The organism is Mesorhizobium subarcticum (assembly GCF_055456085.1).
This window is the reverse complement of the sequence record NZ_CM144237.1, coordinates 280700-338370: the sequence shown is the minus strand read 5'-3', so window position 1 is coordinate 338370 and position 57671 is coordinate 280700. Positions and strand designations below refer to the sequence as shown.

The following is a 57671-nucleotide window of genomic DNA, read 5'->3' as shown; positions in this document are numbered from 1 at the left end:
TCCCTCTCGGCCAGAAAAGGCCGGTTCAATCGTTTGAGTATCGGCCCGTCTAGACCATTGGCCAATATGGTTCAAGAAATAGGATTTCGCCCACCCCGGTCCAAGAGTGGCCGATTTGAGTTAATCTTTTTGTATTTCCTTTGCCGAGCCGAGCCCGTCGGGCCGCTGGTCGGCTTCACCTGTGCGGCGCGAACGCGACTGCGCCTTGCGCTTCTGCAAATTGGCGCGCAGCTGCTTTGCGAGCCGGTCCTTGCGGCCGGTGCCGCCCTGTTTCACTGGATTTGTCTTGTCGCTCATCGTCCCGTCCCGGCCGGCGACCGGCCAAACGCCATTCAGGCATAGCCAACATTGTGGCGCCGCCATGTCATTAAAAGCGATCCGGCAAAGGCTTTCACAGAAGCGTTGCACTTGGCCTTGCGCTTGCCGGTTCGATATGGCAGAAGCCCCGCCATCAGCGGCTGCGGTAGCTCAGTGGTAGAGCACTCCCTTGGTAAGGGAGAGGTCGAGAGTTCAATCCTCTCTCGCAGCACCAGATTCTCTAAACCATGTCTCGCACGGTCGTTTTTTCTTTCCGGCACTGATCTGCACACGAAGGCGCGACACGGCACCTCGTGGAATTTTAGGGGACGGTGTTCCCCTTGCGTTTCCGAGTCGGGAACAAATCAGCCTGCGTGATTTCCTTTGAAACAGCGACGCGGGCATAGCCCGCTGCCGACTTCTCATCCTTCCACCGGCTTGTTCCATTTGCATGGTTGGGAGGAACGAATTTCCAGACCAGGGCTTTCCTTCCGGTGCGCTTCGTTGTGCGTAGCTCGTCCTTTGGAGAACCGATATGCCGATTAAAAATGTGGTTGCGACGTCAGTAATTCTGGGGCTGCTGACCGGAACCTGCATTGCGCAGACGGCCGACGACCCAGCGATTTCTGCCTGCAAATCCACCGGACTGTTGGCACTTCAGGAGAAGTCCAAGGACATCAGCGACCTCGTTATCGACATGGAGAGCGTCGCGATGAGCAAGGCCGACACAACTGTTGGCGACGTTCCCATCAAAATGGTCATCTTGGGCGAAGCCTACATCGCTAGAAGCGGCAAAACCGGAGCGCCAGACCGCTTTGTTTGCTTGGTCGGGGACAAAGGTAAAGTTTTGCTGACATTTTTCACGGCCAAGTGAAAGCCACAGCTTGCGGCAACCAACTGCCGATCCATTGAAATATATATATATAGCTGATCCCGGTAATCCATCCTCGCCCGCTGCCCTGCCTCAGGGCGGCGGCATCCTCACTTGCCGTGCGCCTAGGTCGAAGGGTAAATAGACGATCACAGGGGGAGGGTAACATGGCACTTCACCTTTCGGCGGATGCCCCGATTTCAGTCACGGCCGCGCCGCAAAAATATCTCTTTGGCCCGTTCATCGACTTTTTCATGCTTGGTGGCAGCGCGCTTGTCATCCTGCCGGTGCTGTATTTCCTGCCGCTCCGGTACGAAGCCGCAGTGACGCTGACGATGTTCCTGCTCTCGCATCTTATAAACCAGCCGCACTTCGGTCATTCGTACCAGATCTTCTATCGCAATTTCGCGCGCAAGGTGCGCGGTGACGGCTATAGCAGGAGCCTCCAGATCCGATACGTCATCGCGGGCATTGTCGTCCCGCTGGCCATGATTGCCTTCTTTGCCTATGGCTCGCTGACGGGGAACGCCCGGCTGCTCGGCAATGCAACCAATGCGATGGGCTTTTTCGTCGGCTGGCACTACGTCAAGCAAGGCTACGGCATGCTGATGGTTGACGCGGTGCTGAAGCGCAGATTCTTCAGCGATCAGGACAAGAAGGTGCTGCTGTTCAACGGCTATGCCGTGTGGCTGTTCGCATGGCTGCAGACGAATGTGGTGATCACCGAAAGGCAGTTCTGGGGCCTGGAGTATTACACTTTCGCCGTCCCGCCATGGCTCATCACCATCGCCATGTCGATCGCCGCCGCCTCCTCGGCGGCAACCGCGGTGATGTTCATCAATCGCTGGCGCAAGCACGGTGGGGCGCTGCCCTACAACGGCGTCGTCGCCTACATCGTGTCCCTTTATGCCTGGATCCTGTTCGTGACGCTGAACCCGCTCTGGCTGCTCGTGGTGCCGGCACTCCACTCCTTGCAGTACCTGGCGGTGGTCTGGCGCTACCAGACCAATGTCGAGCGCGACCGTGCGGATGCCGTCGAGCGGCCGGGATTGAAGATCCTGTCCATGCTTGGACCGCTCTACAGGCTGCGCGTGCTGGCCTTCATCGTCGTCGGCGCAATTCTTGGAGCGCTGGGTTTCTGGCTGGTGCCAATGATGCTGATCGACCTGGTTCCCTACGACAAACAGGTGCTCGGCTCGTCGCTTTTCCTGTTCATCGCCTGGATATTCATCAACGTGCACCACTACTTCCTGGACAATGTGATGTGGCGGCGCGGCAATCCGGAAGTCTCGAAATATCTGTTCCGTTGAAGCGATCGGTTGAGTCGATTCCAGCCAACCGCACTGCGGCAAGGCCCCGCGCGGACACGATTCATTAACCAAGATGCTGTTCATCGACAGGATGGATGCCCGTCTCTGGTCAGGCCTGCCAGGTCGGGCCCCTTGTCGGTTGGGCTTCAAAAAGAAGGCTCCACATCCGGCGAGGACGTCAAATCGCCCGAAACAGAAACAATGTGCAAGGCATGAACGTGATTGAAAGCGAGCAGAACGCGCCTGGCGCCTCTCATCATTGGACATGGTTGCCGGCCATCATGGTTGCGTTGCTTTGCCTGTGCGTCACCAGCGCGTCCGCCGAGACGCGCGCTTTGCGGATTCAACATCTCCATACGGGCGAGAAGGCCGAGATCGTCTTCAAGCGCAATGGCCGCTACGATCAGGCGGGATTGAAGAAGATCAATTTCATGCTGCGCGACTGGCGCCGCAACGAACCGACCAGGATGGATCCGCGCCTGCTCGACCTCGTCTGGCAGGCCTATCGGGCCAGTGGCTCGACGGCCTATATCCAAGTGGTCAGCGCCTATCGCTCGCCAGCGACGAACGCCATGCTGCGCGGCCGCTCGAAGGGCGTGGCGCGGGAAAGCCAGCACATGGTTGGCCGCGCGATGGATTTCTTCCTGCCGGATGTGCCGCTGAAGAAGCTGCGCGATATCGGCCTCAGGATGCAGGGCGGTGGCGTCGGCTATTACCCGACCTCCGGTTCGCCTTTCATTCATATGGACGTCGGCAATGTGCGGCACTGGCCGGGCATCAGCCGCCAGGAACTCGCCAGGGTCTTCCCGAACGGCAACACACTGCATGTGCCAAGCGACGGTAAACCGCTGCCCGGTTACGGACAGGCGTTTGCCGCTTATAAATCGCGCAAGGCGGCCGGCACGCCCAACATCGAACTGGCAAACGCCGACGGCGGCCAACGCAAGTCGCGTGGCCTGCTGGCGACGCTTCTGGGCCGCGGCGCGGACGAGGCGGATGATGTCGCGGATGCGGTGCCGGCGCCGCGCAAACCGGCGAAGTCGGTTGAACCGAGACAGGCCGGACAGGGCATTGCCATCGTGCCGCCGGAGACAGCCCAGCGAGCAGATATTCAGATGGTTTCCGTCGATCTGGCTGAACCGCTGGCTGAGCAAAAGAGTAAGACGCCCGAGGCGATCGTCATGGCGATGGCGCCCGCGGCCGTGCCTTTGCCGGCCTTCGCCCCACGCGCCGAGTCCACAGCCAGCATTGCGATCCCGCAAACCGCGCCGTTCACAATAGCCAGCGCGTCCACGGCGCGGGCCGAGCTGCCGATTGTGAAAACGGTAGCCAGTCCCGAAATACCCCTGGGCAAGACGGACACCGCTACAGCGAGCGTCGCGCCGGAGATGGTGGCGCTCAACGTCCCCTTGCCGACATGGCGGCCTGAAGGCCAGACGAGCCCGGCGCGTCAGCCGGAAGCAGCCAAATCCGCCGATGCTATCGGTGCCCTCCTGGCCATGCATCACCCTGACGGTGGTCTCGATGGACTGGCCGGCCAGCGAGTTGCCGTGCCTGCATCGAAGTCAGAAGATCGCGTCAGGACCAGCCCGAAGGCCGACCGTGTCCAGCCACGTCTCGATCCCGAGACCACCGCCGTCATTGTGCCGGCCGTGTTGACAGGTCGACCGGTTGAGGCAGGTCGCGGCATTGCCGGCGGAACCGGGCCGACAACGGCGCCTGTCGTTGCCGCCAATTTCATCCGCACGGCGCCGGAGCAAGTCTATCTCGATGGTTTCCAGCCGCGGGGACAGACGTCGGATCACCGCCGCTTCACCGGCTCCGCGGTCAAGTTCCTGCCTATCGCCAGCTTCAAATAAGGCCGCTGACGCACCCGTTCGGCCCGGCGTAGAGATGCAATGCGTTATATGGATGGCCGGGGCCGTATCTCGCGACAAGAACACCGTTCGTCCCGAGCCTTGCCACGCGCCGGCCATCATGATGCCATCTCCCTGGGGAAGATCGTATCTTGCGGGTTCCGGGGTGGGCGATGCGGATTGGGCGAATGACAGTCGAAAGGATGCGCATGTGCGTGGCGTTTGCCGCGGCGCTAGTGCTCTGCCTGTGCGTGCTGGTCCCGGCTCATGCCGAGGAGCCGAAGGCGCTGAAAGGCGTCGCGCTGATCATCGGCCAGTCCGACTACAAGCATGTCGGCAAACTGCCCAATCCCGAAAACGACGCCCGCGCCATCGAGGCGATGTTCGGCAAGCTCGGCTTCGAAACGACCGTCGCCACCAACCGCGATGCACGCAAATTGCGGCGCGATCTCGAAGGTTTCGTCGACGATGCCGAGGGCGCCGATGTCGCCGTCATCTATTATTCCGGCCATGGCATCGAGGCCGGCGGCGAGAATTTCCTGGTCCCTGTCGATGCCGATCTCTCGGCGCTCGACAATGCCGGCGAGAAGCTGGTGCCGCTGTCCTCGATCGTCGCCGAACTGAAGGCCAAGGTGCCGGTCACCATCCTGCTGCTCGATGCCTGCCGCAACGATCCGTTTCCGCCGGGCACGCTGCTCAAGCTGAACCCAGGCGAGGGCGGCAAGCCGATCGGCGCCGGCGGTCTCGGCGAAGCGCGCAGCGTCGTCGCCTTGAAGGGCACCGCGCCGGCCAACGGCTCGGCCGACGACAGCCTCGGCCAGGTCATCGGCTTTGCCGCCGAGCCCGGCAAGGTGGCGCTCGACGGCCCAGCCGACGGAAACAGCCCCTATGCGGCAGCGATCCTGCGCCACATCGACACGATGGGCGGCGAGGAGTTCGGCACCGTGCTGCGCATGATCGGCGAGGAGGTCTACCTCAAGACCAACGGCCAGCAGCGGCCGTGGGTCAATGAGAGCTTGCGCCGGCTGCTCTATTTCGGCACGCCGGCAGAAGCCCCGAAGGGCGACGAGGGCGACATCCTCACCGAGCGCCGCCAGTTGCTGCTCACCATCTCGACGCTGCCTGATCCGGAACGCCGCCAGATCGAAACCATCTCGCACGATGGGGGCGTGCCTATGGATGCGCTCTATGCCATGCTGAAGACGCTTGGCACCGACACGCCGAAGGACCCGGCCGAGCTCGACAAATTGCTGCGCGGCCAGACTGAGCGGCTGAAACAGGTGCTGGCCGAGCAGGCGGCCCTGAAGAGCCAGGACCCGGAGATCGTCCGGCTGTCGAAACTGGCCGACCAGGCGGTACGCGAAGGTGCGCTCGATGCCGCCAGGAAATTCCACGAACAGGCCAAGGCGCGCGTCGGCGAATTGGCAAACACGGTCGACAAGGCCGAAGCCGATCTCAAGGCGCGCCGGCTGGAGTTTGCGGAAGTCTTCGCCAGCAGCGCGAAAACCTACGAACTGTCTTTCGACTATCTGAAGGCCGCACAGGACTACGCCAAGGCCTATGATGAAGCGGAGAAATGGAGCGACGAGGACGCCTGGTTCTACAAGGCAGCGGAAGCCGAAGCGCTTTCCAATCAGGGCACGTTTTCCGGCGACAACGCATTTCTGCTTCAGGCCGTCACCGCCTATGAAAAGAGCCTGACCTATGTGTCGCGTGAAAAGACGCCGCGGAAATGGGCAGCCACCCAGAACAATCTTGCCACCAATCTCTCCAGGCTGGGCGAGCGCGAGGCCGGTCGCGAAAACCTCGACAAGGCGGCCGCCGCCTTCGAACAGGCGCTGACGGTCTACACCCGCGAGGCCTATCCCGACGATTGGGCGTCCACGTCAGGCAATCTCGGCACGGTGTATTGGCGGCTCGGTCAGCGCGAGACCGGCACAGCGTTGCTCGACAAGGCGGTCGCCACCTTCCGTGCGGCGCTTGAGGTTCAGGGGTCGAAGAAGGTTCCGCTTGAGTGGGCGGCGACCCAAAACAATCTCGGCATCGTGCTGTCGGAGCTCGGTGAGCGCGAGACGACCAGCGACAGTTTCCGTGCGGCCATCGAGGCGCATCGCGCCGCGTTGACGCAATACAGCCGTGATCGCGTGCCGCTCGACTGGGCGTTGAGCGAGGTCAATCTCGGAGCGGCGCTGTTTCGCCTCGGCTCGCGCGAGAAGGATGTCACGACGCTCGAGCAGTCTGTCGTCGCCTACCAGTCGGCGACGGAGGAAATGACCAGGGAACGCGCACCGGCGCAATGGGCGACGATCCAGAACAATATGAGCTCGGCGCTGGAGACGATCGGCGAGATCAATGGTGACATCCCGACGCTGCAGCATGCGAGCGAAGCCGCGGAAGCGGCCCTCACCGTGTGGACACGCGAACATGCGCCGGCAAGCTGGGCCAACGGCCAACTGACGCTTGGCAATGCGTTGCAGCGCCTCGGTGCAAAGCAGGACGACACGGCGACGTTGCTCAAATCGGTGTCTGCCTATGAGGCAGCACTCTCGGAATATCCGCGTGAAAAGCTGCCGCTCGACTGGGCTTCGCTGCAGCAGAATCTGGGCTCCGCCTATGCCTCGCTCGGCGAGCGTGATGCGGGAATTGACTATCTGCAGAAATCGGCAACCGCCTATCGCAGCGCATCGCAAGTTTACACGGCTACAGCCGCGCCCACCGAGTTCGCTTCCATCGAGCACAGTCTCGGCAGCACGCTGTCAACCTGGGGCGACCGCGCCGGCGACAGAGCGGTGCTCGAACAGGCGGTCGCCGCCTATAACGCCGCGCTGACTGTGCGGACCAAGGACAACGCCCCGAAAGACTGGGCGAAGACGCAGTACCGGCTGGGCGCGGCGCTTTCCATGTTGGGCAAATCCAGCGCCGGCCCGACCGAAGCGCTTGAACGCTCGGTGACGGCCTATCGGGCGGCGCTCGAAGTGCAGACCCGCGACAGCGATCCCGACGCCTGGGCGGCGACGCAATGGGGACTGGGCCACGTTCTCCTGGTACTGGGCGACCGGGTGCAGGACGGCGCCGATTTCAGCCAGTCGGTGACGGCGCTCGAAGCGGCTTTGCCCTTCTACGATCTTGCCAGCGTGCCGCAAGACCATGCCCAACTGCAGAACGATCTCGGCAGCGCCTATTATTACCTTGCCGGTTCGAGCAATGATCCGTCGCTCTACCAGAAGGCGGCGACCGCGCATGAAGCAGCGCTTGCCGTCTATGCCACGCTGCCGGACCGCACGCTGTGGGCTTCGGTCGAAAGCGATCTCGGCAATGTGCGCATGATGCAGGCGAGTGCCGCTTCCGATCCGGACATCATGGCGAAGTCCGTTCAGGCCTATGAGGCAGCGCTGACGGTGACGACCCGCGACAAGGATGCCGAGGACTGGGTTCGCAATCAGTCCAACCTCGCCAGCGCCCTGTCATCGCTGGGATACTGGCGCAACGATGTCGCCTTGCTGAAGCGTTCGGCCGGCATCTACCGCAGTATACAAGGCGTACGCACCCGTGATCGTGCACCGGAGCAATGGGCGCGCACGCAAGGCGATTTCGCCAGGGTGCTCAGCATGATTGGTGAGAAGGCGCCGGAACCCGCGGTGTTCGACGAGGCGATCGCCGTCAACCGGGCGCTGGCCGACGAGGTTGGCCGCGATCGCGATCCCGATCGCTGGGCGAGCCTACAGAACGAGGTCGGCTATGCCCTGACGATGGCTGGCCGTTCGGAAAACAACGTCGCCCGTTTCGAGGAAGCGGTGCCGATCCTGCGCGAGGCGATCGCCGTACAGAAGAAGATCAATTCGGTGCCGGCCGTCGCCTTCACCGAAGACAGCCTTTGTGACGTGCTGACCGATCTGGGCACCGCCCGTAAGGACAAGGCGCTGGCCCAGGAGGCGATCGCCGCCTGCCAGGACGCGCTGGTCATCTTCAGGGACCGCAAGATGGACGATCTCACCGCCGGCTCCGAGAAGAACCTTGCCGAGGCACAAGCCTTGCTGGCCGACTTGCACTGACGCTGGAGCGCTGCGTGTCCAGGTGGACGTGCAGAGGACGCCCCGGCAAAGGGCGTTTTTGACGTCTGTTGCTCTGGCACCTGCAATGGCCCGTGAGTCCGTCTAGCGAGAAGCATATATTGACATAAAGATATCCTTATGTGACATGATAATGCCTGTCGCCAAAGGGATAAAAAATGTCGCAGAATTCTGCATCGCTGGCGTTGTTTGGCCCCGTCGCGGCCAAGCCCGACGGCTCCGAAGTGCTTGCGGCGCTCACCGCGGCGGCGCGCGAACGTATTCTCATTCTTGACGGCGCCATGGGCACGCAGATCCAGGGGCTTGGCTTCGACGAAGACCATTTTCGCGGCGAGGTCTTCGCCGGCTGCGCCTGCCATCAGCAGGGAAACAACGACCTGCTGATCCTGACGCAGCCCGCCGCGATCGAGGAAATCCACTACCAGTACGCCATTGCAGGCGCGGATATTCTCGAGACCAATACCTTTTCGTCGACCTCGATCGCCCAGGCCGATTACGGCATGGAGGATGCCGTCTACGCGCTGAATCGCGACGGCGCGCGGCTGGTCAGACGCGCCGCCATTCGTGCGGAGCAGGAAGACGGCAAGCGCCGTTTCGTCGCCGGCGCGCTGGGGCCGACCAACCGCACCGCCTCGATGTCGCCTGATGTCAACAATCCCGGCTACCGCGCCGTGACCTTCGACGAGTTGCGCCTGGCCTATGGCGAGCAGCTGCGCGGCCTGATCGACGGCGGCGCCGACATCATCCTGATCGAGACCATCTTCGACACGCTGAACGCCAAGGCGGCGATCTTCGCCTGCAACGAGATCTTCATCGAGAAGGGCGTGCATCTGCCGGTGATGATTTCCGGCACCATCACCGATCTTTCCGGCCGCACCCTGTCTGGCCAGACGCCGACGGCCTTCTGGCATTCGGTGCGTCATGCCAGCCCGTTCACCATCGGCCTCAACTGCGCGCTCGGCGCCAACGCCATGCGCGCGCACCTGGCCGAAATATCTGATGTCGCCGACACCTTTGTCTGCGCCTATCCGAATGCCGGCCTGCCCAATGAATTCGGCCGCTACGACGAGAGCCCGGAATTCATGGCCGCGCAGATCGAGGATTTTGCGCGGGAAGGGCTGGTCAATGTCGTCGGCGGTTGCTGTGGCTCGACGCCGGAGCACATCCGCGCCATCGCCGAGGCGGTGAAAAAATATTCGCCTCGCGCCATTCCCGAGATCGAGCGCAAGATGCGCCTTTCCGGGCTGGAGCCATTCACGCTGACTGACGAAATTCCCTTCGTCAATGTTGGCGAGCGAACCAACGTCACCGGCTCGGCCAAGTTCCGAAAACTGATCACCGCGGGCGATTATGTCCCGGCGCTCGACGTGGCGCGCGACCAGGTCGCCAATGGCGCCCAGATCATCGACATCAACATGGATGAGGGACTGATCGACTCCAAGAAGGCGATGGTCGAGTACCTCAACCTGATAGCCGCCGAGCCTGACATCGCGCGTGTCCCGGTCATGGTCGACTCCTCGAAATGGGACATCATCGAGGCCGGCCTGAAATGCGTGCAGGGCAAGCCGCTGGTCAATTCCATCTCGATGAAGGAAGGCGAGGAAGCATTCCTGCATCATGCCAGGCTGGTGCGCGCCTATGGCGCGGCGGTGGTCGTCATGGCCTTCGACGAGGCCGGCCAGGCCGACACCAAAGCGCGCAAGGTCGAGATCTGCACCCGCGCCTATAAATTGCTCACCGAACAGGCAGGCTTCCCGCCCGAGGACATCGTCTTCGACCCCAACGTTTTCGCCGTCGCCACCGGCATCGAGGAGCATGACAATTACGGCGTCGATTTCATCGAGGCCACCGGCGAGATCACCTCGACACTGCCGCATGTCCACATTTCCGGCGGCGTGTCGAACTTGTCCTTCTCGTTCCGTGGCAACGAGCCGGTGCGCGAAGCCATGCACGCGGTGTTCCTCTACCATGCCATCCAGCGCGGCATGGACATGGGCATCGTCAATGCCGGTCAGCTTGCCGTCTATGACACGATCGAGCCGGAGCTGCGCGAAGCCTGCGAGGATGTCGTGCTCAACCGCGCGCCCAGGGCCGGCGGCACCGCCACCGAGCGCATGCTGGAGATAGCCGAGCGCTTCAAGGGCACAGCCGGCAAGGAGGGCAGGGAGCGCGATCTCGCCTGGCGCGAATGGACGGTCGAGCAGCGGATTTCGCATGCGCTGGTCAACGGCATCACCGAATTCATCGACGCCGACACCGAGGAAGCGCGGCTCGTCGCCGAGCGCCCACTGCATGTCATCGAAGGCCCGCTGATGGCCGGCATGAATGTCGTCGGCGACCTGTTCGGCGCCGGAAAAATGTTCCTGCCGCAAGTGGTGAAGTCGGCGCGTGTGATGAAGCAGGCGGTGGCCGGGCTGCTGCCACATATGGAGGCGGAAAAGCTAGCCAACGCCGCCAATGGCATCGACAATGGCGAGCGCCAGACGGCTGGAAAAATCCTGATGGCGACAGTGAAGGGCGATGTCCATGACATCGGTAAGAACATCGTCGGCGTGGTTTTGGCCTGCAACAATTACGAGATCATCGATCTTGGCGTCATGGTGCCCGCGGCGAAAATCCTGCAGACGGCGCGCGAGCAGAATGTCGACATCATTGGGCTTTCCGGCCTGATCACGCCGTCGCTGGATGAGATGGTGCACATGGCCGCCGAAATGGAGCGCGAGGGCTTCGACATCCCGCTTTTGATCGGCGGCGCGACGACCAGCCGCGTGCATACAGCGGTGAAAATCCATCCGCGCTACAGCAAGGGGCAGACGGTCTACGTCACCGACGCCAGCCGGGCAGTGGGCGTGGTCTCGGCGTTGTTGTCCAACGACAGCAAGGCGGATTACGTCGACGCGGTGCGGGCCGAGTACAAGAAGGTCGCCGACGCGCATGCCCGCTCGGAGGCCGACAAGCAGCGGCTGCCGCTGGCCAAAGCGAGGGCAAATGCGCACAAAGTCGACTGGTCGGCTTACGATCCGCCAAAGCCGTCCTTCACCGGCGTAAAAGTGTTCGAGAACTGGGACCTGACGGAGCTCTCCCGCTATATCGACTGGACGCCGTTCTTCCAGACTTGGGAGTTGAAGGGCCGCTATCCCAAAATCCTCGAGGATGAGGCGCAGGGACCCGCCGCGCGCCAGCTGTTCGAGGATGCGCAGGCGATGCTGAAGAAGATCATCGCGGAAAAATGGTTCGCGCCGCGCGGCGTCATCGGCTTCTGGCCGGCCAATGCTGTCGGCGACGACATTAGGTTGTTCGCGGACGAGGGGCGCTCGCAGGAGCTGGCGACCTTCTTCACGCTGCGCCAGCAGCTGACCAAGCGCGACGGCAAGGCCAATGTCGCACTGTCGGATTTCGTCGCGCCTGCTGATGGCGGCAAGTCTGACTATATCGGCGGCTTTATCGTCACCGCCGGCATCGAGGAAGTGGCGATATCAGAGCGTTTCGAGCGGGCCAACGACGATTATTCCTCGATCATGGTCAAGGCGCTGGCCGATCGTTTTGCCGAGGCCTTCGCCGAACATATGCACGAGAAAGTGCGCAAGGAATTCTGGGGCTACGCGGCCGACGAGAAGCTAGCGCCGGACGAACTGATCGGCGAGCCCTATCGCGGCATCCGCCCGGCACCCGGCTACCCGGCGCAGCCGGACCACACCGAGAAGGCGACATTGTTCCGGCTGCTCGATGGCGAGCGCAATGCCGGCGTGAGCCTCACCGAAAGCTACGCGATGTGGCCGGGCTCGTCCGTGTCCGGCATCTATCTCTCGCATCCCGAAAGCTATTATTTCGGCGTCGCCAAGGTCGAGCGCGACCAGGTCGAGGATTATGCCCGTCGCAAGGACATGCCCTTGGCCGAGGTCGAGCGCTGGCTCGGCCCGATCCTCAACTATGTGCCCGTGCACTTAGCCGAGGCGGCGGAGTAGGCGTTTGTCGCCCTTAAAAGGCATACTCGGCTCTTGCCTTTAACGACCTTAACCTAATTTGATCGAAAGTATGGTCGGCGTCGGTCCGCAGGGACGCCTTATGGACCGCGCCGGAGTCTGCTGCATGACAGATAGTGAAGCCCCGATCCTCGTCTTGTTTCGCAACGATCTTCGGGTCCGCGATAACCGCGCTCTTTCGGCGGCCGCCGCGACTGGCAGGCCTGTCGTCCCGCTGTTCATCCTCGACGGGGAGGCAAAGCTGACGCGTCGCAAGGGCGGTGCCAGCCGTTGGTGGCTACACCATTCGCTTCATGCGCTCGCGCGAGACATCGAGGCATTGGGCGCGCGACTTATCCTTCGGCAAGGCTCGACCGAGACGATCGTCTCCGACGCCATCGGCACGACAAAGGCCGCTTCGGTGTTCTGGAACCGTCGCTATGCGCCGGCCGACATCGAAACCGACAAGGCCATGATGGCGAAGCTGCGCAAGGATGGCTTCGTGGCGGAGAGTTTCGACGGTTTCCTGCTGCATGAGCCATCGCGGCTTCGGACGCAGTCGGGCGATTTCTACAAGGTGTTCACGCCATTCTACCGGAAGCTGGCTGATCTCGAACATCGCGATCCGGTCGATGCGCCGGATAGGCTCGCCGGCTGGAATGGAAAACTCCACGCCGATCCGCTCGATGCGTTCGGGCTCCTGCCGAAAAATCCGGATTGGTCGGGCGGACTTGCCAAACGCTGGCAGCCTGGCGAGCAGGGGGCGCGGCAGCAGCTCGAAACATTTATCGAAGACCGCCTCGATGGCTATGCCGAGGGCCGCGACTTTCCCGGCGAGGACGCTACGTCTTGCCTCTCGCCGCATCTCGCGCATGGCGAGATCACGCCATTCCAGATCATGGCCGCCGTCAGCTGCAAGCGCTCAGGCGATGCCGACACCTTCAGGAAGGAACTCGGCTGGCGCGAGTTCTCCTATCATCTCCTGTTCAATCTGCCCAAGCTTCACAGCGAAAACATCCGCGAGGAATTCGATGCGTTCAAATGGCAGGCTGCCGCGGCCGAACTGAAGGCGTGGCAGCATGGACTGACCGGCTATCCCATCGTCGATGCTGGTCTGCGCGAGCTCTGGCAAACCGGCTATATGCACAATCGCGTCCGCATGATCGCGGCTTCGTTCCTGATCAAGGACCTGCTGATCGACTGGCGCGAGGGTGAGAAATGGTTCTGGGACACGCTGGTCGATGCAGATGCCGCCAGCAACCCCGCGAGCTGGCAGTGGGTTGCGGGATCGGGCGCCGACGCGGCCCCTTACTTCCGCATCTTCAATCCCGTGCTGCAGGGCGAGAAGTTTGATCCTAAGGGCACCTATGTCCGCCAATACGTCCCGGAACTCGCCAAGCTGCCCGACAAATATCTTCATCGCCCGTGGGAGGCGCCGGCCGATGTCATGCGGCAGTCTGGTCTGACACTTGGAAGGGACTACCCGCGCCCTATTGTGGACCATGCCATGGCGAGGGACAGGGCATTGGCGGCCTATCGCAGCGCGCGGGGGCAGTGATGTTCATTTGGGCGGAGCGCGACCAGGTCGAGAACCATGCGCAGCCGTGGCGTCTGAGTGGCGATGTCGCCGCTTGCTCGGCATAGAAGCGACAGGCAGCGCCAATCGCTCCTTTCGCCAGTGTTTCCACGCGGCTTTACTCAGACAGCCTACTGCATCGCGGCGGGATTCATCCACAAAAACTCCCACACGTAACCGTCCGGATCCTCGATGTGGCGATTGAACATGAAGCCGAGGTCCTGCGCCGGGTTGGGATCGGCGCGGCCGCCTGCCGTTACGCCCTTCTCGATGACCGCATTGACCTCGTCCTTGCTGTCGACGGTAAGTGCGATCAGCATCTGGCTGTCCCGCTTGGCGTCGCCGATCGGGCGGGCTGTGAACTGGCCGTAATGCTGATGGGTCAGCAACATGACCCCGATCGCGTCGGAGAACATGATCGAGCTGGCCTGGTCGTTCGAGAATTGCGGGTTCAGCGTGCCGCCGATCGCGAGATAGAACTTGGTAGCCGCTTGCAGATCGCGCACCGGCAGATTGAGGAAGATCATTTTGCTCATCGGCTCAAACCTTGCTTTCGTTGACGGGTACTAGTCAGTCTAGTACTGTGGCAATGGCTATCACGCGGGAACGGTACCGTCTAGTACTGATTGAAGGGCGCTATGGAAAATAATAGTGAAACCAGGTCGGCCCGCAAGGATCGGGAAATCATCGAAGCGGCCACGGCGGCGTTCATCGCCAAGGGTTATGACGGAACCAGCATGGAGGAAATCGCTACCAAGGCGGGGGCTTCCAAGCAGACCGTCTACAAGCATTTCAAGGACAAGGAGACGCTTTTCACCGAAGTCGTCGAGTTCGACCGCCAGCCAGACCAACGACATTGTCGAGTTCTGTCACCATGCTGCTTTCCGAGGCGAAATTCATGGAGGGCGGCCTGCAGCAGCTCGCCCGACGCATGACAACGACGCTGATGGACGACGAGCTGCTGCAGCTGCGGCGTCTGATTATCGCCAATGCGGATCGGATGCCGCAGCTTGGCCGCAGCTGGTACGAAAAAGGCTTTGAGCGCATGCTGGCCTCGGTGGCTTCATGTTTTCAAAAGCTCACCAGTCGGGGCCTGCTGCAGACCAGCGATCCCCGTTTGGCGGCCAGTCATCTCTTCGGAATGCTGCTCTGGATCCCCATGAACGAAGCCATGTTCACCGGACGCAACCCGCGCTCGAAGGCCGACCTTGAGCGGCATGCCGATGCTTCTGTCGAAGCCTTCCTTGCCGCCTATGGGGTGCGGTCGAAATAGTCACGCGCCGTCCGCCAGCGATCCGTCTTGCGGTCGATTGCCCGTCCGCGACTGTCGCCTTTTGCGGCGTCGCTTCCTGTGAACGGCTGCGAGGCATCGGGATGCGGTGTGCCAACATTGGCATTTGCATCGCCGGCTCGCGCATGATCCAAGGCGGCGGTAGAGTCCGGGTACTCGTCCTCGCAATTGGAGCTTGAATGACCGTGTTTACACGCCGCAGGCTCTTGAAAACCGCCGCCGTCGCTGGTGTCAGCGGTGTCGGACTTGCCGCGATCGGCAGGCTTGGCAGTCTGGCCGCAGCCACGCCGGAGCCGCTGGTGCTGCAGACGGCGAAAGTCCATGCGAAGCTGATGGATGTCGGCGCGACCAACAATGTGCTGACCTATGGCAACGCCGGAATGCCGCCGGTGCTGCGGATGAAAAAGGGTGAGCCGTTCGCCGCGCGCCTGGTCAATGCCATCGACGATCCGACGACCATCCACTGGCACGGCATTCGCGTTCCAAACAAGATGGATGGCGTGCCCTTCCTGGTCCAACCTTACGTCTACACCGGCGATCATTTCGACTACGCCTTCACCCCGCCGGACGCCGGTACCTTCTGGTATCACCCGCATTGCAACACGCTGGAGCAGATGGGGCACGGCCTGACCGGCGTGATCGTGGTCGAGAACCCCAGCGATCCGAAATTCGACGCCGAATTCGTCCTCAATCTTCGCGACTGGCGTCTTGGCGACGATGGCCAATTCATCGACCAGTTCCGGCCGCGCGATGCCGCGAGGACCGGCACCTACGGCACGGTGCGCACCGCCAACTGGCTTGATCAACCGCAATATGACGCGCCGGCCGGCGGGCTGGTGCGGCTGCGCGTCGCCATCACCGATGTCACCCGCATCTATGCCTTTCGCGTCGACGGTGCGGAGGCGATCGTTATGGCGCTGGATGGCAATCCGGTGCCGGAGCGTTTTTCGCCCGATGCCTTGCTGCTCGGACCCGGCCAGCGCATGGAGCTTGCCATCCGCATGCCCAACCAAGAGGGCGCGATCGTCAGCCTCCGGGACGTCAGGGGCACCAAGCCCAAAATCCTGGCAAACCTACGCGCGACCGGCAGCTCCCTCAAGCGAGACATTCGTGACGTTGCGCCACTGGAACTGAATCCGGTGGCGGAAGTGGATCTGACCGCTGCGCAACATATCTCCTTGGCACTCAGTGCCACGGCCGAAAACGTTCCGAGCGACGGTATCTGTGGTTCACTCGGCTACAGCTTCTGGGCGATCAACAAGGTGCCGTGGCCGGGCGATACTCCGGACCCGACAGCACCGTTGGCCGAGCTGAAGCTCGGCAAGAGCTATGTCATCGACATGGAGAATCTCACGCCGCAATCGCATCCAATGCACCTGCACGGCATGAGCTTCAAGGTGCTGTCATCCTCGACGCTGCCCGTTCAGCCGCTGATCTCGGACACCTATCTCATCCAGCCCAACGAGAAGGTTCAGCTCGGCTTCGTCGCGGACAATCCCGGCGACTGGCTGCTGCATTGCCACATCATCGAGCACCAGAAATCGGGCATGACGAGCTACGTCAGGGTGGCCTGAGGCCACACTCCGCCGCCAGAGCAGCTTCGTTCAGGACCTACTTGCGCAGCTGCGCTTCGATCTCGTCGAGCACCTTGTCCTTGCCGATGCCGGTGAGGAAGGCGAGGCCTTTGATGACCGGCTTGGTCACTGAGGCCGAGATCGGGGTGGTGGAGACGATGAAGTCGACGCTGTCGGCTAGCCCCGGCACTTCGGTGGCCTTTGCCTGCTGCGCGTTGAAGGTGAGGCCGCGGTTCTTCATCGCCTCGGTGACCGCGACATTGACCGCCGTCGAGGTGGCTATGCCCGTGCCGCAGGCAAAGAGAATTGTTTTCTGTCTGGACATCTCTTGCTCCTCCTTGGTTATCCGCCGAGCACGGCACGCACGTCGTCAAGCGTCCTGGCCGACCTCAAGCCGTCCAATGCCTCTGGATTCTGGATGGTGGCCATGACGGACTGCAGCGCTTCAATCTGCTTGTCCTTGTCATTGATGGCAAGCAGGAAGACGAAGCCGACAGGCAGCTTCTCGTCGGGGTCTTCCATGTTGGCGAAGGTCACGGGCCGCTTCAGCGTGCCCATCGCAATGCCGGGCTTCAGCACATGCTCCGGGTCGGTATGCGGCACCGCGACATTGTCGGCACGTTCCAGCGGCAGCCCTGTCGGGATGGTCATTTCGCGGCGCACGACCGCGTCGGCATAGGAGCTTTTGACATAGCCAAGGCTCTCAAGCCGGCCAGCCAGGATGCGGATGATCTCCTCATTGGTCGAGGCATCGGAACCGAGCACGATCGCCTCTTGATCCAGAAGCTGCATGAGGCCGTCGGACATGTTCTGCTCCGTTACAGATCGTGCACCCGGAGGGGCGCACGATCGTTTTGCATTGAAGGCCCGATACGGTTCAGGCGTTGCCTTCGGCCGGCTCGTCCTCGGCGCCCGCTGCCCGCTCCCAGCCGAGCGGGTTGCGGCGGTAGAGGACGAACAGGGCTGCGATGACCACGGCGATCACGATGATGCCGGCAAGGCCAAGTCCCATGGCTTCGATGATCACATAGGGCACCCACAGGAAGCCGTCGACCACCGAGGTGATCTGCAGCGCGTCCGCCGGCAGCTTGAAGCCCGAAGCGACGGCCGCACTGGTGAACAGCGGCGCCAGTGCGTTGGCGACATAGAAGCCGATGGCCAGCGTCACCGTGCCGATCACCACCATGCGGAACACATTGCCTTTGACCAGCGGCGCAGTCATGGCGACGATGAAGGGGATGACCGCGAGGTCGGCGAACAGGATGACGCGGTTGCCGGGCAGTATGATGGACAGGATGATCGCGATCGGCACCAGGATCAGAGACGACGAGATCGCGGCGGGATGGCCGATGAGGATCGCCGAGTCGAGACCGACGAGAAGTTCGCGGTCGCCGGTGCGCTTGCGCACGAATTCCTGTGCGGCGTCGGAAACCGGGATCAGCCCTTCCATCAGGATCTTCACCATGCGCGGCAGGAGCAGCATCACGGCGGCCAGCGTCATGCCGGTGCCCAGCACCTTGGCCAGCACCACGCTGAGATCACCCGCATTGTAGAAAGCGATCGCGCCAAGGACGAGGCCGATGATGAGGCCCATCACGACAGGCTCGCCGAACACGCCGAACCTGCGCTCGATCGTATCGGTGTTGATGTTGATGCGGTTGATGCCGGGAATGCGATCCATGATCCAGTTGAGCACAATGGCGATCGGCAGGATCTGCGCCGAAGCGAGATGCGGCACCGAGATGCCGGGCACGCCGTAGAATTGCTGCACGGCGCGCGCCGACCAGTCGGCGAACAGCAAGGACAGCGCCGCGACAAGCGCGGCGACGGCGATGCCATAGGCCAGATTGTCGGTGGCGGCCACGACGAGCGAGCCGACAAAGGCGAAGTGCCAGAAATTCCAGACGTCGACATTGAGGGTTCGCGTCATGCGCGTCAGCAGCAGCACGATGTTGACCAGAATGCCGACCGGAATGACCCACAGGCCAACCGACGAGCCGAAGGCGATCGCCGCTGCCGAAGGCCAGCCGACATCGATGATGTCGCGGTGAATACCAGTGTTGGTGACAATAGCCTTGGCAACGTCGCCGATCGACGTGACCATCAGGCCAAGCACCAGATTGATGCCGATGAAGGCGACGCCGATGGTGACTGCGGCGCGAAAAGCCTTGCTGACCTTGGCGCCCAAAACCACGGCAATAATAAAAATGACGATCGGCAGCAGGATCGTCGGTCCAAGCGTGTCGATGGCCCCTTTGAGGCCCGCGAGAATTGTATCCATTCTTCCTCCCCTGGAGCCCCGAGTCTATGCCTCGCAATGCTCCTTGATCTCATCCAACGCCTCTGCCGCCACCTCGGCGCAAAGGCACTCCCCAGATTGCCGCGAGACGAATGCCCCTCCGAGCGGTCGTCCTGTGAACATTTGCCTTTTTCAGCAAACGAATGTTTTATTGGGGCTGTTCACAGCAATGTCAATCGGCGACCCTTTGGGCCAATCGGCCAGGGCGAAGCCGCTTTTCCCGGGGCATTTTCGCCGGGAATCGCCGCCCGCGAGCGGTTTCATTGGCACACGCGACCGGTCCCTGCTAATCCGGCCGCAAATCAAGAAGTTGTGGACATCTCCCGCATGACCAATGTCGCCTTGACCGGCCTTGCCCGCGATCTCGCCAAGCGTGCCGCCGAGGGCCGTCCCGTCCGCATTGGCGTCATTGGCTCTGGCGAAATGGGCACCGACCTGGTCACGCAAGGCATGCTGATGCCCGGCATTTCGGTTTGCGCCGTCTCGACACGGCGCCCGCACACCGCGCGCGAAGCCATCCGTATCGCCTATGGCGACGAAGCCATGGTGGTCGAAGCCGACACTCCATCGAAAGTCACCGCGGCCATCGAGGCGGGAAAAATCGCCATTACCTCCAATGAGATGCTGGTCACCAATCCTCTCATCGACGTCGTCATCGACGCCACCGGCAAACCTGGTGTCGCCGCCGATTTCTGCCTGTCGGCGATGGAGCATGGCAAGCATCTGGTGATGATGAATGTCGAGGCCGACGTCACCATCGGCTGTTATCTCAAGCAGCAGGCCGACCGGCTTGGCGTCGTCTATTCGGTCGGCGCCGGGGACGAGCCCTCCAGCTGCATGGAGCTGATCGAGTTCGCCTCCGCACTCGGCCTGACCATCGTCTCGGCCGGAAAGGGCAAGAACAACCCGCTCAATCATGACGCCGTGCCCGACGACTATCGCGAGGAAGCGATCCGCCGCAACATGAACCCGCGCATGCTGGTCGAGTTCGTCGACGGCTCGAAAACCATGGTCGAGATGTGCGCCATCGCCAACGCCACCGGCCTGGTGCCCGACGTGCCCGGCATGCACGGCCCGAAGGCCGACCGCGACGACCTCGTCAAGGTGCTGATCCCGCGCGCGGATGGCGGGCTGTTGTTGAAAAAGGGCGTTGTCGATTATACGATCGGCAAGGGTGTTGCGCCAGGTGTCTTCGTCATCGTCGAGGCGACGCACCCGCGCATCATCGAGCGCATGGACGATTTGCATATCGGCCATGGTCCCTACTACAGCCTGTTTCGGCCATACCATCTGACCTCGCTGGAAGTACCGCTGACCGCCGCCCGCATCGTGCTGTTCGGCAAGCCTGATATGGTGCCGCTGCCACGGCCGGTCGCCGAAGTATGCGCCGTCGCCAAGCGTGACCTGACCGCCGGCGAAACCTTCGATGCCATCGGCGAGACCTGCTACCGCTCCTGGACGATGACCGTCGGCGAGGCCCGCGCCCAGCGCGCCGTGCCGGTCGGCCTGCTCGAGGGCGGCAAGGTGTTGAAACCGGTCAGGAAAGGCGAGTTGCTTACCGCCGGCAATGCAGCGCCCGACCCGACGACGAGGCTGTTCGCCTTGCGCCGGCTGCAGGACGAGATGCTGTACGGAGCGGGTTGAGACTTATTTCCCCAGCTCGATTGACCGCAGCCGCGCCGCCTCAACCGCATCGGTGAGCAGATTGGTCAGCCGATCCTCGCCCATCAGCACGGCAAGGGCCGCAGCCGTCGTGCCGTTCGGGCTGGTCACCTGCTGGCGCAGCACGCTCGGTTCCTCCTGGCTTTCGGCGGCGAGCGAGGCTGCACCGTAGACCGTCTGCATGGCGAGCAGCCTGGCGGTCGGCGTCGGCAGGCCGGCCTTTTCGGCGGCGACGGTCAGTGCTTCGATGAAATGGAAGATATAGGCCGGCCCCGATCCCGACACAGCGGTCACTGCGTCCATCAGGCCCTCATCGTCGATGGTGGCCACTTCACCGCTGGCCGACAAAAGGTCGGCGACGAAGCGCTTGGTATCATCAGAGACTAGCGGGTTGGAAAACACCACCATCATGCCCTTGCCGATAGAAGCAGGCGTGTTGGGCATGCAGCGCACAACCGGCGCGCGACTGCCTAGGATTTCTTCGAAGGTTGAGACCGGCGTGCCGGCGGCGATGCTGACAAAGGTCGTGCGCCCATCGCCGAAGCGCTTGTAGGCGGCCGTTACCTCGCGGATCACCTGCGGCTTCACCGCGATGACGACGAGATCAGGCACGGCGTCACCTGGAATATCGCCGGCATCAGCAGCTATGGCAGAGCCGAGTGCGGCGGCCCGCTGGCGCAGATCGGCATTGGGCTCGACCACGAAAACCGTCGACGGTGCAAGCTTGCCGGATTTCAACCAGCCCGAGAGCATGGCGTAACCCATATTGCCGCAGCCGGCGAGAAGAAGCCTGATCGTCATTGGAGCCCTCCAAAAGCAGGCCCCTCCCATAGACGTTCAGGTCCAGCCGGGGAAGCCCTGTCAGGCCGGGTGGGAAGATCGCGAATCGCGATCGGAGCCACGCACCGCGATCGGCCGCAGCGACACTTGCCTCAGGCCAAGCACACCGAGCACGAAGAACAGCCAGACAGGGTCGCCACGATGGAAGAAGAAGCTTTCCAGGAAAGCATTGAGCGCGGTGAACAGCACGACCATCATGAAGAAGTCACCGAGAAAGATGTTTTCCCTGCGCAGCGGGATACGCATGTAGTCGCGCAGCGGCGCGATGAGGAAGGTATAGACCGCTACGCAAAGGGCGGGAATGCCCATCAGCACGGCGATGTCGAGATAGCCGTCATGGCCGTGCACGATGGTCCGGATGTCCCAGGGCCGGTCGAAGGGCTGATCCTGGTTGAGCAGCAGCGGCGTGCCCCAGAAGCTTTCATAGCCGTAACCCGTCCATGGCTTCTTCGCCAGCATCGAGCCGGCGAACTCCCACAGCGTCGTGCGGCCGGTATAGGTCATGTCGGGAAAATAGATCGCCGCCAGATGCTTCACCGGTGGCAGGAAGACGATGCCCAGCGTGCCGACCGCCGTGGCGATGATCGCCAGAGCAAACAGGATCGGCGTGCCGAGCCGCATGCCCATCAGGCTCGGCAGCACCACAATCAGGATCGAGAACGGCACCAGGCCGGCCGTCGTCTTGGAGCCGGTGTGCAGCATGAAGATCATCGCCGCGCAAAAGATTGCCGCGCCCCACCAACGTTGCCCGCGGCGATAGAGGTAAAGGCCGGCGAAGCTGAAGCAGGCCATGATCGGGCCGGCGATGTTCTTGTGGGTGAACACGCCGCGCCACAGGCCCGCATGTTCGGGCTCCTGTGAATCGGCCGTGTGCAGCGCTTCGTGTGGAAAGACGATGAGGCCGACATAGGAAAGGCCCATGACCACCACAGCGGTGAAGATGATGACCTTGGAGATGGCCTCTGCATCGCGCGGCAAGACAAGGATCGTCGCCATCGTCAGGATGCCGATCATGGTAAAGGACGCGGCACGCATGGCTGAAGGCGGGTCGGTCGCAAGCACCACCGACAGGAAGAAGAAACCCAGCATCAGCACCCAGGACGGGCTCAGGATTGAGCGCACGACGCGCGGATCGGCGAAGGCCATCAGCGAGAAGATCGAAATGCCGCCGAGCGCGCCGAAGCCGAGCTGGTTGACGATGTCGCCGCCGTCGCCTGTGAGCTCGGCACCGCCCGGCTGGAACGGCCGGAACGACACCATGATGACGGTGAACAGCAGTGCGGCAATGGCAGTCGCCACGCCATCGCGCGTGAACGCGTCGCTGAGCGGGGCGCGCTCAGTTTTTCTCAGGCTGACGATACTGCTCATTGGCATATCCGAATTCGGCCATCACGCGGCCCAGTGCCACATGGACGGGATAGATGGCGATTGCCGGCGACCCGGTCCGCGCCAGCCGGATCAGGCCGCGAAACGGCGAGGCGGCCAGCAACGCCAGGCTCTTCGCGAACACCTTGGCGCCGGCGAATGGCGTGCCGGCACGCTTCTTCTTCTCGACCAGTGTCGAGATCACGCCGTTGCGCAGGCTGCGAGCCCGGATCCAGTCGGCTTCGATACGCCGCGCCGGGACGGTCTCTTGCACCGTGGCCTCGGCGCACCAGCCGAGCACAAAGCCCTTCTGCGCCGAGCGGCTGAGAAAGTCGGAATCACCGCCGCCCATGAAATTGAATTTGAGATCGAGGAAAGGTGGCCCCATAGCGATCAGCACGTTGCGCCCGACCAGGAGATTGCCGGACGAATAGAGCGCCGGCACCCGTCCCGTCTCCCGGTAGGGCGGCGCAAAGACGGGATGTCGCGCCCATTGCGCATGGGCGGGATCGGCAAAGATGGGCACCTGCGGGCCGCCAACAATGTCGGCGCCAAGCGTTTCCGCAGCCGAGCACATCCGCTCCAGCCAGTGCGGGTCGGCGATCTCGTCATCGTCGATGACCAGCAGATGCCTGAAGTTCGGGAAGTGCAGGATCGCTGTCTGCCAGCCGGCATTGTAGGCGCTGCAATTGCCACGCTGATGCGCGATGATGACCATGCCCGGCATACCGCCGCGCTCGAACAGCGGCAACACCGCTTTGGCGCCTTCACGCGCCTCGGCTTCGTTCTCCATGACGATGACGGCAAAGCGCCGGCCGGTCCGCTGCGCGCTGAGCGATGCCAGCGTTTCCAGCACTTGTTCGGGTCGCTTGAACGTCGGCAAGGTGACGACCACTTCGACAGCCTCCACGTCAAGCCGGGGAGACCGTCCAGCAATCGATACCGAACCATCCGATGGCAAAGGGATCATCCGTCTCCAGCCGCGTCGTGAGTTGGGTTCTGGTAGCACCACGGTGATAAGGTTTCGTTAATCACCTTGCACGGAGAAGCCCGGCAGACACGGGCTTTCGGCATTGGATTGTGCTCGCTTAATCAAGGGTTCACCGCGCTTTGCTACCGGCTACACCAATGGATAGGTGAGATGCATCTGCTGTTCGCCACATCGATCGTGCCTGACGGCGCTCTCGCCTCGGGCTATGAGATCGCCAACGCTGCAATCATCGCCGCCTTGCGGCGCGCTGGCGCGCGCGTCACGGTCATCGGCTTCACTTGGCCGGGGAAAGCCGCGGCCGATCCGGAAAACACGGTGGTGCTGGGTGCCATCGACGTGCGCACCGAAAGTGCGTCGCCGCTGCAAAAGCTCGCCTGGGTCGGCAAGGCGATGCTTTCGGGCCTCACCTTCGCATCGGTCAAGCTGCGGGTGGTGTCCGACCACGATGTTGAGGCCGCCATCGAAAAGGCCGGTCCGTTCGATGGCTATGTGCTGAATTCCGTGCAGTTTGCCGGCGCCTTCGAAAAGCTCTTCGAAGACCGGCCTTCGATCTTCGTCGCCCATAATGTCGAGCACCTTTCGGCGTGGGAGAATGCCGCTGCCGCCGGTAGCCTCTTCCAGCGCCTGTTGTTCCGCCGCGAGGCAAGGCTGCTCAAGATCGTGGAAGAGCGCCTCTGCCGCCGCGCGCGCTTTGTCTTCACGCTGGCCGAGGAGGATCGCGCGGCACTCGGCGTCGCCTACGACGGCCGCTCTGCGGCGCTGCCGCTGGTGACCGGCGCCAGGGCGCCAACCGCGAAAGGCCCGCGCCGGATCGACTGCGACGCCGCCTTGATCGGCACCTGGACCTGGCAGCCGAACCGCATCGGTCTCGACTGGTTCCTGGGCAAGGTGGTGCCGCATCTGCGGCCGGATTTCCGCATTCGCATCGCGGGCCACGTGCCTTTCGATGTCAACTCGACGCATCCGGGTGTCGAATTTGTCGGCCGTGTCCCGGATGCCAGGGCGTTCGTGTCGGGTGCTGCCGTCATTCCGCTGATCAGCACCGCCGGCAGCGGCGTCCAACTGAAGACGATCGAGACCTTCGAGCTCGGCCTGCCATCGGTCGCCACCAGCCGCTCGCTGCGCGGCATCGGCCATCGCCCCGACAATTGCGTCGTCACCGACGATCCGGCCGGCTTCGCCAGGGCGCTGGAGACAGCGGCGGCCAATATCCGGGACGTCGATGGCAGCGCGTTCCATCGCCAGCAGGTCAAGGCGCTCGATGCCGCCATCCGGCTCGGCCTCGAAAAACTCGGCTCGATCAGGCAGGAGGTGTTTGCATGAATATGCACACCGCCCGTGCCCCGTTCGGGCTCGACTGCCTGAAGACGATCCTTGGCATCTCGGTGCTCGCCATCCGCTGGGACGATGCGATCGCGCTGCTGAACCGGCTCATCGCCGAGCGACGCTTCACCAAGGTCAGTTTCCTCAACGCCCACAATGCCAACATCGCCTATTCAGACCCGGTCTTCGCCGAGGCGCTCGACGATTTCCTCATCCTGCCGGATGGCATCGGCGTCGATCTCGCTGCCAGGCTTCTCTATGGCGCGCCGTTTCCGGACAATCTCAACGGTACCGATTTCGTGCCGGCCTTCCTGCAGGCCTCGACGAGGCCGCTGACCGTCGGGCTGCTCGGCGCAACGCGTGTCAACGCCGAGGCGGCGTCGGTCAAGCTGGCGGCACTTGCCGTGCAGCACAATTTCGTCGTCATTCATGATGGCTATTTCTCCGCCGCGCAGGAGCCGGAGATCATCGGCCGGATCGCAGCGTTGCGGCCTGATATGCTGCTGGTCGCCATGGGCGTGCCGCGCCAGGAACTGTGGATCGCACGCCACATCGACGAGCGCCACTGCACCATGCCGGTGGCTGTCGGCGCGCTGCTCGATTTCCTGAGCGGCTCGGTGCCGCGCGCGCCGTTGTGGATGCGGCGCCTGCGGCTGGAATGGTTGTTCCGGCTGGCGGTCGAGCCGGGCCGGCTCTGGCGCCGCTACGTGGTCGGCAATCCTGTTTTCCTGTGGCGCGCCGTCAAGCAGAGACTGTCGCGTGGAGCCGAAACGGACGGAGAGCTCCGTTGAACAAGCGGTTCGTTCCAGACGCCCTTGCCGGCCCGGGCCTGTTGCCGAAGACGCCGACGGCGGCGGTGGTGACGGCAAGCTACGCGCCGGATTTCGAGCGTTGCCGGCTGTTGTGCGAGACCCTCGACCGGCATGTCTCAGGTGCCGCGCACCACTACATCCTGGTCGAACATCGCGACGTGGCACTTTTCCGTCAGCTGGAGACAAGCCGGCGTTCGATCGTCGATGAGCGCAACCTGCTGCCGCGCTGGCTGCACGCTTTCGACGATCCGCTCAGCCTGTTTCGCCGGCGTGTCTGGCTCAGCCTTAAGACACAGCCGCTGCGCGGCTGGCACGTGCAGCAGCTGCGCCGCATCGCCATATCGGCCCATACCAGTGAAGACGTTCTGGTCTTTTGCGATTCCGACGTTGCTTTCGTGAAGCCGTTCGACTGCGCCGCCTTCTGGCGCGACGGCGAGGCACGTCTGTTCCGCCGCGACGGCGTGCTGGCGGAGGAGGGGCATGACGAGCACCGCATCTGGTCGAGCAATGCCGGCGCGACGCTTGGCATCGACCCATCCCGGATTTCGGTCCACGATTACATCTCGACGCTGATCGCCTGGCGCCGCGATACCGTGCTTACCATGTGCGGCCAGATCGAGAAGATCCATGGCCGCGACTGGGTCGAGGTGGTCGGTCAGGCGCGCAAATTCTCCGAATGCATGATCTATGGCCGCTATGTCGACGATCTGCTCGACGGAGCCGGTCATTTCCACGGTTCGGAAGAATTCTGCCGCGTCCACTGGACGGGTGAGGCGCTGTCGGACGACGAGTTCCGCCGCTTCGTCGCGGGCATGGCGCCGGAGCAGGTGGCGATCGGCATGCAATCCTTCATCGGCACCGATATCGGCCGTATCCGCCGCCTGATCGGGCTTCAGTCCTCGTAGTCTTAGATGGGCTTGGCCGGCTTGCGCATCGCCGAATAGGTCAGCAGCATCGAGGCGAGATAGAGCAGCAGGAAGACGAGGTTGAGCGACAGCACCAGGGTTGACGTATCCGTGATGGTCGTCAGCACATAGGTCAGCAGCAGCCCTTTCAGTCCGGCGAGCAAGCCGAGATTGATCGCGCGTACCAGCGTCTGGCCGCGCGCGAACAGAAGCTCGGCCTGGTATTCGACCAGGTTGCGCAATCCCGGAACACAGATCGCCAGCGCCACCAAGGGGGCGGCTTCCGAGACATTCTTGCCGAGCGCGTTGGGGAAGAAATGCAGCACGACGCCAAGCGCCAGCAGCGCCGCCGTCGAGACCGCGAACACGCCGCCCTCGATGCCGCTCTTGACCGTCAGCCGCGACAACAGGTCCGGCGCGCGCATCATGCGTTGCACCAGCATCATCGAGAAGGTGCGGATGGGAATTGCGGTCAGGTCAACCAGCCGCATGATGATGGCATAGATGCCGGCCAAATGCGGGCCGCCGATCGCCAGCACCAGCAGCTTGTCGAACTCCGATTGCAGATAGAACAACACCTCGGCGCCGGCGACATAGATCGAATCGAGAAGCCGCCTGAGATAGAGCTCGATACGCAGCCGTAGTCTTTGGCGGGGATAGAACCAGCCGAAAGCCAAAAGCAGCGAGGCGGCGTTGGCGCCGATATAGAACCACGACCACACCCAGATGCTGTGCTGTGCCCAGACCATGAACAGGACAGCACCTAGCGCGCGCAGCGCTGTCGCCAGAATCGCCAGCACGGCGGCACGGCCGAACTTGCCCAGCCCGTTATTGACGATCAGGGCCACCTCAACCGGCCGCCACAACAGCGCCTCGGCGAAGACGATTGCCGAAAACACCGACAGCGGTACGGTACCGGCGAAGAAGATCAGGTAGACGCCGAACGAGGCCGCGGCCAGCAACGGCAGGGAAATGATGCCGAGCAGCAGGAAGCCGGCGGTGAAGGTGCCGATCAGATTGGGGCGGATGGTGGCGGTGCGGTAGAGCGCCGAGATGAAACCGAAGGCCAGGATCCGCGACAGCATCACGCCGGCCGCCGAAGCGGTGGCGAACATGCCGAACTCGGAGATGGACAGTGTGTTGGCGAGCGCGATGAAATAGGCCAGCGAAAACACCAGTCGCCCACCGGCGCCGCTGATCGCCGAGAAATAGTCGCGAACCAGCCCCCGTCGCTCGGCCACGAAAGTGCCGATCCGGGCGAAAGTCCGCCTTTGCGGTATGCCGCGAGCTTCGGTCATGTCTGGGGAAGCCATAGGCGGGAAAGCTTAACGCGCCGTTTTGAGGCCCGAATGCGTTGAAATTCCCGCGCTTGAGGTTATGAAAACCTTACCCGCCGGCCTGCCAAAATTAACCTTTTGTTTCCTATGCTTGTTTAGCGTGGCTTAACGAATGGCCGACCGCCGCTGCCAAGCGGCCAACGAGTGAAGCTCCAAGACAATGGTCGACAGGGAAAACCGTGAAGACTGGAGGCGCGAGCGTTCCTTGCTGGCGCTCGGCCAGGCCATGCGCGGCGAGGATGACACCGACCCGTCCCTGGTTTCCATAGGCGATCGAGCCGATCCGTCATGGCGCGAGGACGCTGCCACACGACATCGTCTGGCCCGTTCACGGCGTGAGGCTAGGGCGAACCCGACGCCGCCTGCCGCCGCCGAAACAGAGCGGCTCCGGCCAGACGAGCGGCCGGAGGCTGCTGCACAGGAGGACGCCTGGCGCTCGCAGGAGGGCGACGGCACCGGCGATTTGCCGCCGGCGATGCCGCGCGCAAGGACGGCCGCCGAAGAGCCTTCCGCCGGCGTTCGCTCTCATGAGACATCCGGATCCGGCCATGAGGGTGAGGCCAATGCCTCCTTTGGCGGTCGTGGTGACGACCAGCAATGGAAGCCGTTGATCGATCCGATGCAGGTGGTGCGCGGCATTGCCAGGTCGAAGCTGCTGATCATAACGACCACCCTGATCGGTGCCGGGCTCGGTATAGCGATCGCGCTGTCGACGCCGAAGAAATATGAAGCCACCGCTGAACTGATCGTCGATCCGCGCGACCTCAAGCTCACCGACCGCGACCTCACCCAGAATGTCGTCGCTTCCGATGCCACGCTCGCCATCGTTGAAAACCAGGTCCGGGTGCTGACCTCGGGCACGGTCTTGAACAAGGTCGTCGACAAGCTCAATCTCGTCAACGATCCGGAGTTCAACGGTCAGGGCTCCGGCGGCCTCGGCCTCAGGTCGCTGATCCATTCGATCCTGTCACGCCAGGATGGCACGGACGGTGTCGATCAAGTCCGCCGGCGTGCGCTCGCGGTCGGCAATCTGGCCGAAAGCCTATCGGTCGAGCGCGGCGGTAAGACCTTCGTCATCACCGTCAGCGCGATCACCCAGAATGGCGAGAAATCGGCCCTCATCGCCAACACGATGACGGATGTGTTTCTGCAGACCTTCGGTCAGATCCAGTCGGATACGGCCGGCCGCGCGACCGACGAACTGACGGCAAGGCTCGAGGACCTGCGCAAGGGCGTCGAGGCGGCCGAGCGCAAGGTCGAGGATTTCAGGGCCTCGCACGATCTTGTCGATGCCCAAGGCCATTTGATTAGCGACGACGAGATGCTGAAGCTCAACGAGCAGCTCTCGGTCGCTCGCGCCCGGACGCTGGAATTGAATGCGAGGGCGGCCTCGGCGCGTTCGATCGACGTCAATTCGGTTCTCTCCGGCACCTTGCCGGAGGAGATCAACTCCAACACGATGAGCGATCTGCGCTCGCAATATGCGACACTCAAGCAGGAGGCCGACCGTGCCGCCATCCGGCTCGGCCCGCGCCATCCTGAGCTGCAGGCGATCAACGCACAGATCGCCGGCGCGCGTGACCGCATCGCAGGTGAATTGCGCCGCATCGCGTCCTCGCTGCAGGTCGATCTGAAACGCGCCGTCCAGCTCGAACAGGATCTTTCCTCCCGCCTTGCCCAGCTCAAGGTGCGCAGCGGCGACGTCAACAACGATTTGGTGTCGATGCGCGAACTGGAGCGTGAGGCCGCCGCCAAGCGCTCCGTCTACGAACAATATCTGCTGCGCGCCAAGGAGACCGGCGAGCAGAAGGATATCAACACCGCCAACATGAACGTGATCTCCAAGGCATTTGCGCCGCTCGAAGCGAAAGGCCCGTCGCGCGCCTTGATGGCTCTTGCCGGCCTGCTGCTTGGCTTTGCCTCTGGCGTTGGCTTTGGTGCCATGCGTGGCGCCTATGAAAGCTTGCGCGAGACCGCGACATCGCGTTCGCGCCGCGACCGCAAGGCGCCTCTCGAGGAGCAGGCGTACCGGTCTGCGCTGCCACCGGCGCCGCCAATGCCGGCAGCGCCAGTGCCCCCGGCGCCACCCCCACCGCCTGCACCACCGCCGCCCGTCGCGCAGACCGAAGCCGCACCAGCCGAAAGGCCCAGGCGGATCGGCGCGCTGATGGCGAAGCTGCGCAACGCCGTGTCCCGCAAGCCATCCGCCGAAGCGGATGACGCCAGCGAGTTCGCCGCCTTTGGTGAAAACGTGCGGCCGGCGGATGCTGCCATGCCCTCCGGCTTCCCGAACCCGGAGTTCGTCTTCATGCCCCGGCCGTCGGACTATTCGCGGCCGCCTTTCCAGCCGGGCTTCGATGCCACCTATTCCCAGCCGATGGGTCCGCCGTCGCGGTCGCCCCTGATGCCGCCGCTGCCGGTCTATCCGGCGCCGCCGCCCTATCCCCATGCACAGCAGGCAGGCTATCCCCAGCCGTGGCAGGCGCAGCCGCCGGCAGGCAGCCCCTATGCCCAGGCCCCCTATGCCGGGCATATGCCAAACCCGCCACAGGCCGCTGCGCCACAGCCACCTGCCTATGCAGCCCCGCCATCGCCTGAGCCTGATCACCAGGTCCAGGAAAGCGCCGAACAGGCGCCCATCGAGGAAATTCGCGCCAGCCTGCGCGAATTCCGCGAAGCGGTCCGCGAACTCACCGAGAGCCGCGCGCGCCGCCGCTATTTCTGAGCCACCGAATACTTCGCGGAGGCCGAACAAAACCAATCCGGTTTCGCGTAAACGGCATCGGACGGCGTTTTGGCGGGATTGCGTGGTCGGATTTTCGTGACAATGCCGCGCTGTATGTTGCCGATGCCGCTGCGATGCGGCGTTTTGGCGAAACGGTGTTGAGGATGGTTCATGGCCGAAGTGATTGACGGAAAAAGCGTTGCCGCCGATGTGGTGCAGAGGGTCAAGGCGCTGACCGCCGAACTTGTCGCCAAGGGCAAGGCCAAGCCTGGTCTTGCTGTCGTCATCGTCGGCGAGGATCCGGCGAGCCAGGTCTATGTCGCCTCCAAGTCGCGCACCGCCAAGGAATGCGGCTTTCACTCGGTGCAGCACACGCTGCCGGCTGAAACCTCTGAGGAGGCGTTGCTCAAGATCATCGCCGACCTCAACGCCGATCCGGCCATCAACGGCATACTGGTGCAGCTGCCGTTGCCTGCCCATATCGACGCCGGCAAGATCATCCAGGCCATCGCGCCTCAGAAGGATGTCGACGGCTTCCATTTCATCAATGTCGGCAAGCTCGGCACCGGCGAACTCGACACCGCCTTCGTTCCCTGCACGCCCGCCGGCTCGATGCTTCTGATCGAGCGCGTGCGCGGCAAGGACCTGTCCGGCCTCGCCGTGGTCGTTGTCGGCCGCTCCAACATCGTCGGCAAGCCGATAGCCAATCTGTTGCTTGCCGCCAACTGCACCGTCACCATTGCCCACAGCCGCACAAAGGATCTGCCGGCGCTTGCCCGCACCGCCGATATTCTTGTCGCCGCCGTCGGCCGGCCGGAAATGATTAGGGGGGATTGGGTGAAGCCTGGCGCCACCGTCATCGATGTCGGCATCAACCGCATTCCCGCACCCGAGAAGGGCGACGGCAAGTCGCGCCTCGTCGGCGATGTCGCCTATGCCGAGGCGGCCAAGGTCGCCGGCGCCATCACGCCGGTGCCAGGTGGTGTCGGCCCGATGACCATTGCCATGCTGATGGCCAATACGTTAGCTTCTGCCTACCTTGCGGCCGGATTGAAACGGCCCTCCTTCTGAGAGCGCCAGCTTTGCCGAACCCTTCTGTTTCCCAGGAACGGCCGGTCACGAGTGACCCCGTTCAAGGCGGCCGGCAGTTCGCCTTCCTGCTGGTCGACAAGTTTTCCATGTTCTCGCTGGCCGCGGCGATCGACACGTTCCGCTCGGCCAACCGCCTGCTCGGCCGCGATTTCTATGGCTGGACCACGGTGTCGGCCGACGGCGATCCGGTGATGGCGTCGAATGGCCTGCCGCTCAAGATCGACTATGCCGTTGCCGACTTGCCGCCGGTGGACATCCTCTTCGTCTCGGTCGGTCTGACGACGGAATTTCCCGGCAAGAGCAAGGTGCTGGCGGCGCTGCGCAGTTGGGGCCGGCGCGGCAATGCGCTCGGCGCGCTGTCGGTCGGTTCCTACCTTTTGGCCGAGGCCGGGCAGCTCGATGGTTACCGCTGCACCATCCATTGGGAAAACCGCGCCGGTTTCATGGAGCGCTTTCCCGACATCAACTGCACCGGCAACGTCTTCGAGATCGACCGCAAGCGCTACACCTGCGCCGGCGGCACCACCTCGATCGACCTGATGCTGGAGATCGTGCGCGGCGATTTCGGCTCGAACCTCGCCAATGGCGTCGCCAACCAGTTCCAGCATGAGCGCATCCGCTCCGCCGGCGACCGCCAGCGCGTCGGGCCGGAGCGCGACCTGACCGGCAAGTCGGAGAAGCTAAGGCGCATCGTCGAACTGATGGCCGACCATCTCGACGAGCCGCTGTCGGCGGTGCAGCTTGCCAAGTCCGCCGGCCTTTCGGTTCGCCAGGTGGAGCGCCTGTTCCTGCGCCATCTCAGCGTCACCCCCGGCCGCTACTACATGCGGCTGCGGCTGGAGCGGGCACGCGAATTGCTGCGCCAGACCAACATGCCGATCCTCGACGTGGCGATCGCGACCGGCTTCACCTCGCATTCCTATTTCGCCCAGAGCTACCGGCTGCAGTTTGGCCGTCCGCCGTCCGAAGAGCGACGCACCACCTACTGAGCCAGTTCCGGTCCATGCCCGGACATGAAGACGACAAGCAGGCGCCTGAGCGAGATAGCTACGTCCGGGCTTGTGTACCGGCATGCGCTCAAATAGTTTTGGGCTGCAGGCGGGGCGGCTACTCAGGAGATTTTGATGTTGGGATTTGCACGGAGCATCGCTGCGGCGATCCTCCTTTTGTCGATGACGACGTTCGGCTTTGCCGCAAACAAGGTCATCATCATTCTCGATGCTTCCGGCTCGATGTGGGCGCAGATCGACGGCAAGCCCAAACTCGAAATCGCCCGGGAAACGCTCAGAACCGTGCTGAAGTCGGTTCCCGCCGATGACGAGATTGGCTTCATGGCCTATGGCCATCGCGAGAAAGGCAGCTGCGAGGACATCCAGCTGATCGTGCCGCCCCAGGCAGGCTCGGCAAGCGCCATCACGGACGCCGCCGACAGTCTGAAGTTCCTCGGCAAGACGCCGCTGACGGCGGCCGTCAAGCAGGCCGCCGAAGCGCTGAAATACACCGAGGACAAGGCAACCGTCGTCCTCATCACCGATGGGCTCGAAACCTGCGGCGGCGACCCCTGCGCGCTCGGCAAGGAGTTGAAGGCATCCGGCGTCGATTTCACCGCCGATGTCGTCGGCTTCGGATTGACCGCCGACGAGGGCAAGCAGATCGCGTGCCTCGCCGACAACACCGGCGGCAAATACATCCAGGCTTCCGACGAGAAGGCGCTGCAGGAAGCGCTGGTCGAGACGGTCGCTGCGCCGGCGCCAGCACCGGCTCCCGCGCCAGCGCCCGAACCGGCGCCTGCTCCCGCGCCCGCGCCGAAAGTGGTGGAGGTCGACTATAATCTTGTCCCGCAGGCGTTCCTGAAAGACGGCGGCGAGGCGCCGACGACCGACGTCTACTATGAAGTCTTCAAGGACGATGCCAAGGGTGTCGGTGGAGACAATGTCAACTACGGCTACAACGCCATCAAGTTCCACCTTCCCGCCGGCAACTACATCATCGTCGCCACCAGCGGCGCCGCCAAGGCCCAGCAGAAGGTTTCGCTGAGGGCCGACAAGGCGACGGAGGTGGCGCTCAATCTGAATGCCGCAGAGATCTCCATCCATGCGCGGCCGGCGCCTGGCGCCGATGTCGACCGCAATGCGCAGATCAGCATCGCCTATCCCGGCGGGACGTCGGACGCCAACTACGGCGAGGTCAAGTACGTCGTTCCGGCCGGCGAGACCAAGGTCACGGTAAAGCTGGGGGCCGGCGAGGCGAGCGAGACCATGCAACTCGCCGCTGGCCAGGTCGTCGACAAGGACATCATCGTCGGCGTCGGCAAGGCCAAGGCCAACGCCTTCTACACCCAGGGCGGCGAGAAGGCCGAAACGGATGTGGGTTGGAAGGTGTACAAGGCGGCCAAGAAGCTCGACGGCACGCGCGACCAGGTGACCTACGCCTACGGTGCCGACAGCCAGTTCGATCTGCCGCCGGGCGATTATGTGATGGGCGTCGACGTGCAGGCCGTGTCCACCGAGCAGCCTTTCAGCGTGACGGTCGGGCAAATGACCGATGTCAACGTGATCCTGAACGCAGGTGTCCTGGCGATCGACGCACCAGGCGCTGACGGCTTCAAGATCTTTGAGGCCAAGAAGAATCTGCAGGGCGACCGCAAGCAGGTGACCTACGCCTATGGCGAAAAGATGCAGACGACGTTGGCGGCGGGCGACTATGCGCTGGTGACCACCTTCACCACCGACAAGGCCGAGAAGGAGACACCCTTCACGATCAAGGCCGGCGAACGGACCGAGCTTAAGGTCGAGTAAGGTCCGGTCGCACAGAGTGAAAGGGCGGCTTAGAGCCGCCCTTTTTGCTTGGATGGTCGCAGGACGAGGTCAGGCGTTTCCGAACGCGCCGGCGCCATGGTCGGCGCGGCCAACAAGTTGCCGGAAGCCGGCGAAAAGCTCGCGGCCAAAGCCGAACTCATTGCCAATGAGATCGACTTCGGCGGTGCGGCGCAGCGCGAATTCAGGAGCCGGGACAAACACCTCCAGCGTTCCCGCGTCGGCGTCGAGGCGGATGATGTCGCCGTCATGGATCCTGGCGATCGGCCCGCCCTCGACCGCTTCCGGCGTCACATGAATCGCGGCCGGCACCTTGCCGGAAGCGCCCGACATGCGCCCGTCCGTCACCAGCGCGACGCGCTGACCGCGATCCTGCAGGATGCCGAGCACGGTGGTCAGCTTGTGCAGTTCCGGCATGCCGTTGGCCTTCGGCCCCTGGAAGCGGATGACGGCAATGAAGTCTCCGGTAAGCGTGCCGGCCTTGAACGCGTCGTTCAGGCCCTGCTGGCTGTCGAACACCTTGGCGGGTGCCTCGATGAGGCGCCGCTCCGGCTTGACGGCGGAGGTCTTGATGACGGCATGGCCGAGATTGCCCGCCAGCACTTTCAGGCCGCCGGTTGCCTGGAAGGCCTTGTGGAACGGCGCCAGCACCTTTTCGTCGCCGCTCTGCAGCGGGACTGCCTCGCGCACCACGCTGCCATCGGCGCCGAGCTTTGCCTCGACCGCGTAGGGCCGCAGGCCTTCGCCCCACACCGTCTGCACATCCTCGTGCAGGACACCTTCATCGAGCAACTCGCGGATCAGGAAGCCGAGTCCGCCGGCGGCATGGAAATGGTTCACGTCGGCAAGGCCGTTCGGATAGACGCGGGCCAGCAATGGCACCGCTTCCGAGAGGTCGGAAATATCCTGCCACGTCAATGAAATGCCAGCCGCAGCCGCCATGGCGATGAGGTGGATGGTGTGGTTGGTCGAGCCACCTGTGGCATGCAGGCCGACGACTCCGTTAACGAAAGAGCGTTCGTCGATCATCCGTCCGACCGGCGTATAGGCATTGCCGAGCGCGGTGATCGCCAGCGCCCGCTTGGTCGCTTCACGGGTCAAGGCCTCGCGTAGCGGCGTGCCTGGGTTGACGAAGGAGGCGCCCGGCGTGTGCAGGCCCATGATCTCCATCAGCATCTGGTTGGAGTTGGCCGTACCGTAGAAGGTGCAGGTGCCCGGCCCATGGTACGATTTGGATTCGGCTTCCAAAAGCTCGGCGCGGCCTGCCTTGCCTTCGGCATAGAGCTGGCGAACCCTGGCCTTCTCATCATTGGGCAGGCCGGTCGTCATCGGTCCGGCCGGGATGAACACCGCCGGCAGGTGGCCGAAGGTGAGTGCCGCGATCACCAGTCCCGGCACGATCTTGTCGCAGACGCCGAGATAGACGGCGGCGTCGAACATGTTGTGCGACAGGCCGATCGCGGCGGCCATGGCGATCACGTCGCGCGAAAACAGCGACAACTCCATGCCGGGCTGCCCCTGGGTGACGCCATCGCACATCGCCGGCACGCCGCCGGCGACCTGGGCGATGCCGCCGGCCTCGCGCGCTGCGTCCTTGATCAGGGCAGGGTAGGTCTCGAATGGCTGATGCGCCGACAGCATGTCGTTGTAGGAGGTGATAATGCCGAGATTGGGCACCTTGTCGGCGCCGAGCGCCAGCTTCTCCGAGGGGCTGCACACCGCAAAACCGTGGGCAAGGTTGCCGCAGGACAGCACCGATCGGTTGGCGGTCTGGTTCGATGCCTCACTTATACGACCGAGATAGCGCTCACGCCCCGCCTTCGAACGTTGGCGGATGCGCTCCGTGATGGCTTCGATGTCGCGTCTTGCGGTCATGGCGGTCGGTCCTTTCAGGCGAGGTCCCGGAAACATCCTCCCGCAATTGCCGGGACCACAGTAAATCGAAAATCAGGGTGCCCAGAAAACCTCTACGGGCCTGGGGGCGGCGTCGAGTACGGCGCGGATCGGTTTTTGCGGTCCGGGCGCGACCGCGCCGTCGAAGGCTGTGCGTTTGTCATCGCCTTCTATATGCAGCGCGATGAAGCCGGCATCGATGATGCGCGCCAAGGTCAGGGTCAGTCGTGGTTCACCCGCGCTGACCGCGTGAACCGGCAGGATGATCTTGTCCGATGCCGGGTCGAGAAGCTTTGCAAGATCATTGGCATCAGGAAAGAACGAGGCGGTGTGGCCGTCCGGCCCCATGCCGAGGATGACGACATCGAGTGGCCAAGGCAGGGAGCGGAGTGCTTTCTCGTCGGATGCCGCGGCGTCCTCGATACCGGCTGCCTCGTGATAGAGCGGCACGAAGCGCGCCGCCTTGGCGGCATTCTGCAACAGATTGGCGGCAACCAGCCCGGCATTGGAACGCGGCGAGGAGGCCGGCACGAAACGCTCGTCGACCAGCGTCACGATCACTTTGTCCCAGGCAATCGGCAGCGCCGAGAGGGTGGCGAAGAACTTTGCCGGCGTCGTGCCGCCGGAGACGGCCAGCAACGCCGTGCCGCGCTGGCCGATCGCGTGGGTCAGACGATCAGCTACCTTCGCGGCCAGCGCTGTCGCCAGTTCCGGCCGGCCGGAAAAGGCGTTCCAGTTGTAGCTGGCGCTGTTCAATTGCTCTCGTGCCATGTCCGCCCGTCACGTTCGATCAGCGCTATCGAGGCCGATGGCCCCCAGGTGCCCGCCGTATAGCCCTGTGCTTCCTGCCTGGCGCTTTCCCAGGCATTCTGGATCGGGTCGATCCATTTCCAGGCCGCTTCCACTTCGTCACGGCGCATGAACAGCGTCTGGTTGCCGCGGATGACATCCATGATCAGCCGTTCATAGGCGTCAGGCGCGCGACCGTCGAAGGATTGCGCGAAGCTCATGTCGAGCGAAATCTGGCGCAGCCGCATGCCGCCCGGACCCGGATCCTTGATCATGATGAACTGCTTGACGCCTTCGTCGGGCTGCAGCCGGATGACCAGTTGATTGGCGAAGATCGGCCCGGCGCTGTCGCCGAAAATCGAATGCGGGATCGGCTTGAACTCGATGACGATTTCCGAGACCCGGGTCGCCAGCCGTTTGCCGGTCCTGAGGTAGAACGGAACGCCCGCCCAGCGCCAGGTGCCGATCTCGGCCTTGATGGCGACGAAGGTCTCGGTGTTGCTGTCATGGGCGAGCTCCTCGACATAGCCCTTCACGGCTCCGCTGGCAGAGGCGCCGGCGCGGTACTGGCCACGCACGGTGTGCTTCGGCGCTTCGTTGCCGTTGATGCGCTTCAGCGCCCGCAACACCTTCAGCTTCTCGTCGCGCACCGCGTCGGCGTCCATCGACGACGGCGCCTCCATGGCGACGAGGCACAACAGCTGCAACATATGGTTCTGCACCATGTCGCGCAGCGCGCCGGCCTTGTCGTAATAGGTGACACGGTCTTCCAGGCCCACCGTCTCGGCGACGGTGATCTGCACGTGGTCGATATGGGCGGAGTTCCACAGCGGCTCGTAGAGCGCGTTGGCAAAGCGCAACGCCATCAGATTCTGCACCGTCTCCTTGCCGAGATAATGGTCGATGCGGAAGATCTGGCTTTCGTGGAAGTCGTCGCCGACCAGATCGTTGAGCGCTCGCGCCGAGGCGAGGTCGCGGCCGATTGGCTTCTCCAGCACGATGCGCGAATTCGGCGTGATCAGTTTATGCTCTTTGAGCTTGTGGGAGATATCACCAAACAGCGCCGGCGCCACCGCAAGATAGAAGGCGCGGATGTGGTCGCTCTCGCCGATCGCCTTTTTCAGCTTGTCGAAGCCGGCGCCGGTCGTTGCATCCGCCGAGACGTAGGAAAGTCGCGCCAGGAAGGTCTTCAGTTCCTTGGCGTCGATATCAGCCGGTTTGACGTGGTCGGAGATCGCCTGTTTGGCGAAGGCCTGGAATTCCTCGTCGGTCATCTTCGAACGCGACGTTCCGATGATGCGCGTCGGCTCGGAGAATTGATGGTCACGCTGGCGATAGTAGAGCGACGGCAGAAGCTTGCGTTCCGACAAGTCGCCGGTGCCGCCGAAAATAATGAAGTCGAAAGGGTCAACGGGGATGATCTGGCTGGTCATGGTCTGTCCGCTCTGACGCCGGTCGCGAGTACGCGGCTGATATATTCTAATCGATTTAAATTTTCCAGTGCCATGGTGTCACATCGAGGACCAATCGCTGGATAGTGATTAGGTCCATGTGTGCGCTTGACACTGGCGCTACCCGGAGGCTTGTCGGTCAACGAAGACTCCGGAAGCTTTCGCAGCTGCAGCATAGAACGTGAATGTGACGAAAGCTAAGGGAGAAATGGCGCGTAATTTTTCACGGCATTGGCCATGACGGTCAGTCGCCTTGGTGGTTCGGGAAGACATCAATGAGCGGGAAAAGCATGCGTCTGGAAAACAAGGTCGCCATCATCACCGGCGCGGCAGCCGGGTTCGGCGAAGGCATGGCCAAGCGCTTTGCCGAAGAGGGCGCACGCGTGGTGGTCGCCGACCTCAATGCCAAAGGTGCGGAGCGCGTCGCCAATGAAATCGGCGAGGCGGCGATCTGGACGCAGACCGATGTTTCCTTGCGCTCTGAATTCGACGAAATGGTCTATGCCGCCAAAAACGCCTTTGGCCGTATCGACATCATGGTCAACAACGCCGGCTTCACCCATCGCAATGGCGACATGCTCAAGGTCGACGAGGAAACCTTTGATCTGATCACCGCCGTCAACATGAAGGCGATCTATCATGCCGCCCTTGCCGTGGTGCCGATCATGGACCGGCAAGGCGGCGGCGTCATCCTGACCACGGCCTCCACCGCCGGTCTGCGGCCACGACCCGGCCTCACCTGGTACAACGCCTCGAAAGGCTGGGCGATCACCGCCACCAAATCGATGGCCGTGGAACTCGCCCCGAAGAACATCCGCGTCAACTGCCTCTGCCCGGTCGCCGGCGAAACCGGCATGCTCGAAAAATTCATGGGCGCCGACACGCCCGAAATACGCGAGAAATTCCGCGCTTCGATCCCGCTCGGCCGGCTTTCGACGCCGCTCGACATCGCCAACGCGGCACTGTGGCTTGCGTCTGACGAAGCCGCCTTCATCACCGGCGTGGCGTTGGAGGTCGATGGCGGCCGCTGCATCTGAGGAGCGTCGACAACGAGCCTATGTTACTGAAGGAGTAAGTCGACAGGGGCTAGCAATGGTGGTCGTAAGGCTGAAATTGGCACTGCGCAATATTCGCCATAGCGCAAGGTACAGGGTGAGGTTGTATCGTGCGAAGCGGGCTCGCGCCAACAGCGGGGCTACTTTTCATCGGTGTAACCGGAAGCTCGGGCAAATCGACCACTACAACTCTGCTGGCGCATTTACTGGCTGGTGGCATGCATCCGTCTATTCACAGGTGCTCGTCAATTCCATCACGGCGCTTATTTACGCACTCTGCAAACGCGTCAACAACAGCAACTTCGACTATGTCGTCTCTAAGGTTGGCGCGCGTGGCAAGGGCTCGATAGGCCCGATGGCGGAATTGCTGAGACCGAGTGTTGCTATCGTTACCATGGTCCGTCTGAGCATTTCAAGAATTTCAGGACGCTTGAGAACGTCGCGGAAGAAAAGCGCGTGCTGGTTGACGCTCTGCCATCCGATGGGCTTGCGATACTCAACGTCGATGATCCCTATGTGAAAGCCATGGCGGCAAGCGCCAAGTGCCGCGTCGTCACTTTCGGGATGTCGGATGGTGCAGACTATCGCGTCAGCGACGTTCGTGCCGGTTATCCTGATCCGCTGACATTCAAGGTACATTGGAAACAAAATACCCTTGCGCTGACCGCTCCGTTTCCCGCTGATTATTTCTGGTTGCCGCTGACCGCAGCCACTGTTTCGGCACTCGAACTCGGTGTCCCGCCGGAAATCGTGGCCTCGCGGCTGGAAACATTCTTGCCTTTGCAAAACAGGTGCGAGGTGTTCGTCACCGAGGGCGGCCCTGAGTTCATCATCGATACGGCAAAAGCGCCTTGGCACTCGATCAACCTTGCTATCGATTTGATGTCCAAAGCTGCTGCCAGACGAAAGCGAATCGTGCTCGGCCAGATTTCGGACTACGCCGGTTCGAGCAGAAAATACGCTGCCGCCTACCAGTCCGCACGCGAGGCTGCCGACCAGGTGATTTATGTTGGAGACAACGCGCATCGTTCGAGGGCAGGTCAAGCAGATCGCGACAATGGCCGATTTCGAGAAATCAGAAGCCCGAAGGAAGTCTCCGAGTTTATCAAGCAGACGGCTTTGCCGGGAGAACTGATATTGCTTAAAAGTTCGGCCAATCTACATCTGGAAAGGGTCGCGCTGTCCTGGACGCATGATGTCAGATGCTGGGAGACCGCTTGCGGCAAGGAAGAAGGATGCCGAGCGTGCGGGCTCTACGAAGTGCCGTTCGAACAGCATAGGCCGCGCCTCCGTCAGCGACGGCGCGCCCGCAGGTGGGAGTTTATCCACCATCTCTTGGGTGGCAGGCCGCCGCTTTGATTGGGCGCGTGCTCCCGCGCCATTGCGTCGCGGAGTGCATTGACGAAACGCGGTCAGGCGCCGGGCTTGATGTAGCTCTTGTAGATCCAGCCGTGCTTGCCGTTGTAGACGATCTCGCACCACTGTTTGCAGCCCAGCAGTTGCACTGAAGTCCGGGCAGGCACCGTACCGATAGGGGTAGCTCCCTTCTTCGGAGCATTGCGCATGGTCACAGCCCTCAGGATACGGCCGCTGCCGGCCGCCGCCACCTTTCGCGGCCTCGCTTTGGCTGTGTCATCCTCGCCTTGCGCATTCGCGGGTTTTTGGTCCGGTACTTGCGGCTGTGCCTCCGGAATGGCAGCGGTCTGCGCACCATCGGGATTGCTGCCTGCCGCCGGTGCCGGGGCGGCAACCTTGGCAAGCTCGTCGGTGGCGTCGGTATCGGTCGCCGATTGTGCGAATGCCGCCGTGGCAGCCGGTTTGTCCGGCGCGGGCTCAGCCTGGCTGGGGGCGGCTGCTTGGTCGGCATCAGGGGCCGCGGAAGCGGTCTTCGGCTGCGCCCCGGTCCAGCGAGGATCGTTGGCCGCGAGCGCTTGTATGTTTGCTTTCGCTGCCGCCACGGTCGGTGAAACCTGGTCGGACTTGCGGGCAGCCTGCGGCGCGGTCGCGGCGGCCACCGTGGTTCCGGCGGGGACGATCTTCATTGTCTTCACCGGAATGGTCGGAATGCTTTGTTCCTGGCTGGCGGCTGCCTGCCGCTCGCTCGTCGGCAGTGCCAGCCAGAGCGCCACCGCGGCCACGCCGAGCAGCGCGGCGGTGCCGACCGCTGCAATCACCAGATGCGAGTTCGAACGGACTTCCTGCCAGAAGGACGGCCGCATGTCGTATCCAAACTGCATGGCAAAGCGCCGACGTTCCGGCGTACCGAAACTGAAGGGCTCTCTCACTCTTGCCACCTCCATAAGTGGGCCAATGTTCTTTCGATCGCTGCCGGAAGTCCGGCGTCTGATCGGCATCGGTCCCAAAATCAACGCGGACAAGCCCGCAGCAATCCCCGAATAATCGCCCAGAAGCGGGAACCTTTCGCCCGCGATTGTGGCATCAGTACGCCTTTACTGGGGATTCTGCGCCTTTGCCGGCATTTCCGCAATGTGCCGCTAGGGCAACAAATGTTACAATGAATATTACAATATTACATGAGATCGTGATGGCGTGGGACCGTGGCGATCCGGTCCCGCCTAAATTCTGTCCCGCAATGCGAACCAGTTGAGCGCCAGGAAAAGCAAGGGTGCGCGGAAACGGCCCCCACCGGGAAATGGCGGAATTTTCAGGTCCTCGATCAGCTTCAGCCGATCGCGGTTGCCGGCAACGGTCTCGGCATAGAGCTTGCCGAAGAAGTTCGACAGCATGACGCCATGGCCGGAATAGCCGCCGGCCGAGATCACATTGGGCATCACTTCGCGCACGAACGGTTTCCTCGGCACGGTGATGCCGACATAGCCGCCCCAGCCATGGGTGATCTCGACATCCTTCAATGCCGGGTAGAGCTCCACGATCTGCCGGCGGATGTGGATGTGGATGTCCTTCGGGTCGTTGACGCCATAGACCTCGCGTCCGCCGAACAGCAGCCGGCCATCCCTCGATTTGCGGAAATAGCGCACCACGAAGCGGGAATCATCGACGGCCTCGCCGCCCGGCAGCACTTTCGAATCCACACCCAATGGCATGGTCGCACCAATGAATGACCCGATGGGCATGATGTGCGCCGCACTCACCGGCTCGAGTGTGCCGCCATAGGCGTTGACCGCGATCAGGCACTTTTGTGCCGATATCGTGCCTCTCAGCGTGGAAACCCTGACCTTGCCGCCAGCGGAGACGATGCCGGTAGACGGCGTCTTTTCAAACAGCTGTGCGCCGGCCTGTGCCGCCACTCGCGCCGTGCCGATCACCAGTTTCATGGGATGGATATGGCCGGTGCCGGTGTCGCGTGCACCGCCGAAATAGGCGGTCGAGCCCAACCGCTCCGCCGTCTCCTTCGCATCCATGAAGGAGATATGCGGGTAGGAGAAGCGGCTGGCCATGATCTCTGCATGCGCCTTGTAATCGTCGACATAGCGCGGCTTGTGCGCCACCGAGAGCTGGCCCGGCATATAGTCGATGTCGATCTGGTTGATGGCGGCGAATTCGATGAGATGGGCCTTCGCCTCCTCGGCAAGATCGAACAGCGCCCTGGCGCGGGACAGACCGTATTCGGCCTCCATGTCCTCGGCCCAGGCGCGCTGTCCGGTGCCAAGCTGCCCGCCATTGCGGCCCGAAGCTCCGTCGCCAAAGCGATGCGCCTCGATCAAAACGACATTGGTCCCTGCCTTGGCGAGATGCGTTGCCGCCGACAGACCGGTAAAACCGCCGCCGATGATAACCACGTCGCATTGGCGATCTCCGTCTAGCGGAGGGTACTCAGGGCGGGGGCCGGCTGTATCCTCATACCAGGATCGGCCGGGAGAAATTGGAGATTTATAGGGCATGGGAACGCCAGTGAATCCAATGAATGGTGAATAGCGAATGGCTGCGAGAAGACGAGTCCTCTGCGTTCATCCATCCAATATGAAGCTACTCACCATTCACTGTTCACCATTGACGCGACGAAGTCGCCGCTCACACGTTGAGCAGAAGATATTCCCGCTCCCATGGGCTGATCACTTCCATGAACGTCTCGAATTCCGCCCGCTTGATCGCCGCATAAGTCGCGGCGAAGGACTTGCCCAGCAGCGCGCAGAGTTCCTCATCGCCCTCGAACAGGTCGACGGCTTCGAGCAGGCTGCGTGGCAGGTCGATCTCGTGCGCATTGGCGGTCGTCAGCACCGGAGGTTCGGCCTTGAGCTTGTTGGTGATCCCGATCAGTCCGCAGGCAAGCGAGGCCGCCAGTGCCAGATAGGGATTGGCGTCGGAGGAGGGGATGCGGTTCTCGACGCGTCGCGCCGCAGGATCGGAACGCGGCACGCGGAACGCTGTCGTGCGGTTGTCATAGCCCCATTTGTTGTTGACCGGAGCCGAGGCCGACCGGGTCAGCCGGCGGTAGGAATTGACATAAGGCGCGAACATCACCAGCGCGTTCGGCACATGCTTCTGCATGCCGCCGATAAAATGGAAAAAGTCCTCGGTCTCCGAGCCGTCCTCGGCCGAGAAGATGTTCCTGCCGGTCTTCTTGTCGATGATCGACTGATGGATATGCATGGCCGAGCCCGGCTGGCCCTGGATCGGCTTAGCCATGAAGGTGGCATAGATCTCGTGCTTGAGCGCGGCTTCGCGAATGGTGCGCTTGAACATGAACACCTGGTCGGCGAGTTCGACGGGATCGCCGTGGCGCAGATTGATCTCGAGCTGGCCGGCGCCCTCTTCATGGATGAGCGTGTCGATCTCCAGGCCCTGGCTTTCGGAGAAGTGGTAGATGTCGTCGATCAGTTCGTCGAACTCGTTGACGCCGGCGATCGAATAGCCGGCGCCGCCGCCGATTGCGCGCCCCGAGCGGCCGACAGGCGGGGTCAGCGGATAGTCCGGGTCCGGATTCTTGCGTACCAGATAGAATTCGATCTCGGGTGCCACCACCGGCTTCAGCCCGAGCTTGTCGTAGGCGGCAAGCACGCGCTTCAACACATTGCGCGGCGTGAATTCGACCGAGCGGCCATCCTGGTGGACGAGGTCGCAGATAACGGCGGCCGTCGGGTCTTCTTCCCAAGGCACTACTGTCAGCGTCGACAGGTCCGGCATCAGCTTGAGATCGCCGTCGTCTTCCGGATAGTGGAAGCCGTTGCCGTCTTCGGGGTAACCGCCGGAAATCGTCGTCATGAAGACGGCCGAAGGCAACGCAAGCGAGGTGTTGGAGGTGAATTTCTTCGACGGCATCATCTTGCCGCGCGCGACACCGGCCTGATCAGGCGTGATGCATTCGATGTCCTCGATGCCGCGCCATTCCAGCCATTCGCTGACTTCCTTCCAGTTCTTCACACCACGCAGGTTTTTCACGAAGGCAGGCGTGCGCTCCCGTCCTCCGCGGCTCGACGGACGGACTTCCTTTTTTGCAGGCGGCATCATTCACCAGATTGGGTTGCGGATTTCGGAGTATAGCCGTGCCCCCCTGTGGAAGGGAAGGGGAGCCGCCGTCGGCATTTGCCGTCGCGGTTGAAAATCGCGCCCGGGTCGGCTTAGTTCGGCCTTCCCTAGACTCAAGAAAGTCGGCAATGCGAACCAGCAGCGACGTGACCACGATAGGCTTCGACGCCGATGACACGCTTTGGCAGAACGAACAATTCTTCCGCATGACCGAGAAGCGCTTCGCCGCCATGCTCGCCGATCATGGCGAGGAGAAACAGATCTCGGCACGATTGCTGGAGGCCGAACGGCGCAACCTTGCCATCTATGGCTTTGGCATCAAGGGCTTTACCCTGTCGATGATCGAGACGGCCATCGAGGTCACCGACGGTCGGGTGCCAGCTTCGGTCATCGCAGAGATTCTTGATGCCGGCCGCGAGATGCTGAGCCATCCGATCGAGGTCTTGCCGCATGCGCGTGAGGCGGTGGAGAAGCTCGCCGGCGCATACCGCCTCGTGCTCATCACCAAGGGTGACCTCTTCGACCAGGAGCGCAAGCTGGCCGGCTCCGGCCTCGGCGACCTGTTCGACGCGGTCGAGATCGTCAGCGACAAGAATGCCGCGACCTATGCGCGCCTCTTCAGCCGCCACGGTGATGGTCCGGCAAGGAGCATGATGGTCGGCAATTCGCTGAAGTCGGATGTGGTGCCGGCCATCGAGGCCGGCGGCTGGGGTGTCCATGTGCCGCACGAACTGACTTGGGTGCTCGAGCATGTCGAGACGCCGGTCGCCGAGCCGCGGTTCCGCCAGATATCCGATCTCGGGCAATTGCCCGAACTGGTCGAAAGCATCCAGAACCCAGCTTGATCGCAACTTTCAGTTTTCTGGCGCAATTCCAGGAAAAGTGTGAGCGGTTTTCCGTCCGGAATTGCGTAAAAACAAAGAGATAGAGTGGTTCACCTTTTCAGTGAAACGGTGAAACGCTCTAGTCCGATTAATTGCAAATGGAAAAACCGTTAGCGGCTGATCAGGCGATCGATCACCGGTTGCAGCCGCTCGGGCGTGATCGGCTTGGCGACCACTACGTCAATGACGCTCGACAGGCCGAGGCTCTCCGGTGTGCCAGTCTTGGTTGAAAGCAGGATGACGGAAGGAAGCGATTTGCCCGAAGCCCGCCGCAGCGTTTCGATGCCGGACATCAGATTGTCGCAGTCCTTGTTGTCTGCGCCGCCGTCCAGCACAATCACGCCTGGCACCAGTGTCCGCAAGGTCTTCGCCGCCATGTCAGGCGATTCCGAGATCGGCCTGAGCCCGGATCGTTCGACGATTTTCGACACCACCACACGATTGATCGGCGATTTCCCCACAACAAGCACTTGCGAGGGACTGCGGATCGTATCGGCGCTTGAATCCTGGGTCACCAGATTCGGATGTTTTGCGGTCTCGCCCTCGCTACTCACTGGGCACCCAAGTCGGCCAAAAAGCTCGCCCCTATTTCAATGCAGAGTTGAATCTGGCCGACAATTGGCGTGAGATCGCCCCTCATGTCAAGTTGAAATAAAAGGCCCTTGGAAACACTTCCTCCGACAGTGGAGTCAAGCAACAGTACTGTACTGCCCTGTCCATGGCTTGATTGCGTAAAAATAAAATTCACCTGCGCATACGCAGCGCAGGTGAAGGGTCGGTTGCAACGATTCCCGGTCAGCCATGGCTCTGCTGGGTGACGATCACCGGGATCAGCAGATCGCCCCAATTGCCGTCGCCGCCATGGTGCCTGGCCGAGCGCACGAGTTCCACCGAGACGCCCGCCTCGACCGCTTTCATCACCGACTGGTTCAGTCTGTGCAGGTCGTTGGCCAGCATGCGGATCGTCGCCTGCTGGTCGACGCTCATCGTGGTCGATTGTTCTTCCGCACGTTCCTTGACGCGGCTTATCGATGCCATTGGTCTTCTCCTGTGTCTGAAGCCCTGTTGGGCGTTTCCTCGGTTGTTCCTGGTCCGCTATTCCGCGGCCGGCTTGAACTGCGCGTGCTCGGTCGATTCATGCATGGCGGTGGTAGACGACTTGCCGCCGGTGATCGCCATCGAGACGGCGTCGAAATAGCCGGTGCCGACCTCGCGCTGGTGCTTGGTCGCCGTGTAGCCATTGGCTTCCGCCGCGAACTCGGCTTCCTGCAACTCGGAATAGGCCGCCATCTGCCGGGCCTTGTAGCCGCGCGCCAGTTCGAACATGCCGTAGTTGAGCTGGTGGAAGCCGGCGAGCGTGATGAACTGGAACTTATAGCCCATGGCGCCGAGTTCCCTCTGGAATTTGGCGATCGTCGCGTCGTCGAGGTTCTTCTTCCAGTTGAACGAGGGCGAGCAATTATAGGCGAGCAGCTTGCCCGGATGGTGCCTGCGCACGCCTTCGGCAAATTTCTTGGCCTGCGCCAGGTCGGGCTTCGAGGTTTCGCACCAGATCAGATCGGCGTAGGGCGCGTAGGCGACGGCCCGCGCGATGCACGGCTCGATGCCGTTCCTGACCTGGTAGAAGCCTTCCACCGTGCGGCCGGCATCGTAGTCGACGAAGGGCTGGTCGCGCTCGTCGATGTCCGATGTCAGCAGCTTCGCGGCTTCAGCGTCGGTGCGCGCCACGACGAGCGTCGGCGTAGCCATCACGTCGGCCGCTAGGCGCGCCGCGTTGAGGTTGCGAATATGCGCCGCGGTCGGGATCAGCACCTTGCCGCCGAGATGGCCGCATTTCTTTTCCGACGCCAGCTGGTCCTCGTAATGGACGCCGGCGGCACCCGCCTCGATGAAAGCCTTCATGATCTCGAAGGCGTTGAGCGGCCCGCCGAAACCAGCTTCCGCGTCAGCCACGATCGGCGCGAACCAGGTCTCGACCGAAAGTCCATTGCCCTCGGAGGTCTCGATCTGGTCGGCGCGCTGCAGCGTCCGGTTGATGCGCTTGACCAGTTCGGGCGCCGCATTGGCCGGGTAAAGCGACTGGTCGGGATACATCGCCGAAGCGGTGTTGGCGTCGGCCGCAACCTGCCAGCCCGACAGGTAGATCGCCTTCAGCCCGGCGCGCACCTGCTGCATCGCCTGGTTGCCGGACATGGCGCCGAGCGCGTTGACGAAATCTTCCTCGTGAATAAGCTTCCAAAGCCGGTTGGCACCCATTTCGGCGAGGCTCTGGCGAATTTGCACCGAACCGCGCAACCGCTTCACATCCTCTGGCGAATAGGGACGTTCGATGCCGTCGAAGCGACCTTCCGGCGCCGAGGGAACGAGATTGTAAAAATCAGTCATGTGTCACTCCGAAGGATCGCTGTACCATGTCCGCACGCCAATCTTCTGAGGCGCCGGTATGTGACTTGTTTTACATTGCGGTGCAAAATACGCCAGAAAAATCAGGAAATTCAGTGTGAGATAAGAGAAAACCTGTGTTGCGTTTGACAGAGGACTGCTGTAAATTTGTCACGATTGTAAATGTGCGAGGAATGGAATTGCCGCGAATGCGTGTAAATTCCTGTCAAGGATAGTCGATGGCTGACCAGAAAATCTTCGCCGGGCCGCGCATCCGCCGCATCCGCAACGCCAAGGGCCTGACCCAGACGGCGATGGCCGAGGGGCTCGGCATCTCGCCATCCTATCTCAACCTGATCGAGCGCAACCAGCGGCCGCTGACCGTGCAGCTGATCCTCAAGCTGGCATCCGTCTACAAGGTCGACCCGCATGAGCTGCAGGGCGAGGCAAGGGGGTCGGTGGCGGCCCTGAAGGAAGTCTTCACCGATCCGCTGCTGGTCGGCGAATTGCCGGGGGACCAGGAAGTGATCGAGCTTGCCGAGGCGGCGCCCAATGCATCGGCCGCGGTGATAAAACTGTTCCGTGCCTATCGCGAGCAGGCCGAACGGCTGTCCGATCTCAACGAGCTTCTGGCGCGCGAGGGTCGCGCCACGGCGCTGTCCGGTGCCCGCCTGCCGATCGACGAGGTGCACGAGACCTTCGAGCGGCGGCCGAACCATTTTACAGCACTCGAGGAAGAGGCCGAGGCGTTCACCGCGGTGCTTGATCCGGGCGACGATCTGTTCGGCGCACTAAAGGCCTGGCTGAGGCGCGAGTACGGCATCGTCGTCAAGGTGCTGCCGGTCGCCACCATGCCGAACTGGCGCCGCCGCTACGATCGCCATTCGCAGCGCCTGTTCCTGTCCGAGCGGCTGTCGCCGTTCGACCAGCTGCGCGAAGTGGCGATGGAGGCCTGTCTGATCCGCATGACGGTTGCTGTCGCCGGCGAGATCCAGGCGCTCAAGCTCACGACGGACGAAGCGCGCCGCCTGGCTCGCTTCGAGCTCGGCCGCTACGCAGCGCATGCGCTGATGATGCCTTACCAGGCCTTTCATGCGGCTGCTATTCGCGCCCGCTACGACATTGACGTCCTGCGCTCGCGCTTCGGCGTCTCCTTCGAGCAGGCGGCGAACCGGCTGACCATGCTGCAGCGGCAAGGCGCGCCAGGCGTGCCGTTCTTCATGCTGGAGGTCGACAATGCCGGGAACCGCTTCCGCAGGGCTGGCAGCCAGGGCTTTCCGCACAGCCGCTTCGGCGGCGGCTGCCCCAAGCTGCCCGTGCATGCCGCCTTCTCTCAGCCCGGCCAGATCTTCGTCGAGGCGGTGGAAATGCCCGACGGCGCCGAGTTCTTGTGCGTCGCCCGCACGCTGGAGGGCCCGCAGGGTGCATTCTCGGAGCGTCCGCGCCGCACCGCGCTGCTGCTCGGCTGCGACATCGGCTTTCGCGACGACATCGTCTATGGCGCGGCGCTGCCCGGCGTGGCGGCTGCGGGAAAGTCGGGACCAGGCATTGTCGCGGCGACGCCGGTCGGGCCCGCTTGCCGGCTTTGCGAGCGCGTCGGCTGCCTGTCGCGCGCCGAACCGCCGGTGACGCGTCCGCTCGGCCTCGACGAGATGGTGACGGGCCTGAGCGCCTTCGACTTCCAGTAATGCGGCAGCAAAGGTGCCACAATCATCGCCGGTGTCTGGATCAGTCGCGGGTTAAGTCTTTGCGCTACGCGAACAGAGCAGTTTTTTGTCGTCCCTTGCGCATCGTCCCGTCCACAAAAGCTCGACAGTCGCGCCCATGACAGACGCAACATCATCACCGGTCCTTGTCGCATCGCCCGGCCATGTCGCCTCGACAGCCTCGCCGCGCGAGGAACGTGTCGGCATGCTTTTGGTCTTCCTGTCGGCACTGATGTGGAGTTTCGGCGGCACCATCGCCCGCTTCATCACCGTCGGCGACAGCTGGATGGTTATTTTCTGGCGTTCCATCTGGGCCGCCGCCTTCCTGCTCTCCTTCATGGTCTGGCGTGACGGCTGGCGCGGCATGTTGAAGTCATTCCGCGACATGGGCCTGCCCGGCCTTGCCGTCGGGTTCTGCTTCGCCATCGCATCGACCGCCTTCGTCGTGGCGCTCGCCTACACCACCGTCGCCAACATCCTTTTGATGCAGGCCGGCGTGCCGCTTCTGGCGGCGCTGTTTTCCTGGGCCTTGTTTCGCGAACGGGTTGGTGCCGTGACCTGGGTGGCGATTGCCGCCGTCATCGCCGGCGTTGCCATCATGGTGTCAGAATCGCTCGATGGCGCCGTCTCGCCCATAGGCGATGGGCTGGCGCTGCTGATCGCCTTCATGTTCTCGATCGCCACCGTCATCACGAGGCGGTTCGCCAGCGTGCGGATGACGCCGGCGACCTGCCTCGGCACGATCCTGGCCGCGGGCTTTGCCGCCTCGCAGGCATCAACCTTCGCCGTCTCGGCCAGTGACATGGGCTTTCTCTTTGCCTTCGGCGTCGTCAATCTCGGCATCGGCCTCGCTTTCTTCGCCACCGGGGCGCGCCTGATCCCGGCCGCCATCGCGGCACTGCTTGGTACATTCGAGCCGATCCTTGGGCCGATATGGGTCTGGCTCATCCATTCCGAAGTGCCGTCTGGGCGCACCATCGTCGGCGGCGCGGTGGTGGTCACGGCGCTGCTTGTCCATATCGGGCTCGAGTTCAAGCGCCAGGCACGACCGCAGCGCGCTGGGGTCACTGGGGTGCCGTCACCGAATTGATGCAGGCCACTGAAGCTTTGCCATTGACAACGTTGCTGCAGCCCGGGCAGGCTGGGACTACGGCAACAACAAGACAGGCGTATCTTGCCAAGTGTCCCCGGCGACCCGATCGAGACCGGACCATATTTCTGTATTTCTGTCCGCGCGGCGGCGAAAGCTTCTGATGGCGGCGTGACTCCTTCCAGCCAGGGACAATTGCGCGGCCGCAGGCGGCGCGCCAATTGGCGCTTGTTGTCCCCTGGAAAGCTCAATAGTCTGAAAGAAATGCCCGGTCGCGCGCATGTCGCGACGAGCCGGCGATGGAACACTCACCAAAGGAGAATAGCATGATCCGCAAAGCGCTCTGGCTTTCGGCAACCTCGGTATTTCTGACATTGTTCACGCCTGCCGGGCATGCCGAGGACCGCGTCGTCAATGTCTTCAACTGGTCCGATTATATCGACCCGACGATCATCGACGACTTCACCAAGAAGACCGGCATCAAGGTCGTCTACGACACGTTCGATTCCAACGAGATCCTGGAAACCAAGCTGCTTGCCGGCGGCAGCGGCTATGACGTTGTCGTGCCCAGCGGTAATTTCCTGGCCCGTCAGATCCAGGCCGGCGTGTTCCAGAAGCTGGACAAATCGAAACTGCCGAACCTCGCCAACATGTGGGACACGGTTTCGCAGCGGACCGCCAAATACGATCCGGGCAATGAGTATTCGATTAATTACATGTGGGGCACGGTCGGCATCGGTTACAACATCAAGAAGGTGCAGGCTGCGCTCGGCACCGACAAGATCGACAGCTGGGATGTGTTCTTCAATCCCGAAAGTCTCGCCAAGCTGAAGGACTGCGGTGTCTACGTGCTGGATTCGCCGGCCGACATCATCCCGGCGGCGCTGAAATATGTCGGCCTCGACCCGAACAGCACTTCGCCCGACGACATTGCCAAAGCCGAGGAAGCCCTGATGAAGGTCCGCCCCTTTATCCGGAAGTTCCACTCGTCCGAGTACATCAACGCCCTGGCCAATGGCGACATCTGCCTGGCGGTCGGCTGGTCCGGTGACGTGTTCCAGGCGCGCAACCGCGCGGTCGAGGCCAAGCAGGGGGTGGAGATCGGTTATTCCGTGCCGAAGGAAGGCGCCCAGATGTGGTTTGACCAGATGGCGATCCCTGCCGATGCGCCACATGTCGCCGAGGCGCATGAATTCCTCAACTACATGATGACGCCGGAAGTGATCGCCAAATCATCGAACGCCGTGCTCTATGCCAACGGCAACAAGGCCTCCCAGCAGTTCGTCGACAAGGCGCTGCTCAGCGATCCGGCCGTCTATCCCGACGACGCGACCTTGCAGAAGCTCTACACGGTCTCTCCTTACGATCCCAAGACCCAGCGTGTCGTCACCCGCACCTGGACCAAGATCGTCACCGGCCAATAAGCAATCCGACACGGTCCCGGCAGTCATCTGCCGGGACCGAATTCCATCTGGGGCAAGAAGCAAGAATCAGGACGGAGTGGGGATATGAAATCGCTTGGCAGCATCCGCAGGGATTTCGCGCCATGGAACGACCCGAACGCCAAGCCATACATCCAGTTCGACAACGTCACCAAAAAGTTCGGTGACTTCACCGCCGTCAACAATTTGTCGCTGACCATATTCGAGCGCGAATTCTTCGCGCTGCTCGGCGCCTCCGGTTGCGGGAAGTCGACGCTGCTCAGGATGCTTGCCGGCTTTGAGGAACCGACAGCCGGCCGCATCCTGCTCGATGGCCAGGATCTGCGCGGCATTCCGCCCTACCGCCGGCCGGTCAACATGATGTTCCAGTCCTATGCGCTGTTCCCGCATATGACAGTGGAAAAAAACATTGCCTTCGGCCTCAAGCAGGAAGGCATGCCGGGACCGGATATCGAAAAGCGCGTTGCCGAGATGCTGAAGCTGGTCAAGCTTGAGCAGTTCGCCAAGCGCAAGCCACACCAGCTATCGGGGGGCCAGCGCCAACGCGTCGCGCTAGCCCGCTCGGTCGCCAAGCGGCCGAAGGTGCTGCTGCTCGACGAGCCGCTCGGCGCGCTCGACAAGAAGCTGCGTGAGGAAACGCAGTTCGAGCTGATGGACCTCCAGCAAAATCTCGGCCTCACTTTCGTCGTCGTCACCCACGACCAGGAAGAGGCGATGACCATGGCCGACCGCATCGCCATCATCGACAAGGGCGAGGTGATGCAGGTTGCGACGCCGGCGGAAGTCTATGAAGCCCCGGCCTCGCGCTTCGTCGCCCATTTCGTCGGCAATGTGAACATGTTCGAAGGCAAGGTCGCCGAGCGCGCGGCCAACACGACCCGCATCACCGGCGCGACAGGTGCCCAGATCGTTGTCGAAAACAGCGCCGCGACCGTGGCCGGTTCCGACATCGTCTTCGCCATCAGGCCGGAAAAGATCAAGGTCTCGTCGAAGAAGCCAGCCGATGCCGTCAACGCGCTGGAAGGCGAGGTCTATGATGTCGCCTATCTCGGCGACATGACCGTCTATCACATCAGGCTCGACGACGGGCAGATCATCAGGGCAAGCGCCTTGAACGCGGCGCGCGTGACCGAGGATCCGCTGACCTGGAACGACCGCGCCTGGGTGTCCTTCCGGCCAGACGCCGGCGTCGTGCTGGCACGGTAGGGGGCTGCCATGTCCAACATTGCTGTCACCGATACCGCCATGCCGTCGACTGCCGCCAAGCCGTTTTTGACGCGGCTGGGTGCCGGCTTCGTCAACCGGCTCGTCATCATCGTCCCCTATGTCTGGCTGCTGTTCTTCTTCCTCATTCCCTTCGTCATCGTCTTCAAGATTTCGCTGTCGCAGACCGCGATCGCCATGCCGCCCTACACGCCAGTGCTCGATTTCAGGGACGGCGTGTCCGGCTTCTTCGCCGGGTTCCGTAACCTCAACTTCGACAATTATGTCTGGCTGACGCAGGACGCGCTTTATTTCAAGGCCTATGTGACGAGCGTGATCATTGCCGCGATCTCGACAGTCCTGACGCTGATCGTCGGCTACCCGATCGCCTATGGCATGTCACGCGCGCCGGCCACCATCCGTCCGACATTGCTGATGCTGGTCATCCTGCCGTTCTGGACCTCGTTCCTGATCCGCGTCTATGCCTGGATAGGCATTCTCAAGCCCGAGGGCCTGCTCAACCAGCTGCTCTTGTCGCTGCACATCATCAACCAGCCGCTGGTCATCCTCAACACCTACACGGCGATCTTCATCGGCATCGTCTATTCCTATCTGCCGTTCATGGTGCTGCCGCTCTATTCATCGCTGGAAAAGATGGACTATTCGCTGATCGAGGCGGCCAAGGATCTCGGCTGCCCGCCGACATCGGCCTTCTGGAAGATCACCTTCCCGCTGTCGCTGCCCGGCGTCATTGCCGGCTGCCTGCTGGTGTTCATCCCGGCCGTCGGCGAGTTCGTCATTCCCGATCTGCTCGGTGGCTCATCCACGCTGATGATCGGCAAGACGCTGTGGAACGAGTTCTTCGCCAACCGTGACTGGCCGGTGTCTTCGGCCGTCGCCGTCATCCTTCTTCTGCTGCTGACCGTGCCCATCATGCTCTTCCAGCAAGCGCAGGCCAAGGCGCAGGAGCAGGGCAAATGAACGCCACCTGGAGCCGCTTCAACGTCACCTCGATCGTGCTTGGCTTTGCCTTCCTGTACCTGCCGATCGTGCTGCTCATCGTCTTCTCCTTCAACGAATCCAAGCTCGTCACCGTCTGGGGCGGCTTCTCGACCAAATGGTACGTGTCGCTGTTCCACAATCAGGGCCTGATGGACGCCACCTGGGTCACGGCGCGCGTCGGCGTCATTTCGGCGACGGTTGCGACCGTGCTCGGCACGCTGGCGGCTCTCACCCTGACACGCTACACGCGGTTCAGGGGCAGGGTGCTGTTTTCCGGCATGGTCTTCGCGCCGCTCGTCATGCCGGAAGTCATCACGGGCCTGTCGCTGCTGCTGCTCTTCGTTGCCGTTGGTCTCGACCGCGGCTTCTTGACGGTGACACTCGCCCACATCACGCTGACAATGTGCTTCGTGGCGGTCGTCGTCCAGTCACGCCTGGTTTCCTTCGACCGGTCGCTGGAGGAGGCGGCGATGGATCTCGGCGCAACACCAGCGAAGACCTTCTTCCAGATCACGCTGCCGGTTATCCTGCCGGCGATCGTGTCCGGCTGGATGCTGGCCTTTACGCTGTCGCTCGATGATCTGGTCATTGCCAGCTTCACCTCCGGGCCAGGCGCCACGACGCTGCCGATGAAGATCTATAGCCAGGTCCGTCTCGGCGTGACGCCGGAGATCAATGCCGCCTGCACCATCCTGATCGCCGTTGTCGCGGTCGGCGTCATCATCGCTTCAATCGCCAACAAGCGGCGTGAAGTGCAGCGCCAGCTCGACGAACAGGCAGCACAGCGCGGGTGAGCATGATCCCGAAAAGCACGCCCTCGGGCCTGACCCGAGGGTGGAAGCCGGTTTTCGGACAGATCATGCTCAACTGAACGAAAGCGCCGGAGCTATTCGCCCGAAACGCCGCGGCTTATCGGGGAAATGAACGGCGTGCTCCATGTTCCGCCAACGAAGAAGGACGACTGGTTGGGGCCTTGCTGGCCGGTCTTCAGCGCCGCCGCCTGGTCCGGCTGGATGACACCGCCGGACAGTGCCAGCCCGCGCCCCGCATAGGAGGCGATGCCGGAAAGCCAGATCTTGGTTTTCGCCGAATTGGCCTCGGCCTTGTCCAGTCTCGCCACGCCTCTCGAAATGGTTGCCTTCAGTTCGGCGCCGTCGATCGGCAGCGTCCCGTCCGAGACGTCGTCCAGCGCGAAGAAGCCGCCCTGTTCGGAATGCTTGAGGAAGGCCGGCAGGTTGAACTTGCTGAGCGCGCCGGGGCCGAAGGTCGCTGAGACCGAGCCGTCGGCATTTTCAAAGATCGAATCCCAGGTTCTGCCCGGTCCCTTGAGGATGACCGAAACGGTGCCCGTGCCGACCGGCACCAGCCGGGTCATGCCGGCCGCCGTACCGAACGCGCCGCCATCGACATCGGACGCAAGCAGCCGGATCTCGACCTGGGTGCCCTCGGGCTTGCGGTCGAAACGAAGGCTGGTCTGGATGTTGCCGCCAAAGGCCGAGGCGTCGGAGATATCGAAGACGGAAAGACCATCCTTGACCTGGGCGGTCGCGGCGACATCGGCAAGCTGGATGGGGCCTGCCGTGGCATGCGCCGCCGACAGCCTGAGATCGAGGTTGATCCGGTCGGCGAAACTCGCTTCGATTTCTGGTCCTGTACCGCTCGCAGGCGCCAGCGGCGTGAAGGCGGACAGGAACGATCTGAGGTCGAGCGTGTCGAAGGCGAGCGTGCCCGAGATCACCGGCTGTGCTTCGCCAAGCGACAGGTCGAGCGCGCCCATGCCGGGATTGTTGTCCAGCGCAAGCGCGGTGTTTTCGAATTTGATGCGTCCGGCCGACGCCGTGACCTTGCTCGAAATGCTGACCGAGCCGATCGCCGCGCTCGGCGCGATGCCGGCCTGAGACCACTCCAGCACGCGGCGCAGCGAGGGTGCCGCGAACTTGACCTGGCCGTCGAAATAGCCGTTCTCGGCCATGCTGGCCATGCCGTCCAAGGAGAAGGTGGCGGGTGCTGCCTTGAAAGATAGAGTGAGCGGCGCCATGCCGCCGGCAAACAACACCAGCGGCTTCGGTGAGGCAGCGTCGAGCGCCACGCTTTCGCCGCGCCAGATGCCGGTTGCCGACAGCGTCGCATTGCTGTTCATCGCCGCCCAATTCGCCTGGCCGTTAAGGCTGCTCAGGATCTCGATGTCCTTGCCGTCGACGGAAGCCACCATGCGGCCGTCCCTGAACTCCACCGTGCCGAAGGCATCGGCCGGCAACTTGTCGAGATCGGGCTTGGCGGGGTCTGCACTGACGACGCCCCGCGCCGTGTCGATGGAGCGTGCGATGCGGCCGCCGGTCGGTGCCGTGGGCA

At 62.6% G+C, this 57671-nt stretch carries 45 protein-coding genes and 1 tRNA gene (1 of these 46 cut by a window edge); 27 read left to right on the top strand and 19 right to left on the bottom strand.

The window, feature by feature from the left end:
- Positions 1–120 precede the first annotated feature (120 nt).
- Entirely contained in the window at positions 121–297 is a 177-nt protein-coding gene (locus ACZYHG_RS01585; RefSeq protein ID WP_464612253.1) for a hypothetical protein, read from the bottom strand.
- A gap of 160 nt (positions 298–457) precedes the next feature.
- Between ACZYHG_RS01585 and ACZYHG_RS01580 the strand changes: the two genes are divergently transcribed.
- The 7 genes from ACZYHG_RS01580 (at position 458) to ACZYHG_RS01550 (ending at position 13924) form a co-directional block, all read left to right on the top strand.
- Positions 458–532, top strand: a tRNA-Thr gene (locus ACZYHG_RS01580).
- A 300-nt stretch (positions 533–832) separates the two neighbouring features.
- Positions 833–1171 carry a hypothetical protein gene (locus ACZYHG_RS01575; protein WP_464612252.1) on the top strand — a complete coding sequence of 113 codons (339 nt, stop codon included), beginning with the start codon at positions 833–835 and terminating at the stop codon, positions 1169–1171.
- A gap of 164 nt (positions 1172–1335) precedes the next feature.
- The gene (locus ACZYHG_RS01570) at positions 1336–2478 is read left to right on the top strand and encodes a hypothetical protein (RefSeq protein WP_464612251.1); all 1143 of its coding nucleotides are present in this window, start codon (positions 1336–1338) and stop codon (positions 2476–2478) included.
- Positions 2479–2690: 212 nt separating this feature from the next.
- Positions 2691–4337: a peptidoglycan L,D-endopeptidase MepK gene (locus ACZYHG_RS01565; RefSeq protein ID WP_464612250.1), complete on the top strand. Its 1647-nt coding sequence runs from the start codon at positions 2691–2693 to the stop codon at positions 4335–4337.
- Positions 4338–4522: 185 nt separating this feature from the next.
- The gene (locus ACZYHG_RS01560) at positions 4523–8386 is read left to right on the top strand and encodes a caspase family protein (RefSeq protein WP_464612249.1); all 3864 of its coding nucleotides are present in this window, start codon (positions 4523–4525) and stop codon (positions 8384–8386) included.
- Positions 8387–8562: 176 nt separating this feature from the next.
- Positions 8563–12369: a methionine synthase gene (gene metH, locus ACZYHG_RS01555; RefSeq protein ID WP_464612248.1), complete on the top strand. Its 3807-nt coding sequence runs from the start codon at positions 8563–8565 to the stop codon at positions 12367–12369.
- A gap of 124 nt (positions 12370–12493) precedes the next feature.
- Positions 12494–13924, top strand: coding sequence for a cryptochrome/photolyase family protein (locus tag ACZYHG_RS01550; protein WP_464612247.1), 1431 nt, complete (start codon positions 12494–12496; stop codon positions 13922–13924).
- Between the two features lie 149 nt (positions 13925–14073).
- Here ACZYHG_RS01550 and ACZYHG_RS01545 read toward each other — a convergent pair whose 3' ends face one another.
- A complete protein-coding gene (locus tag ACZYHG_RS01545) occupies positions 14074–14478 on the bottom strand; it encodes a VOC family protein (protein WP_464612246.1) in 405 nt (134 codons plus the stop codon).
- 102 nt (positions 14479–14580) lie between these two features.
- On the opposite strand from ACZYHG_RS01545, the gene ACZYHG_RS01540 reads away from it, so the two are divergent.
- The 3 genes from ACZYHG_RS01540 (at position 14581) to ACZYHG_RS01530 (ending at position 16807) form a co-directional block, all read left to right on the top strand.
- Complete coding sequence (locus ACZYHG_RS01540) at positions 14581–14877, top strand: TetR/AcrR family transcriptional regulator (protein WP_464614853.1); 297 nt, start codon at positions 14581–14583, stop codon at positions 14875–14877.
- Positions 14841–15215 carry a TetR/AcrR family transcriptional regulator C-terminal domain-containing protein gene (locus ACZYHG_RS01535; RefSeq protein WP_464612245.1) on the top strand — a complete coding sequence of 125 codons (375 nt, stop codon included), beginning with the start codon at positions 14841–14843 and terminating at the stop codon, positions 15213–15215. Before ACZYHG_RS01540 ends, ACZYHG_RS01535 begins: the two co-directional genes overlap by 37 nt.
- Positions 15216–15412: 197 nt before the next feature.
- Positions 15413–16807, top strand: a complete 1395-nt coding sequence (locus tag ACZYHG_RS01530; RefSeq protein ID WP_464612244.1) for a multicopper oxidase family protein — start codon at positions 15413–15415, stop codon at positions 16805–16807.
- 37 nt (positions 16808–16844) lie between these two features.
- On the opposite strand, the gene ACZYHG_RS01525 is transcribed toward ACZYHG_RS01530, so the two are convergent.
- The 3 genes from ACZYHG_RS01525 to ACZYHG_RS01515 form a co-directional block, all read right to left on the bottom strand.
- Positions 16845–17132 (bottom strand): PTS sugar transporter subunit IIB, encoded by a 288-nt coding sequence (locus ACZYHG_RS01525; protein WP_464612243.1) that lies wholly within the window; start codon positions 17130–17132, stop codon positions 16845–16847.
- Positions 17133–17149: 17 nt separating this feature from the next.
- Positions 17150–17614: a PTS sugar transporter subunit IIA gene (locus tag ACZYHG_RS01520; protein WP_464612242.1), complete on the bottom strand. Its 465-nt coding sequence runs from the start codon at positions 17612–17614 to the stop codon at positions 17150–17152.
- Positions 17615–17684: 70 nt separating this feature from the next.
- The gene (locus ACZYHG_RS01515; RefSeq protein WP_464612241.1) at positions 17685–19088 is read right to left on the bottom strand and encodes a PTS galactitol transporter subunit IIC; all 1404 of its coding nucleotides are present in this window, start codon (positions 19086–19088) and stop codon (positions 17685–17687) included.
- A 345-nt stretch (positions 19089–19433) separates the two neighbouring features.
- On the opposite strand from ACZYHG_RS01515, the gene ACZYHG_RS01510 reads away from it, so the two are divergent.
- Positions 19434–20750 carry an NAD(P)H-dependent oxidoreductase gene (locus ACZYHG_RS01510; protein WP_464612240.1) on the top strand — a complete coding sequence of 439 codons (1317 nt, stop codon included), beginning with the start codon at positions 19434–19436 and terminating at the stop codon, positions 20748–20750.
- Positions 20751–20753: 3 nt separating this feature from the next.
- Here ACZYHG_RS01510 and proC read toward each other — a convergent pair whose 3' ends face one another.
- From proC to ACZYHG_RS01495, 3 genes are read right to left on the bottom strand one after another with little or no spacing between them, the layout of a single operon-like run.
- Positions 20754–21569, bottom strand: a complete 816-nt coding sequence (gene proC, locus ACZYHG_RS01505; protein ID WP_464612239.1) for a pyrroline-5-carboxylate reductase — start codon at positions 21567–21569, stop codon at positions 20754–20756.
- A gap of 60 nt (positions 21570–21629) precedes the next feature.
- Complete coding sequence (locus ACZYHG_RS01500; RefSeq protein WP_464612238.1) at positions 21630–22976, bottom strand: O-antigen ligase family protein; 1347 nt, start codon at positions 22974–22976, stop codon at positions 21630–21632.
- Positions 22945–23943, bottom strand: coding sequence for a glycosyltransferase family 2 protein (locus tag ACZYHG_RS01495; RefSeq protein ID WP_464612237.1), 999 nt, complete (start codon positions 23941–23943; stop codon positions 22945–22947). The genes ACZYHG_RS01500 and ACZYHG_RS01495 overlap by 32 nt, the downstream gene beginning before the upstream one ends.
- Positions 23944–24114: 171 nt before the next feature.
- On the opposite strand from ACZYHG_RS01495, the gene ACZYHG_RS01490 reads away from it, so the two are divergent.
- The 3 genes from ACZYHG_RS01490 to ACZYHG_RS01480 are packed head-to-tail and all read left to right on the top strand — an operon-like array spanning position 24115 to position 27004.
- The gene (locus tag ACZYHG_RS01490; RefSeq protein ID WP_464612236.1) at positions 24115–25287 is read left to right on the top strand and encodes a glycosyltransferase; all 1173 of its coding nucleotides are present in this window, start codon (positions 24115–24117) and stop codon (positions 25285–25287) included.
- The gene (locus ACZYHG_RS01485; RefSeq protein WP_464612235.1) at positions 25284–26078 is read left to right on the top strand and encodes a WecB/TagA/CpsF family glycosyltransferase; all 795 of its coding nucleotides are present in this window, start codon (positions 25284–25286) and stop codon (positions 26076–26078) included. The genes ACZYHG_RS01490 and ACZYHG_RS01485 overlap by 4 nt, the downstream gene beginning before the upstream one ends.
- Positions 26075–27004, top strand: a complete 930-nt coding sequence (locus ACZYHG_RS01480; RefSeq protein WP_464612234.1) for a DUF6492 family protein — start codon at positions 26075–26077, stop codon at positions 27002–27004. Before ACZYHG_RS01485 ends, ACZYHG_RS01480 begins: the two co-directional genes overlap by 4 nt.
- Before the next feature lie 2 nt (positions 27005–27006).
- Here ACZYHG_RS01480 and ACZYHG_RS01475 read toward each other — a convergent pair whose 3' ends face one another.
- The gene (locus tag ACZYHG_RS01475) at positions 27007–28302 is read right to left on the bottom strand and encodes a lipopolysaccharide biosynthesis protein (RefSeq protein WP_464612233.1); all 1296 of its coding nucleotides are present in this window, start codon (positions 28300–28302) and stop codon (positions 27007–27009) included.
- A gap of 199 nt (positions 28303–28501) precedes the next feature.
- Here ACZYHG_RS01475 and ACZYHG_RS01470 point away from each other — a divergent pair, with 199 nt between their 5' ends.
- The 4 genes from ACZYHG_RS01470 (at position 28502) to ACZYHG_RS01455 (ending at position 34956) form a co-directional block, all read left to right on the top strand.
- A complete protein-coding gene (locus ACZYHG_RS01470) occupies positions 28502–31066 on the top strand; it encodes a GumC family protein (RefSeq protein ID WP_464612232.1) in 2565 nt (854 codons plus the stop codon).
- A 171-nt stretch (positions 31067–31237) separates the two neighbouring features.
- The gene (folD, locus tag ACZYHG_RS01465) at positions 31238–32137 is read left to right on the top strand and encodes a bifunctional methylenetetrahydrofolate dehydrogenase/methenyltetrahydrofolate cyclohydrolase FolD (RefSeq protein ID WP_464612231.1); all 900 of its coding nucleotides are present in this window, start codon (positions 31238–31240) and stop codon (positions 32135–32137) included.
- Positions 32138–32148: 11 nt separating this feature from the next.
- Positions 32149–33147 (top strand): GlxA family transcriptional regulator, encoded by a 999-nt coding sequence (locus tag ACZYHG_RS01460; protein ID WP_027033516.1) that lies wholly within the window; start codon positions 32149–32151, stop codon positions 33145–33147.
- A 135-nt stretch (positions 33148–33282) separates the two neighbouring features.
- Positions 33283–34956, top strand: coding sequence for a vWA domain-containing protein (locus ACZYHG_RS01455; RefSeq protein ID WP_464612230.1), 1674 nt, complete (start codon positions 33283–33285; stop codon positions 34954–34956).
- 69 nt (positions 34957–35025) lie between these two features.
- Here the strand turns inward: ACZYHG_RS01455 and edd are convergent, their stop codons facing one another.
- The 3 genes from edd to zwf all read right to left on the bottom strand — a co-directional run bounded on the left by edd (position 35026) and on the right by zwf (position 39089).
- On the bottom strand, positions 35026–36849 hold the full coding sequence (edd, locus tag ACZYHG_RS01450) for a phosphogluconate dehydratase (RefSeq protein ID WP_464612229.1): 1824 nt from the start codon (positions 36847–36849) through the stop codon (positions 35026–35028).
- Positions 36850–36921: 72 nt separating this feature from the next.
- Positions 36922–37638 (bottom strand): 6-phosphogluconolactonase, encoded by a 717-nt coding sequence (gene pgl, locus ACZYHG_RS01445; RefSeq protein WP_464612228.1) that lies wholly within the window; start codon positions 37636–37638, stop codon positions 36922–36924.
- Positions 37620–39089, bottom strand: coding sequence for a glucose-6-phosphate dehydrogenase (gene zwf, locus ACZYHG_RS01440; RefSeq protein ID WP_464612227.1), 1470 nt, complete (start codon positions 39087–39089; stop codon positions 37620–37622). Before zwf ends, pgl begins: the two co-directional genes overlap by 19 nt.
- Positions 39090–39397: 308 nt before the next feature.
- On the opposite strand from zwf, the gene ACZYHG_RS01435 reads away from it, so the two are divergent.
- A complete protein-coding gene (locus ACZYHG_RS01435; RefSeq protein WP_464614852.1) occupies positions 39398–40144 on the top strand; it encodes an SDR family oxidoreductase in 747 nt (248 codons plus the stop codon).
- 474 nt (positions 40145–40618) lie between these two features.
- Positions 40619–41521, top strand: coding sequence for a glutamate ligase domain-containing protein (locus ACZYHG_RS01430; RefSeq protein ID WP_464612226.1), 903 nt, complete (start codon positions 40619–40621; stop codon positions 41519–41521).
- Between the two features lie 53 nt (positions 41522–41574).
- Here ACZYHG_RS01430 and ACZYHG_RS01425 read toward each other — a convergent pair whose 3' ends face one another.
- From ACZYHG_RS01425 to ACZYHG_RS01415, 3 genes are all read right to left on the bottom strand, one after another.
- Positions 41575–42447: an SH3 domain-containing protein gene (locus ACZYHG_RS01425; RefSeq protein WP_464612225.1), complete on the bottom strand. Its 873-nt coding sequence runs from the start codon at positions 42445–42447 to the stop codon at positions 41575–41577.
- Between the two features lie 291 nt (positions 42448–42738).
- Positions 42739–44025 (bottom strand): NAD(P)/FAD-dependent oxidoreductase, encoded by a 1287-nt coding sequence (locus ACZYHG_RS01420; protein ID WP_464612224.1) that lies wholly within the window; start codon positions 44023–44025, stop codon positions 42739–42741.
- Positions 44026–44155: 130 nt separating this feature from the next.
- Positions 44156–45592: a glutamine synthetase family protein gene (locus ACZYHG_RS01415; protein ID WP_464612223.1), complete on the bottom strand. Its 1437-nt coding sequence runs from the start codon at positions 45590–45592 to the stop codon at positions 44156–44158.
- Positions 45593–45738: 146 nt separating this feature from the next.
- On the opposite strand from ACZYHG_RS01415, the gene ACZYHG_RS01410 reads away from it, so the two are divergent.
- A complete protein-coding gene (locus tag ACZYHG_RS01410) occupies positions 45739–46455 on the top strand; it encodes an HAD family hydrolase (RefSeq protein WP_464612222.1) in 717 nt (238 codons plus the stop codon).
- A 149-nt stretch (positions 46456–46604) separates the two neighbouring features.
- Here the strand turns inward: ACZYHG_RS01410 and ACZYHG_RS01405 are convergent, their stop codons facing one another.
- From ACZYHG_RS01405 to aceA, 3 genes are all read right to left on the bottom strand, one after another.
- The gene (locus ACZYHG_RS01405) at positions 46605–47009 is read right to left on the bottom strand and encodes a response regulator (RefSeq protein WP_464612221.1); all 405 of its coding nucleotides are present in this window, start codon (positions 47007–47009) and stop codon (positions 46605–46607) included.
- Between the two features lie 280 nt (positions 47010–47289).
- The gene (locus tag ACZYHG_RS01400; RefSeq protein ID WP_006202762.1) at positions 47290–47532 is read right to left on the bottom strand and encodes an SMc00767 family acetate metabolism repressor; all 243 of its coding nucleotides are present in this window, start codon (positions 47530–47532) and stop codon (positions 47290–47292) included.
- A gap of 57 nt (positions 47533–47589) precedes the next feature.
- On the bottom strand, positions 47590–48879 hold the full coding sequence (aceA, locus tag ACZYHG_RS01395) for an isocitrate lyase (RefSeq protein WP_027033534.1): 1290 nt from the start codon (positions 48877–48879) through the stop codon (positions 47590–47592).
- 236 nt (positions 48880–49115) lie between these two features.
- Between aceA and ACZYHG_RS01390 the strand changes: the two genes are divergently transcribed.
- From ACZYHG_RS01390 to ACZYHG_RS01365, 6 genes are all read left to right on the top strand, one after another.
- Positions 49116–50564: a helix-turn-helix domain-containing protein gene (locus tag ACZYHG_RS01390; RefSeq protein WP_464612220.1), complete on the top strand. Its 1449-nt coding sequence runs from the start codon at positions 49116–49118 to the stop codon at positions 50562–50564.
- A gap of 136 nt (positions 50565–50700) precedes the next feature.
- The gene (locus tag ACZYHG_RS01385; RefSeq protein ID WP_464612219.1) at positions 50701–51672 is read left to right on the top strand and encodes a DMT family transporter; all 972 of its coding nucleotides are present in this window, start codon (positions 50701–50703) and stop codon (positions 51670–51672) included.
- A gap of 326 nt (positions 51673–51998) precedes the next feature.
- Entirely contained in the window at positions 51999–53096 is a 1098-nt protein-coding gene (locus ACZYHG_RS01380; RefSeq protein ID WP_464612218.1) for a polyamine ABC transporter substrate-binding protein, read from the top strand.
- An 84-nt stretch (positions 53097–53180) separates the two neighbouring features.
- Positions 53181–54320: an ABC transporter ATP-binding protein gene (locus ACZYHG_RS01375; RefSeq protein WP_464612217.1), complete on the top strand. Its 1140-nt coding sequence runs from the start codon at positions 53181–53183 to the stop codon at positions 54318–54320.
- Positions 54321–54329: 9 nt separating this feature from the next.
- Positions 54330–55298, top strand: a complete 969-nt coding sequence (locus ACZYHG_RS01370) for an ABC transporter permease subunit (RefSeq protein WP_464612216.1) — start codon at positions 54330–54332, stop codon at positions 55296–55298.
- Positions 55295–56113: an ABC transporter permease gene (locus ACZYHG_RS01365; protein ID WP_464612215.1), complete on the top strand. Its 819-nt coding sequence runs from the start codon at positions 55295–55297 to the stop codon at positions 56111–56113. The genes ACZYHG_RS01370 and ACZYHG_RS01365 overlap by 4 nt, the downstream gene beginning before the upstream one ends.
- 92 nt (positions 56114–56205) lie before the next feature.
- On the opposite strand, the gene ACZYHG_RS01360 is transcribed toward ACZYHG_RS01365, so the two are convergent.
- Positions 56206–57671, bottom strand: partial view of an AsmA family protein gene (locus ACZYHG_RS01360; protein ID WP_464612214.1) — the 3' portion only. Its footprint extends 385 nt past the window's final position; 1466 of the gene's 1851 nt are visible here — the last part of the coding sequence; the start codon falls outside the window, past its right edge; its stop codon occupies positions 56206–56208.

Excerpts from the sequence above, each read along its gene's own strand:
- ACZYHG_RS01475 (WP_464612233.1), bottom strand. The coding sequence starts at position 28,302 with ATGACCGAAGCTCGCGGCATACCGCAAAGGCGGACTTTCGCCCGGATC.
- ACZYHG_RS01535 (WP_464612245.1), top strand. The coding sequence starts at position 14,841 with ATGGAGGGCGGCCTGCAGCAGCTCGCCCGACGCATGACAACGACGCTG.
- ACZYHG_RS01550 (WP_464612247.1), top strand. The coding sequence starts at position 12,494 with ATGACAGATAGTGAAGCCCCGATCCTCGTCTTGTTTCGCAACGATCTT.
- ACZYHG_RS01545 (WP_464612246.1), bottom strand. The coding sequence starts at position 14,478 with ATGAGCAAAATGATCTTCCTCAATCTGCCGGTGCGCGATCTGCAAGCG.
- ACZYHG_RS01560 (WP_464612249.1), top strand. The coding sequence starts at position 4,523 with ATGACAGTCGAAAGGATGCGCATGTGCGTGGCGTTTGCCGCGGCGCTA.
- ACZYHG_RS01415 (WP_464612223.1), bottom strand. The coding sequence starts at position 45,592 with ATGATGCCGCCTGCAAAAAAGGAAGTCCGTCCGTCGAGCCGCGGAGGA.
- ACZYHG_RS01400 (WP_006202762.1), bottom strand. The coding sequence starts at position 47,532 with ATGGCATCGATAAGCCGCGTCAAGGAACGTGCGGAAGAACAATCGACC.
- ACZYHG_RS01520 (WP_464612242.1), bottom strand. The coding sequence starts at position 17,614 with ATGTCCGACGGCCTCATGCAGCTTCTGGATCAAGAGGCGATCGTGCTC.
- edd (WP_464612229.1), bottom strand. The coding sequence starts at position 36,849 with ATGACCGCAAGACGCGACATCGAAGCCATCACGGAGCGCATCCGCCAA.
- ACZYHG_RS01570 (WP_464612251.1), top strand. The coding sequence starts at position 1,336 with ATGGCACTTCACCTTTCGGCGGATGCCCCGATTTCAGTCACGGCCGCG.
- ACZYHG_RS01530 (WP_464612244.1), top strand. The coding sequence starts at position 15,413 with ATGACCGTGTTTACACGCCGCAGGCTCTTGAAAACCGCCGCCGTCGCT.
- metH (WP_464612248.1), top strand. The coding sequence starts at position 8,563 with ATGTCGCAGAATTCTGCATCGCTGGCGTTGTTTGGCCCCGTCGCGGCC.
- ACZYHG_RS01495 (WP_464612237.1), bottom strand. The coding sequence starts at position 23,943 with ATGATCCCTTTGCCATCGGATGGTTCGGTATCGATTGCTGGACGGTCT.
- ACZYHG_RS01365 (WP_464612215.1), top strand. The coding sequence starts at position 55,295 with ATGAACGCCACCTGGAGCCGCTTCAACGTCACCTCGATCGTGCTTGGC.
- aceA (WP_027033534.1), bottom strand. The coding sequence starts at position 48,879 with ATGACTGATTTTTACAATCTCGTTCCCTCGGCGCCGGAAGGTCGCTTC.
- ACZYHG_RS01375 (WP_464612217.1), top strand. The coding sequence starts at position 53,181 with ATGAAATCGCTTGGCAGCATCCGCAGGGATTTCGCGCCATGGAACGAC.
- ACZYHG_RS01485 (WP_464612235.1), top strand. The coding sequence starts at position 25,284 with ATGAATATGCACACCGCCCGTGCCCCGTTCGGGCTCGACTGCCTGAAG.
- ACZYHG_RS01575 (WP_464612252.1), top strand. The coding sequence starts at position 833 with ATGCCGATTAAAAATGTGGTTGCGACGTCAGTAATTCTGGGGCTGCTG.
- ACZYHG_RS01510 (WP_464612240.1), top strand. The coding sequence starts at position 19,434 with ATGACCAATGTCGCCTTGACCGGCCTTGCCCGCGATCTCGCCAAGCGT.
- ACZYHG_RS01490 (WP_464612236.1), top strand. The coding sequence starts at position 24,115 with ATGCATCTGCTGTTCGCCACATCGATCGTGCCTGACGGCGCTCTCGCC.
- ACZYHG_RS01455 (WP_464612230.1), top strand. The coding sequence starts at position 33,283 with ATGTTGGGATTTGCACGGAGCATCGCTGCGGCGATCCTCCTTTTGTCG.
- ACZYHG_RS01500 (WP_464612238.1), bottom strand. The coding sequence starts at position 22,976 with ATGAGCAGTATCGTCAGCCTGAGAAAAACTGAGCGCGCCCCGCTCAGC.
- ACZYHG_RS01385 (WP_464612219.1), top strand. The coding sequence starts at position 50,701 with ATGACAGACGCAACATCATCACCGGTCCTTGTCGCATCGCCCGGCCAT.
- ACZYHG_RS01515 (WP_464612241.1), bottom strand. The coding sequence starts at position 19,088 with ATGGATACAATTCTCGCGGGCCTCAAAGGGGCCATCGACACGCTTGGA.
- folD (WP_464612231.1), top strand. The coding sequence starts at position 31,238 with ATGGCCGAAGTGATTGACGGAAAAAGCGTTGCCGCCGATGTGGTGCAG.
- ACZYHG_RS01410 (WP_464612222.1), top strand. The coding sequence starts at position 45,739 with ATGCGAACCAGCAGCGACGTGACCACGATAGGCTTCGACGCCGATGAC.
- ACZYHG_RS01470 (WP_464612232.1), top strand. The coding sequence starts at position 28,502 with ATGGTCGACAGGGAAAACCGTGAAGACTGGAGGCGCGAGCGTTCCTTG.
- ACZYHG_RS01420 (WP_464612224.1), bottom strand. The coding sequence starts at position 44,025 with ATGCCCTATAAATCTCCAATTTCTCCCGGCCGATCCTGGTATGAGGAT.
- ACZYHG_RS01435 (WP_464614852.1), top strand. The coding sequence starts at position 39,398 with ATGCGTCTGGAAAACAAGGTCGCCATCATCACCGGCGCGGCAGCCGGG.
- ACZYHG_RS01390 (WP_464612220.1), top strand. The coding sequence starts at position 49,116 with ATGGCTGACCAGAAAATCTTCGCCGGGCCGCGCATCCGCCGCATCCGC.
- proC (WP_464612239.1), bottom strand. The coding sequence starts at position 21,569 with ATGACGATCAGGCTTCTTCTCGCCGGCTGCGGCAATATGGGTTACGCC.
- zwf (WP_464612227.1), bottom strand. The coding sequence starts at position 39,089 with ATGACCAGCCAGATCATCCCCGTTGACCCTTTCGACTTCATTATTTTC.
- ACZYHG_RS01565 (WP_464612250.1), top strand. The coding sequence starts at position 2,691 with ATGAACGTGATTGAAAGCGAGCAGAACGCGCCTGGCGCCTCTCATCAT.
- pgl (WP_464612228.1), bottom strand. The coding sequence starts at position 37,638 with ATGGCACGAGAGCAATTGAACAGCGCCAGCTACAACTGGAACGCCTTT.
- ACZYHG_RS01525 (WP_464612243.1), bottom strand. The coding sequence starts at position 17,132 with ATGTCCAGACAGAAAACAATTCTCTTTGCCTGCGGCACGGGCATAGCC.
- ACZYHG_RS01585 (WP_464612253.1), bottom strand. The coding sequence starts at position 297 with ATGAGCGACAAGACAAATCCAGTGAAACAGGGCGGCACCGGCCGCAAG.
- ACZYHG_RS01370 (WP_464612216.1), top strand. The coding sequence starts at position 54,330 with ATGTCCAACATTGCTGTCACCGATACCGCCATGCCGTCGACTGCCGCC.
- ACZYHG_RS01380 (WP_464612218.1), top strand. The coding sequence starts at position 51,999 with ATGATCCGCAAAGCGCTCTGGCTTTCGGCAACCTCGGTATTTCTGACA.
- ACZYHG_RS01540 (WP_464614853.1), top strand. The coding sequence starts at position 14,581 with ATGGAAAATAATAGTGAAACCAGGTCGGCCCGCAAGGATCGGGAAATC.